The organism is Streptomyces sp. R33 (assembly GCF_041200175.1).
GTDB lineage: Bacteria > Actinomycetota > Actinomycetes > Streptomycetales > Streptomycetaceae > Streptomyces > Streptomyces katrae_B.
The window spans coordinates 112,229-169,899 of the sequence record NZ_CP165728.1 but is presented as its reverse complement, the minus strand read 5'-3'; the positions used below and the strand labels follow the sequence as shown (position 1 = coordinate 169,899).

At 71.9% G+C, this 57,671-nt stretch carries 22 protein-coding genes (1 of these 22 cut by a window edge); 1 reads left to right on the top strand and 21 read right to left on the bottom strand.

Translation table 11 applies throughout. The features are described 5' to 3' along the window. The 9 genes from AB5J51_RS40995 to AB5J51_RS40955 all read right to left on the bottom strand — a co-directional run. Nucleotides 1–337, bottom strand: the beginning of a protein-coding gene (locus AB5J51_RS40995) for an MMPL family transporter (protein WP_078987548.1). It extends 1,934 nt beyond the left edge of the window; only the first 337 of its 2,271 coding nucleotides appear in the window; it begins with the start codon at nt 335–337; its stop codon lies off the left edge, out of view. 314 nt (nt 338–651) lie between these two features. Continuing rightward, entirely contained in the window at nt 652–3,876 is a 3,225-nt protein-coding gene (locus tag AB5J51_RS40990) for an amino acid adenylation domain-containing protein (protein ID WP_369780517.1), read from the bottom strand. Nucleotides 3,877–4,029: 153 nt separating this feature from the next. After that, on the bottom strand, nt 4,030–7,137 hold the full coding sequence (locus AB5J51_RS40985) for a type I polyketide synthase (RefSeq protein WP_369780516.1): 3,108 nt from the start codon (nt 7,135–7,137) through the stop codon (nt 4,030–4,032). 5 nt (nt 7,138–7,142) lie between these two features. Next, on the bottom strand, nt 7,143–13,709 hold the full coding sequence (locus tag AB5J51_RS40980; protein ID WP_369780515.1) for a type I polyketide synthase: 6,567 nt from the start codon (nt 13,707–13,709) through the stop codon (nt 7,143–7,145). A 9-nt stretch (nt 13,710–13,718) separates the two neighbouring features. Continuing rightward, on the bottom strand, nt 13,719–19,259 hold the full coding sequence (locus AB5J51_RS40975; protein WP_369780514.1) for an SDR family NAD(P)-dependent oxidoreductase: 5,541 nt from the start codon (nt 19,257–19,259) through the stop codon (nt 13,719–13,721). Nucleotides 19,260–19,300: 41 nt separating this feature from the next. Further along, a complete protein-coding gene (locus AB5J51_RS40970; RefSeq protein ID WP_369780513.1) occupies nt 19,301–22,426 on the bottom strand; it encodes a type I polyketide synthase in 3,126 nt (1,041 codons plus the stop codon). A gap of 49 nt (nt 22,427–22,475) precedes the next feature. Beyond that, nucleotides 22,476–23,213, bottom strand: a complete 738-nt coding sequence (locus AB5J51_RS40965) for a thioesterase II family protein (protein ID WP_053788224.1) — start codon at nt 23,211–23,213, stop codon at nt 22,476–22,478. Further along, a complete protein-coding gene (locus AB5J51_RS40960) occupies nt 23,210–24,460 on the bottom strand; it encodes a cytochrome P450 (RefSeq protein ID WP_053788225.1) in 1,251 nt (416 codons plus the stop codon). Before AB5J51_RS40960 ends, AB5J51_RS40965 begins: the two co-directional genes overlap by 4 nt. Further along, nucleotides 24,457–24,693: a phosphopantetheine-binding protein gene (locus AB5J51_RS40955; protein WP_234382415.1), complete on the bottom strand. Its 237-nt coding sequence runs from the start codon at nt 24,691–24,693 to the stop codon at nt 24,457–24,459. The genes AB5J51_RS40960 and AB5J51_RS40955 overlap by 4 nt, the downstream gene beginning before the upstream one ends. A 451-nt stretch (nt 24,694–25,144) precedes the next feature. Between AB5J51_RS40955 and AB5J51_RS40950 the strand changes: the two genes are divergently transcribed. Further along, a complete protein-coding gene (locus AB5J51_RS40950; RefSeq protein WP_369780711.1) occupies nt 25,145–26,599 on the top strand; it encodes an FAD-dependent monooxygenase in 1,455 nt (484 codons plus the stop codon). A 68-nt stretch (nt 26,600–26,667) separates the two neighbouring features. Here the strand turns inward: AB5J51_RS40950 and AB5J51_RS40945 are convergent, their stop codons facing one another. The 12 genes from AB5J51_RS40945 to AB5J51_RS40890 all read right to left on the bottom strand — a co-directional run bounded on the left by AB5J51_RS40945 (nt 26,668) and on the right by AB5J51_RS40890 (nt 57,280). Continuing rightward, entirely contained in the window at nt 26,668–30,486 is a 3,819-nt protein-coding gene (locus AB5J51_RS40945; RefSeq protein ID WP_369780512.1) for an amino acid adenylation domain-containing protein, read from the bottom strand. Nucleotides 30,487–30,745: 259 nt separating this feature from the next. Beyond that, complete coding sequence (locus AB5J51_RS40940; RefSeq protein WP_053788253.1) at nt 30,746–31,468, bottom strand: ABC transporter permease; 723 nt, start codon at nt 31,466–31,468, stop codon at nt 30,746–30,748. A gap of 35 nt (nt 31,469–31,503) precedes the next feature. Next, nucleotides 31,504–32,457 carry an ATP-binding cassette domain-containing protein gene (locus AB5J51_RS40935; RefSeq protein WP_136226477.1) on the bottom strand — a complete coding sequence of 318 codons (954 nt, stop codon included), beginning with the start codon at nt 32,455–32,457 and terminating at the stop codon, nt 31,504–31,506. A gap of 113 nt (nt 32,458–32,570) precedes the next feature. After that, a complete protein-coding gene (locus AB5J51_RS40930; RefSeq protein WP_136226476.1) occupies nt 32,571–33,290 on the bottom strand; it encodes a thioesterase II family protein in 720 nt (239 codons plus the stop codon). Nucleotides 33,291–33,372: 82 nt separating this feature from the next. Further along, nucleotides 33,373–37,269: an amino acid adenylation domain-containing protein gene (locus AB5J51_RS40925; protein WP_369780510.1), complete on the bottom strand. Its 3,897-nt coding sequence runs from the start codon at nt 37,267–37,269 to the stop codon at nt 33,373–33,375. Between the two features lie 12 nt (nt 37,270–37,281). Beyond that, entirely contained in the window at nt 37,282–45,045 is a 7,764-nt protein-coding gene (locus AB5J51_RS40920) for an amino acid adenylation domain-containing protein (RefSeq protein ID WP_369780509.1), read from the bottom strand. Between the two features lie 10 nt (nt 45,046–45,055). Next, complete coding sequence (locus AB5J51_RS40915) at nt 45,056–52,819, bottom strand: amino acid adenylation domain-containing protein (protein WP_369780508.1); 7,764 nt, start codon at nt 52,817–52,819, stop codon at nt 45,056–45,058. 40 nt (nt 52,820–52,859) lie between these two features. Next, on the bottom strand, nt 52,860–54,047 hold the full coding sequence (locus tag AB5J51_RS40910) for an NAD(P)/FAD-dependent oxidoreductase (RefSeq protein ID WP_053788233.1): 1,188 nt from the start codon (nt 54,045–54,047) through the stop codon (nt 52,860–52,862). A 232-nt stretch (nt 54,048–54,279) separates the two neighbouring features. Further along, complete coding sequence (locus tag AB5J51_RS40905) at nt 54,280–54,531, bottom strand: acyl carrier protein (protein WP_369780507.1); 252 nt, start codon at nt 54,529–54,531, stop codon at nt 54,280–54,282. Nucleotides 54,532–54,545: 14 nt separating this feature from the next. Further along, nucleotides 54,546–56,129 carry an amino acid adenylation domain-containing protein gene (locus tag AB5J51_RS40900; RefSeq protein WP_053788234.1) on the bottom strand — a complete coding sequence of 528 codons (1,584 nt, stop codon included), beginning with the start codon at nt 56,127–56,129 and terminating at the stop codon, nt 54,546–54,548. Between the two features lie 94 nt (nt 56,130–56,223). Further along, entirely contained in the window at nt 56,224–56,934 is a 711-nt protein-coding gene (locus AB5J51_RS40895) for an LmbU family transcriptional regulator (RefSeq protein ID WP_053788235.1), read from the bottom strand. Between the two features lie 130 nt (nt 56,935–57,064). Further along, on the bottom strand, nt 57,065–57,280 hold the full coding sequence (locus AB5J51_RS40890; RefSeq protein WP_030301348.1) for an MbtH family protein: 216 nt from the start codon (nt 57,278–57,280) through the stop codon (nt 57,065–57,067). Nucleotides 57,281–57,671: the final 391 nt, after the last annotated feature.

Sequence of the window (57,671 nt, the reverse complement as noted above, 5' to 3'; positions counted from 1 at the left end):
GGTCGGTCGCGCCGGTCACCTCGGGGGCCTTGGACAGGTTTCCGAGCAGCTCGGTGACGGCGGCCTTCGGGCCCGCGTCGGAGATCTTGGCGCCCTGGGGGGCGCGGACGACGACGCGGGCGCTGGCGCCGGTGGCGCTGGCCGTGGGGAACTTCTCCTTGAGCAGGTCGAACGCCTTCTGCGATTCGGTGCCCGGCATGGAGAAGGTGTCGGCGGGGGGCGGGGGTGCGGAGGACGCCGCGACTCCGACGCCGCCGAAGATCAGCACCCACAGGACGACCAGCAGCCATCGGCGCCGGAACGCCAGGCGGCCGAGTTTGTAAAGGAAGGTGGCCACGGCGAGTGGACTCCCATCGGATCGGCAGAGCAAAGAGGCAGGACTCGAAGACAATAACAAACCGCTCATGCGGTTTTCTTGTGAGCGATGGATTCGCGCCACCACACCGGCTTCGGCCACGAACGCCGTACGCGACCACGCACACGGGTCGATCCAGCGCGGGCTGAACCCCGTCGGAAGTTCACCGGAGCCCGGTGGTGGCCCACTTGAGCCCCGCTCAACCCGCGGGCAGGCGGGCGTACGGGCGGGCAGTCAACACGAACGCCCGCGGCCCCTGGTCAGGGTGCCGCGGGCGCTCGGGTGTGACGGCCCGGTCAGAGAACGGCGCCTTCCCTCGTCCTCCTGCGCAGGGTCGGCCTGCTCGACTGGGCGAGGTCCTTCCACATGTCCGAGAGACCGGTGATGGTGCGCGCCGCGAACAGCCTGCGGATCGACACCTCCTGGTTCAGCTCCGCCCGGATCAGGCCGACCAGCCTGATCGCCCGCAGCGAGTTTCCGCCGAGGTCGAAGAAGTCCTCGTCGATGCCGACCCGGTCCAGCTCGAGCACGTCGGCGAACGCCGCGGCCAGCACCCGCTCGGTCTCGTTGCGCGGTGCCCGGTACTTCCCGGCGTCGAACTCGGGCTCCGGCAGCGCCGCCCGGTCCACCGTCCCGTTGACCGTCACCGGCAGGCGTTCCAGCACCGTGAACACCGACGGCACCATGGACTCCGGCAGCCACCCCGCGGCGAACCGGCGCAGCTCTTCGCCCGAGACGCTCTGGCCGCGGACCGGGACCACATAGGCCACCAGGCGCTGCTGCCCGGAACCGTCGGCCTTGACGACCACGACCGACTGTGCAAGGCCGCTGTGCTCGGACAGCACCTCTTCGACCTCGGCCAACTCGACTCGAACGCCACGTACATCGACCTGGGCGTCGGCCCGGGCCACGTACTCGAGCCGGCCGCCGGTACCCCAGCGCACCCGGTCCCCGGTCCGGTACATGAGCGCGCCGGCCGGACCGAACGGGCAGGGCACGAACCGCTCCGCGGTCGGCCCGGGCTGCCCGGCGTATCCACGGGCCACGCCGGGACCGGCGACGTACAGCTCTCCGGTCACGCCGACGGGGACGGGCGCCAGTCCCGGACCCAGCACGTAGAGGGCGGTGTTGTCCATCGGGCGGCCGACCGCGGACGCGAGGCGCACGGGTTCGTCCGCGGCCAGGCGCTGGCAGGCGGCGAAGACGGTGGTCTCGGTCAGGCCGTGGCCGGTGACGATCGTCAGCTCGGGGCAGGCCTCGCGGACCCGGCGCAGCGCGGCCGTCGACACTCGGTCGCCACCGGTCCACACCTCGCGCAGCCCGGCGAGGCAGTCGGGGCGTTCTGCGGCGATCACCGAGAACCGGCCCGCGGGCAGCCACAGCGTGGAGATCTCGTGGGCCGCCCGCAGAGCGGTCAGCGCGTCGATGTCGAGCTCGCCCGCGGGCGCCACGACCACGCGGCCGCCGTTCAGCAGGGGGACCCACAGTTCGAGGGCGAGCACGTCGGCAGTGTGCGGCGCGTGCCACAGCACCGTGCTCTGGCCGGCCTCCTTGCAGTGGCGGTCCTTGACGAACCGCTCCATGTTGCGGTGCGTCACTGCGACCCCGGTGGCCGCACCGGTCGTTGCGGAGCCGTGCATGACGGCCAGCAGGCTGTCCTGGTGGGCCGTGAGCGCAGCCTGCGGCGCGCCGTTGTCCGCGTCGTCGGCGGTGTCCGGGCGGACGTCGTCGAACACGATCGCCGGAACGTCCAGGCCCGAGGAGAGGGCGCCGGCGGTCGCCGCATCGGTGAGCAGTGCGCGCGCCGGGGCGGCGCCGATCTGCGTGTTGATCTGCTCCGCCGGGAGCGTCGGGTCGATCGGCAGGTAGGCCCCGCCCGCCTTCACCACGCCCAGCAGGGCGACGGCGAGGTCCACCGACCGGGGCAGCGCCACGGCGACGACCGTCTCGGGTCCCACGTGCTGCCCGCGCAGCGCCTCGGCGAGACGGCTCGACCGCTCGTCCAGCTCCCGGTACGAGACCTCCGAGTCGCCGGACACCATGGCGATGGCGTACGGGTCCCGCTCCACCTGCCGGGCGAACAGCTCGGGAACCGTCAGCCCCGGCAGCGCCACGTCCGTGTCGTTCGGCGCCGTCAGGACGCCGTCGCGCTCGACACCGCCGACCACGTCCAGCGCACCGACCGGCTGCGTACCGGCGGCCACCACGGCACGGATGTGCGCGATCAGCTCCTCGCCGAGGAAGCGCAGCTCCGCGCGGTGGTACAGGCTGGCAGGGGCGTCGAGCCGGATGTAGAGGTCGCTGTCGGCGCTCCCGTCGGTGTAGACGCCGATCGACAGTTCCTCGAAGGTGCCGGTCGTGGCGCCGGAGTAGCGCGCCGGGCTGTCGGCGAAGTGGAGCTGCTCCACGAACTCGACGACGTTCATGACGGCGCCGAAACTGCCGCGGCCGCTCAGGACGGTTCCGCTCGCGCGCTGGATGTCCGAGTAGTGGCAGGCGGTGTGGCCGAAGAGCTCGTACGTCTCGTCGACCATGGCGTCGGCTATCTCGGCGAAGGTCGCGCCGAGCGGGACCGACACCCGCACCGGCACCACGTTCACGGCCAGGCCGGGCGTCCTGCTCGCCACGCCGACGCGGTTGCCGACGGCCAGGGAGAGGAGGAACTCCGGACGGTCGCAGCGGTGCCGGAAGAACACCGCCGCGGCCGCGGTCAGCATCTGCGACATCCACACGCCCATGGACGTCGCGGTCTCGGTCCACACGTCGGCCTCGGCGCGCGGAACGGTCAGCGTCCGGCTCACCATGCCGATGGTCTCGGCCACCTCCGACCAGCGGTCGGCGCTGCTCATCGGCTCGGAGAGGGCGGCCCGCATCGAGTCGGACAGGGCGACGCGCGGAACCTGCGCGGGCGCCGGCGCATCCTTGAGGTAGTCGCGCCAGAAGTCCATGTCCTCGGTGAACTTCGGGGAGGCGAGGTAGTCCGTCGCCTCGGCCGCGAACGACTCGGCGTCCCACGGGTGGGGCATCTCCGGTACGTCCTCGCCCCGCACCAGCGCCGTGTAGACCTCGGCGAGGCGCTTCGAGAGCAGGCCGCCCGCGCCGAACCCGTCCGAGATGAGGTGGTGGTAGGCGATCACGAGGAGGGAGCGGGCCTCCGCGAGCTTGACCACGCCCAGTCGGAACAGCAGGTCCTTCGACAGGTCGAACGGCTGCCGCACCATGTCGGCCAGCGCCTCGCGCGCCGCCTGCTCGGGGTCGGCCTCGGCACTGAGGTCCAGGAAGAAGGGCCGCCAGTCCCCCAGTTCCCGGGGTACGAGGCGCAGTCCGCTGCCGTCGTCGACGAAGTTGACGCGCAGCACCTCCGCCTCGCCCATCACGTGCAGGAATGCGGATTCGATGACGGCCGTGTCCAGCTCACCGTCCACATCCCACATGGTCAGCGCATGGTTCGGCGTGTCGGGAGCCATTTCCTGCGCCCGCCACATGCCTTTATGCGCAGACGACGCACCGAACGAACGCACACAGATCAACCCCTCAGCAAACAGGCCCGGGAATCGGAGAACTTCACAGATCACCCCCACCTTCGGGGAAGGGGGTCAGCCGTTCAAGACAACTTGGCGCCGGGCGGGACAAGCCGCTGTGGAGCTTGCGGTGTCCCGCCGGCGGGACACTTCCTACGCGGCCATCGAGGACGTGACGTGCTCGGCGATCCGCCTCGGCGAGGGGAACTTCAGGACCAGGTTCGCCCTCAGCTTGAGGCCGGTCGATGCGGTCAGGCGCTTGCTCAGCTCCACGGAGAGCAGCGAGTCGAAGCCGATCTCCTTGAACTCCTGATCGGGGTCGACGGACGCGCTGGAGGGGTGGCCGAGCACGACGGCGACCTTCTCGAGGACGTGCTCGAGCACGAGTGCCTTCGCGTCGTCGCCGGAGAGGGCGGAGATCCGTTCCGGCAGGGGGACGAGGTGGTCGTCTCCTGCCGGCGGCTCGGTCGAGGGAACCTCGGCCGCCACCGCCGTCTGCGAGGAGTTCAGCCAGTACCGCTGCCGCTGGAACGCGTACGTCGGAAGGTCCACCCGCTCGCGCGTCCCGAACAGGGCGTCCCAGTCCACCGACCCGCCCCGGACGTGGAGCTGGGCGAGCGAGCCGACCACGGCCTCGACCTCGTCCCTGTCCCGCCGCGAGGAGGACAGGACCAGCGCGTCGTCCACGTCCTCGACGATCTCCTGCACGGGGACGGTCAGCACGGGGTGCGGGCTCATCTCGACGAACACCCGGAAGCCGTCCTCGGCCAGCCGCTGGACGGAGGTTTCGAAGAGGACCTTCTCGCGCAGGTTGTCGTACCAGTAGTCGCCGTTGAGCCGTGCGGTGTCGATGACCTTGCCGTACAGGGTCGAGTAGAAGGGCAGCTGCGACGTCTTCGGGCTCACGTCGGACAGCGGGCCGAGCACCTGCTCGCGGACCCGGGTCACATGGTGGGAGTGCGAGGCGTAGTCGACCGAGATCCTGCGGGCCTGGGCGCCGTCGGCCTTCATCTTCTCGACGAACTCGTCGAGGGCGTCCGGCTCCCCGGACACGACCACGGAGCGGGGGCCGTTGACGACGGCGATGCTCAGCTGGTCCCCCCACGGAACGAGACGTTCCGCTACGACGTCCGCGGACTCCGCGACCGACGCCATCCCGCCGTGACCGATCAGGTCCAGCAGCGCCAGGCTGCGCAGCGCCACGATCTTGGTGGCGTCCCTCAGCGACAGCGCACCGCAGACGTAGGCGGCGGCGATCTCGCCCTGGCTGTGTCCGACCACCGCGGCCGGTTCCACACCCCAGGAGCGCCACAGGCTCGCCATGGACACCATCACCGAGAACAGCGCCGGCTGGACCACGTCCACCCGGTCCAGGGACGGCGCCCCCTCCACCCCGCGCACCACGTCGAGCAGCGACCAGTCGACCCACTCGGACAGGGCGGCCGCGCACGCGTCGAGGCTCTGCGCGAAGACCGGGAAGGTGTCGTACAGCTGCCGGCCCATGCCCACCCACTGCGACCCCTGGCCGGGGAACACGAAGGCGACACCGCCGAGTTTGCCGGCCGAGCCGCGCACCACCGCGGGGGATTCCGCGCCCTCGCCGAGCGCCGCGAGAGCGCCGAGGAGCTCGTCGCGGCCACGGCCCAGCACGACCGCACGGTGCTCGAACCGCGACCGGCTCGACAGCAGCGACGCGCCGATGCCGGCGATGTCCGCCCGCGGGTCGGCGGCGAGGAAGTCGCGCAGCTTGTCCGCCTGGCCCCGGAGGGCGGCCGCGCTCTTGGCCGACACCACCCACGGCACGAGCCCGCCGACGACGTCCGGGCCCGGAACGCGCGCCTGCGCCTGCTCCTGCCGCGGGGCCTCTTCCAGGATCACGTGCGCGTTGGTGCCGCTGACGCCGAACGAGGACACGCCGGCCCGGCGCGGACCGTCCGCCCGGGTCCACTCACGGCCCTGCGCCAGCAGTTCGACCCCGCCGGAGGACCAGTCGACGTGCCGCGAGGGCGCGTCCACGTGCAGGGTCTTCGGCAGGTACCCGTGGCGCATGGCCATCACGGCCTTGATGACCCCGCCGACCCCCGCGGCGGCCTGGGCATGGCCCATGTTCGACTTCAGGGATCCCAGGTAGAGCGGCCTGCCCTCGTCCCGGTCCTTCCCGTAGGTCGCCAGCAGGGCCTCCGCCTCGATGGGATCGCCCAGCTTGGTCCCGGTGCCGTGCGCTTCGACCAGGTCCACCTCGGAGGCCTTGACCCCCGCGTTCGCCAGGGCCCGCCGGATCACCTTCTCCTGGGCGCGGCCGTTGGGGGCGGTCAGCCCGTTGCTGGCGCCGTCCTGGTTCACCGCGGAACCGCGGACGACGGCGAGCACCGGGTGGCCGTTGCGGCGGGCGTCGGACAGCCGCTCCAGGAGCAGGACGCCCACGCCCTCGGCCCAGCCGGTCCCGTCGGCCCCGTCCGCGAAGGCCTTGCACCGGCCGTCGGCCGACAGGGCGCCCTGCCGGGCGAACTCCACGAAGGCGGCGGGCGTCGACATCACCAGCGCCCCGCCGGCCAGCGCGAGCGAGCACTCCCCGGCACGCAGGGACTGCACCGCCATGTGCAGGGCCACCAGCGACGAGGAGCAGGCCGTGTCCAGGGACACCGCCGGGCCGGTCAGGCCCAGCTCGTACGCCACCCGGCCGGACGCGACGCTCAGCGAGCTGCCGTACAGCAGGTAGCCCTCGAGCTCGCTCTGGCCCGCCTCCAGGAAACGCCAGCCGTACTCGGTGGAGCTGACCCCGGAGAACACGCCGACCTCCGACCCGCGTACGTCGGCGGGGACGATGCCGGCCCGCTCGAAGGCCTCCCACGAGGTCTCCAGCAGCAGGCGCTGCTGCGGGTCGGTGGCCAGCGCCTCGCGCGGGCTGATGCCGAAGAAGTCCGCGTCGAAGCCGGCGACGTCGGCCAGGAAACCTCCCTGGCGCACGTAGGCACTGCCGACGGTGTCGGGGTCCGGGTCGTACACGTCCCGCCAGCCGCGGTCCGTCGGGAACGCGTCCACGACGTCCCGGCCGCTGCGGATCACGTCCCACAGCTCCTCGGGCGACGAGACGCCTCCCGGGTAGCGGCAGGCCATGGCCACCACGGCGATCGGCTCGCCGCGGCCGGCCTTCAGGGCGTCGTTCTCCTGGCGCAGGCGGTCGCGCTCCTCCAGCAGCGTACGGAGCGCCCTCTGGACCCGGTCCCCGCCCTCCGCCGTCTGATCCGCGGAGTTGGTCATGTCACTTACCTCTTCTCATCCAGAGCCAGGTCGAGCAGCGCGTCCAGGTCCATGTCCGACAGTTCGTCCGCACCGGTGTCCGCGTCCGCCGCGGCTGCCTCGCCGTTCTCCCGGGGCGGGTTGGCGCATGCCAGGACCAGCTCCAGGAGGCCCGCGCTGCGCAGGCTGTCGATCGGGACGTTCCGCAGCACCTCGCGGATCACAGCGTCCTCGTCCTGGCTCGCGTCCGCCTCGGGACGCAGCAGGCCCAGCAGGTGCAGGCCCAGCTCGCGCGGCGTGGGGTAGCTGAAGACGAGGGTGGACGCCAGGCGCAGTCCGGTGGCGGCGGCCAGGCGGTTGCACAGTTCGACCGCGGTCAGCGAGTCGAATCCGAGCTGGGTGAAGGCCTGGTCGGCGTCGACGGCCGCGCCGGACGGGTGTCCGAGCACGACGGCGACCTGGTCGCGGATCCAGTCCAGGGCCGCTGCCTCCGCCTCGTCCGCCGGCAGGGTGACCAGCCTGGCGGCCAGGTCCACGGAGCCGCCGTCCTTGGGCGTGCCCGTCCTGCTCCGGCGCGGGCGGCCGGAGTCGGCGAGGCCGCGCAGCAGCAGCGGCAGCTCGTCGGCGGCCTTGCTGCGCAGGCCGGCGAGGTCCACCCGGGCCGGGACGAGGACCGGCTTGCCGCTCGCGCACGCCGCGTCGAACAGGGCCAGTGCCTCGGCCGTCGGCATCGGTGCGATGCCCATCCGGCGGAGCCGGGAGAGATCGGCCTGGTCCAGGTCCCCGGTCATGCCGCTGCTCTGCTCCCACCAGCCCCAGCACAGCGAGGTGCCGACCAGGCCGGATGCGCTGCGCTGCGCCGCCAGACCGTCCAGGAAGCCGTTCGCCGCGGCGTAGTTCGCCTGTCCTCCGGTGCCGAGCGTGCCGGCGAGGGCGGAGAACTGGACGAACGCCGAGAGGCTGTGCTCCCGGGTCAGCTCGTGCAGGTTGACCGCACCGCCGACCTTCGCGCGCAGCACGTGGTCGATGCTCTCCGCGGTCAGCGACTCGACGGTGCCGTCGGCGAGGACACCCGCCGCGTGCACGACCGCCGTCAGCGGGTACTGCGGGGGCATGTCCGCGAGCAGGTCCGCCACGGCGGCCCGGTCCGCGATGTCACAGGCCACGACCCGGACGGAGGCACCCGCCCCCTCGAGGTCCGAGACCAGCTCGGGAACCCCGTCGGCCGCCGTGCCCCGACGGCTCGCCAGTACCAGGCTCCGTACGCCGTGTTCGGCGACGAGGTGCCGCGCCACCAGCGAGCCGACACCGCCGGTGCCGCCGGTGACGAGCACGGTGCCGCCGCCGAAACCGCTGCTCAGGTCGAAGACGAGCTTGCCGACGTGGCGGCCCTGGCTCATGTCGCGGAACGTCTTGCGGGCGTCGCGGATGCTGCGGACGGAGATCGGGCTGAGCTGCACCCGTCCGTCGGCGAACAGCTCCATGACGTCGCGGAACATCTCGTGGATGGTGTCCGGGCCCGCCGTGCCGTAGAGGTCGAAGGCCTGGTAGTCGACTCCGGGGTGGTCGGCCGCGACCTGCCGGGCGTCGCGGATGTCCGTCTTGCCCATCTCGATGAAGTTGCCGCCGCCCGGCAGCAGCTTCAGCGAGGCGTCGACGAAGGTGTGCGCGAGGGAGTTGAGTACGACGTCGACACCGCGGCCGTCCGTGGCGTCGAGGAACTTCTCCACGAACTCCAGGTCGCGCGAGGACGCCAGGTGCGCGTCGTCGAGGCCCATGGCGCGCAGCGCGGCCCACTTGGCCGGGCCGGCGGTGGCGTAGACCTCGGCGCCCACGTGCCGGGCCAGCTGGACGGCGGCCGTTCCGACGCCGCCGGCAGCGGCGTGGATGAGGATGCGCTGCCCCTTCTGCAGCTTCATCACGTGGAAGAGCGCGTAGTACGCGGTGAGGAAGGTGCTCGGCATGGAGGCCGCCTCGGCGTGGCTCCAGCCGTCGGGGACGGGGGCCAGCAGGCGGTGGTCGGCCACGGCCACGCGGCCGAAGGAGCCGTTGAAGATGCCGGTCACCCGGTCGCCGGGGGCGAGGCCGGCCACGTCGTCCGCGACCTCCAGCACGATGCCCGCGCCCTCGCTGCCGAGCCCGGAGTCGAAGTCCGTCCGGTCGATGAGGCCCAGGGCGATCGTGACGTCGCGGAAGTTGAGGCCGGCGGCCTGGACGGCGATGCGGACCTGCCCGGCCTCCAGGGGCGCCTCCACCTCGGGGCACGGGACCCAGGTCAGGTTCTCCAGCGTGCCCGCCTTCGTGATGCCCAGCCGGTACGCGCCGTCGGCCGGCGGCTCGAGCCGGTGGTCGGCGGGCGCGGCCTGCACCATCCGCGGCACGAGGAACGTACCGCCGCGCAGCGCCAGCTGGTCCTCACCGAGGGCGAGGGCGTCCGCGAAGGCCGCCCACGAGCTGTCCTCGTCGTCGATGTCGACGAGCCGGAACCGGCCGGGGTGCTCGGTCTGGGCGGAGCGGATCAGGCCCCACACGGACGCGCCGGGCAGGCTCTCGACGTCGTCGCCCGCGCCGGTGGCCTGCGCCAGGCGGGTGAGCACGACCAGCGTGGACGCGGCGAGCCGGTCCTCGGCGAGGAACTTCTGGACGGTCTCCAGCACGTGCTTGCCGGCGTCGCCGACCGTGGTGAGCAGGTCGTCGCCGCCGGGGGCGACGGCGTCGTCGAGGCACAGGACGAGGTGGCGGGGGGCGTCGGCGGTGAGGACCTCGCCGAGGGACGCGTACAGCGAGACGCTGCCGTCGCCCGCGGCGACGAGCCGGGCGGCCCGGCCGGTCTCCGCGCCGATGACGCCCCACTGCGCGCGGCCGGCGTCGGGCGCGGCCTGCGGGGCCGGGCGCCAGTCCAGTGCGTACAGGGACTGCTCGCGTCCGCCGCGTGCCGAGCGGACCTGCTCGGCACTGGCCGGGCGGAACGTCAGCGCGTCGACGTGGGCGATCTCGCGGCCGTGCTCGTCGGCGATCACGAGGGACACGACGCCTTCGGCGGCCGGGGTGAGCTTGACGCGCACGGTCGGGCCGCATTCCCCGGCGAGGTGCACGCCGGACCAGGCGAAGGGCATCCAGCCCTGGTCGCCCGTCACGGTGATGACGCCGCCGGCGACGACGGCGTGCAGCACGGTGTCGATCAGTGCCGGGTGCAGGGCGAACCCGCCGTCGGCGCCTTCCGGCAGGGTGGCGAGGGCGAACAGGTCGTCGCCCTTGCGCCAGACCTCGCGCAGGCCGCGGAACAGCGGGCCGTAGTCGAAGCCGCCGTCCGCGAGGGAGTCGTAGAGGCCGTCGAAGCCGATCTGCTCGGCCCCGGCCGGCGGCCACGCGGCGAGCGCGCGGGCGTCCTGGGCCCGGTCGGCGTCCTGCGGGGCGCCGGGCACCAGGGTGCCCATGGCGTGCCGGGTCCAGCCGCCGGCACCGGCGGCGTCCTCGGCGGGACGCGAGTACACGTCCAGGGAGCGGCGGCCGCTCTCGTCCGCGGCGCCGGCGACGACGCGCACCTGCACGTCGCCCGTGTCGGGGAGGATCAGCGGGACTTCGAGGGAGAGCTCCTCGACCGAGGCGCAGCCGACGTGTGCGCCCACCGACAGCGCCAGGTCCATGTAGGCGGTCGCCGGGACGACGACGGAGTCGAAGACGGCGTGGTCGGCGATCCACTCGTGGGTCCGCAGGGACCACAGGTCGGTGAAGACCACCTCGTCGGTGCCGGGGTGCTCCACCACGGCGCCGAGCAGCGGGTGCTCCGCGGCGGACAGGCCGGCGGAGGTCACGTCCGCGGACGCGAGGCCCGACAGGAAGTCCATCCAGTAGCGCTGGTGCTGGAACGCGTACGTCGGGAGGTCGACGCGCTCCTGCGTGCCGAACAGGGCGGCCCAGTCCGCGGCGGCGCCCAGGACGTGCAGCTCGGCGAGCGCGCCGGCCAGGCCCTGTGCGACACCGCGGTCGCGGCGCGACGAGGCCACGACGACGGCGTCGTGCACGCCCTCCGCGGCGAACGCGTCCTTGGTGAGGCCGGCGAGCGTGGAGCCCGGGCCGACCTCGACGAAGACGTTCGCGCCGGCCGCGCGGGCGCGCTCCACGGCGTCGTGGAAGCGCACGGGCTCGCGGACGTGGTCGACCCAGTGGGTGACGGACGTCAGCTCCTGGAGGGTGGCCTCGCGGCCCAGCAGCGTCGAGACGACCGGGACCGACAGCTCGCCGCCCATGGGCAGTGCGCGCAGCGCCCGTTCGAACTCTTCCAGGACCGGGCCCATCAGCGGGGAGTGGAACGCGTGGTCGACGGGGAGCAGCTTCGCCGACCGGCCGTCGGCGACGAGCCGGTCGCGCAGGTCGTGCACCTCGTCGCGCAGGCCCGAGACGACCACCGACTCCGGGCCGTTGACGGCGGCGATGCCGGTACGGGTGTACGGGCGCAGCAGCGCGGCGACTTCGGCTTCCGGGGCGCGGACCGCCAGCATGGCGCCGGGCTCGGTGACGGCCTGCATGGTGCGGCCGCGGGCGGCCACGATGCGGGTCGCGGTGTCCAGGTCGAAGGCTCCGGACACGTGGGCGGCGGCGATCTCGCCGACGGAGTGGCCGATCAGGTGGGTCGGCTGCGGGCCGTACCGGCGAAGGAGCCGGTAGAGGGCGATCTGCAGGGCGAACAGCGCGGGCTGCATGACGTCCGTGCGCTCGCGGCCCTCGGGCTCGTCGGCGAGGAGCAGGGGCTTCAGCTCGAAGGGGAGGTGCGCGTCGAAGCGCGCGCAGACCTCGTCGAGGGCCTCGGCGAAGACGGGGAAGGTGTCGTACAGCTCGCGGGCCACGCCGGTCCACTTCGAGCCCTGGCCCGGGAACATGAAGGCGAAGCCGCCCGGCTCGCCGGCCGCGCCGCGCACCACGGCGGGGGACTCGGCGCCCTCGGCCAGCTTCGCGAGGCCGTCCAGCAGGTCGTCCCGGCCGCTGCCCAGCACCACGGCGCGGTGCTCGAACTGTGCCCGGGCGGAGACCAGCGAGGCGCCGATGGCGGCGAGGTCCGCCGCCGGGTCGGCGGCGACGAACGCGCGCAGCTTCTCGGCCTGTGCCCGCAGCGCCTGCTCGGACCGCGCCGACAGGGCCCACGGCACGAGGCCCGCAGCGCCGGCCGGCACGCGGTCGGCGGCGTCGGGGGCCGGCTGCGGCTCGGGGGCCTCCTCGAGGATGAGGTGGGCGTTGGTGCCGCTGGCGCCGAAGCTGGACACGCCGGCCCGGCGGGGACGGCCCGGGGCGGTGGGCCACGCGCGGGCCTCGGTCAGCAGCTCGACCGCGCCGGCCGTCCAGTCGACGTGCGTCGAGGGCTGGTCCACGTGCAGCGTCTTGGGCATCACGCCGCGCTGCATCGCCATGATCATCTTGATGATGCCGCCGACGCCGCCCGCCGCCTGGGTGTGGCCGATGTTCGACTTCAGGGAGCCCAGCCACAGCGGGTTGCCCGGCTCGCGCTCCTGCCCGTAGGTGGCCAGCAGCGCCTGCGCCTCGATGGGGTCGCCGAGCTTGGTGCCGGTGCCGTGCGCCTCGACCACGTCGACGTCGCCGGCCTGGACGCGGGCGTTGGCCAGCGCGGCGCGGATGACGCGCTGCTGCGCCGGGCCGCTCGGTGCGGTCAGGCCGTTGGAGGCGCCGTCCTGGTTGACGGCGGAGCCGCGGATGACCGCCCAGATCTTGCGGCCGTTGCGCTGCGCGTCGGAGAGCCGCTCCAGGACCAGCATGCCGACGCCCTCGGAGAAGCCGGTGCCGTCCGCCGCGTCGGCGAACGCCTTGCACCGGCCGTCGGCCGCCAGGCCGCCCTGGCGCGCGAACTCGCGGAGCACCTGCGGCATCGCCATGACGGTGACGCCGCCGGCCAGCGCCAGGCCGCACTCGCCCTGGCGCAGCGACTGCACCGCCTGGTGCACCGTCACCAGTGAGGAGGAGCACGCGGTGTCGGTGGACACCGCCGGTCCCTCCAGGCCCAGCGCGTACGACACGCGGCCGGACGCGACGCTCAGCAGGGAGCCGATCTGCGCGTAGCCCGAGATGTTCTCGGGGGTGAAGTAGTGGTTGCCGTACCCGAAGTAGGCGATGCCGGCGAAGACGCCGGTGCTGGTGCCGCGCAGGGAGTGCGGGTCGATGCCGGCCCGCTCCAGGGACTCCCACGAGGTCTCCAGCAGGAGCCGCTGCTGCGGGTCGGAGGCCAGCGCCTCGCGCGGGTTGATCTCGAAGAAGTCGGCGTCGAAGTCACCCGCGTCGTGGAGGAAGCCTCCTTCCCGCGTGTAGCAGGTGCCCGGCCGCTCGCGCTGTGGGTCGTAGAGGTCCTCCAGGTCCCAGAAACGGTCCTCCGGGAACTCCGACACGACGTCCGCGCCGGCCTGCACCAGGTCCCACAGTGCTTCCGGGGACGCCGCCCCGCCCGGGAAGCGGCAGGCCACACCCACCACCGCGATGGGCTCGGCGGCGGCCTCGGTCAGCTCCTTCAGGCGCTTGCGCGTTTCGATCAGCTCGATCGACGTCCGCTTGAGGTACTCGAGAACTTCGGCGTTGTTGTCGTTTGTCATTGCTCTCCCCTAGCCGAGCTCTTTGTCCAGTAGCGCGAGAAGGTCTCCCGCCGAGGCCGAACTGATCTGGTCGGCGATGCCGACCGGTGCTCCGGCGCTCACCAGCGAACGGACCCGGCCCTGCAGCTCGCCGAGCAGAGTGGAAATGGTGTTCTTGTCCTCGTCCGCGAGCACGAGGAACGCCTCCTCCAGCCGGGCGCCCAGTCCGTTGATCTCCTTGGCCAGGTGATCGGCCGGAGACTGCGGGGCGGCGGCGGAGTCGGGGGTGATGCGCGCGTTCAGGAACTGCGCGAGGGCGGTGGGGTTCGGGTGGTCGAACACCAGCGTGGAGGGCAGCTTCAGGCCGGTCACGGCCGACAGCTTGTTGCGCAGCTCCAGCGCGGTCAGCGAGTCGATCCCCAGTTTCCTGAACGTCGCGGCGGGAGTGATCCGCCGGACGTCCGGGTGGCCGAGGACGATCGCCGTCTGCGTCCGGATGGCATCGAGCAGCGCCGCCTCCGCCTCGGCCGGCGTCAGCGAGGCCAGCTGCTGCGCGAGTCCGTTGTCGGTGGACTCCCGGTTCCCCGGCCCGCCGGGTCCGCCGGGCGCGCCGGCCAGCGCGCGCAGGAGCGGGGAAGCCGCGCCCGGCGCCGCGAGGTTCAGCCGCGCCGGCACCAGGACCGGCTCGGCCAGCGAGATCGCCGCGTCGAAGAGCGCGAGGCCCTCCTGCGAGGCCATCGGCAGCACGCCCTGCCGCTGGAGGCGTACGACGTCCGTGTCGCCGATGTCGGCGACCATCTCGCTGCGTTCGGCCCAGAAGCCCCAGCACAGCGAGGTGGCCGGCAGGCCGTCGGCCCGGCGGGTCTCCGCGAGGCCGTTGAGGAAGGCGTTGGCCGCCGCGTAGTTGGCCTGTCCTGCCGTCCCGAGCACGCTCGCGATCGAGGAGAACAGCACGAACGCGGACAGGTCCAGATGGCGGGTGAGCTCGTGCAGGTGCCAGGCACCGCGCACCTTGGGCGCGAGGACCGTGTTGACGCGGTCCTCGGTCAGCGCCTCGACGACGCCGTCGGCCAGCACGCCCGCGCAGTGGATCACCGCGGTCAGCGGGTGCTCGGACGGCACCGCGGCGATGAGCTCGGCGACGGCGTCACGGCTCGCCACGTCGCAGGCCACGACCTCGACCTGGGCTCCCGCCCCGGTCAGCTCCTCCTGCAGCCCTGCCGCCGAAGGGGCCGCCAGGCCCCGCCTGCTGGTCAGCACCAGCCGGCGCACGCCGTGGTGCCGGACGAGGTGCCGGGCCAGCATCGCGCCCAGGCCGCTGGTGCCACCGGTGATCAGTACCGTGCCGGACCCGAGGGCGGGTACGTCTTCCGCCCCGCCGGGGGATCCGTGACCGGCGGACGCACCGTGGGCGCGGGCCAGTTCCGGCGTGGTCACCTCGCCGCCCCGGATCTTGAGCTGGAGTTCCCCGGTGTCGGCCGCCGCCGGGACGCAGGCCCACGAGGCGGGCCGGCCGTCCGTGTCCACGAGGGTGAACCGGCCCGGGTTCTCGGTCTGTGCGGTGCGTACGAATCCCCAGACCGCGGTGGCCGCGGGGTCGGGGCGGGGCACCTGCTCGTCGTGGATCGCGTCCTGCGTCACGACGACCAGGCGGGAGTCGGCGAACCGGTCGTCGGCGAGCCAGTCCTGCGTCCACCGCAGCACACGGTGGAGGTTCCGCTCGACGGCGTCGGGCGTGTCCTCGCCGTCCGCGCCCGTCCGGCCGACGGCGGCGATGACGATCGGGGGTATCGCGCCGTCGGAGGCGGCGAGTTCCCCGAGGTCGGCGAAGACCTCTGCGCCCGGTGCCGGTTCCGCGGCGGGTGCGCCCAGGACCGCGTACCGGACCGCGGCGTGAGCGGAGGGGACCGCGAGGGGGGCCCAGTCCACCTGGAACAGCGCGTCCTGGTGGTCGAAGCTCAGCGCGGTCAGCTGCTGGACGTCCGCGGGCCGCAGGGTCAGCGATTCGATGCCGCCGACGGGAGCCCCGTTGGCGTCCGCGAGGGTCACGGACAGCGCGTTCTCCCCCGCGGGCGCCATACGGACGCGCAGCACGGCCGGTTCGGCGGAGTTCAGGCGCAGGCCCGTGCAGCGGAACGGCAGCCAGCCCTCGGGCCGGGAGTTGTCCACGAACTGCCCCGGTCCGACCGGGAGCAGCGCGGCGTGGAGCAGCGCCGGGTGGATCCGGTACCGGCTCCGGTCCGCGCCTTCGGCGGCGGGCAGCTCCACCTCCGCGAACAGGGCGTCGCCCTGGCGCCAGACCTTCTGCAGACCGCGGAACAGGGGCCCGTAGCCGAACCCGAGGGCCGACAGCCGGGCGTACTCGTCCTCGAAGGGCACGGCGACCGCTCCCGCGGGAGGCCACGCGAGGAGGCTCTCCTCGGCGGGGGTGCGTCCGGTGGCGGACCCGACGACGCCGACGGCGTTGCGCGTCCACTCGGTCTCGCCCTCGCCGCGGGAGTGCACGCTGATCACGCTCTTGGCGTCGACCACGATGCGGATCTCGCGCTCGGCCGTCCGGGAGAGCACCAGGGGCGTCTCCAGGGTGAGTTCTTCGACGACCTCGGCCCCCGCCTTGTGCGCGGCCCACGCCGCCATCTCGAGCAGCGCGGTGGCCGGCACCAGGACGGCGCCGTGGACCACGTGGTCGGCGAGCCAGGGGTGGCGCTCCAGGGACAGGCGCCCGCTGCCCACCACACCGCCGTTCTCTCCGTCGTCGGGCAGGTCGATCACGGCGTCGAGCAGCGGGTGGTCCGACGTGCTCCCGGCGGTGGTGGTCTCGTTGGGGGCGTTCAGCCAGTAGCGCTGTCGCTGGAAGGCGTACGTGGGCAGCTCGACCCACGGGCCGTCCCAGCCCTGGAACGCCTTCTCCCACGGCACGTCGGCGCCGGCCACGAAGGCCTCGGCCGCCGACCGGTAGAAGCGCGCGAGGCCGCCCTCGCCGCGGCGCAGGGTGCCCACGACGGCGGCCTCGACGCCCGCGCCGTCCAGGGTCTGTTCGACACCGATCGTCAGTACGGGGTGGGCGGACGCCTCGACGAAGAAGCGGAAGCCCTGTTCGGCCAGGGCCCGGGTCGCCTCCTCGAAGCGGACCGTCTGGCGCAGGTTGGTGTACCAGTACTCGGCGTCCATGCAGGTCGTGTCCAGCCAGTCGGCCGTCACGGTCGAGAAGAAGGGGACCTCGGCGGTACGCGGCCGGAGCCCCGCCAGCACCCGGCGCAGTTCGCCGTCGATGGCCTCCACGTGCCGCGAGTGCGAGGCGTAGTCCACCGGAACCCGGCGGGCCCGCACCTCGTCCGCCTCGCAGGCGGCCAGCAGGGCATCGAGCTCGGCCACGTCGCCCGACACCACGACGGACGAGGGCCCGTTGACGGCCGCGACGGACAGCCCGTCCGTCAGGCGTGCGCGCACGTCCTGGACCGGGAGCGCGACCGACACCATGCCGCCGCGCCCGGACAGGGCCAGGATCGCCTTCGAGCGGAGCGCCACCACCTTCGCGGCGTCCTCGATCGACAGGGCGCCGGCGACGCACGCGGCGGCGATCTCGCCCTGGGAGTGGCCCACGACGGCCGCGGGCTGCACCCCGAACGAGCGCCACACCTCGGCCAGGGACACCATCACGGCCCACAGCACCGGCTGTACGACGTCCACGCGCTCCAGCGCGTCGGCGTCGCCGAGCACGTCGTGGAGGGACCAGTCGACGTGCGGCGACAGCGCGTCCGCGCACTCCTGCATACGGGCCGCGAACACCGGGGAGGACTCCCACAGCTCGCGTCCCATCCCGATCCACTGCGACCCCTGGCCGGGGAAGACGAACACCGTCTTGCCCACCGGCTTCGCGACTCCGGACACCACACCGGGGGCGCCGCTCTCGTCACCCGCGGCAGCGGCGGTCAGGGCGGCGAGCAGTTCGTCGCGGTCGGCGCCGATGACCACCTGGCGGTGCTCGAACAGCGAGCGCGTCGTCACCAGCGCATGCCCCACGCCCGCGAGCGGGAGGTCCGCGTCCGCCGCCACGCTGTCGCGCAGCCGCAGCGCCTGCTCGCGCAGCGCTTCCGCGGACCGGGCGGACAGCACCCACGGCACCGCGGCGGGAGCCGGAGCGGCGGTGGGCTGCTCCTCGGGTGCCTGCTCGACGGCCTCGGGTGCCTGCTCGAGGATCAGGTGCGCGTTGGTGCCGCTGATGCCGAAGGCGGAGACGCCGGCCCGCCGGGGGCGTCCCGGTGCGCTGGTCCACTCCCGGGCCTCGGTCAGCAGCTCGACCGCACCGGACGTCCAGTCCACGTGCGTCGACGGACGGTCCACGTGGAGGGTCTTGGGCAGCACGCCGTGGCGCAGCGCCATCGTCATCTTGATGACGGCGCCGACGCCTGCGGCGGCCTGCGTGTGGCCGATGTTGGACTTCAGCGAGCCCAGCCACAGCGGGCTGTCCTGCTCGCGGTCCTGCCCGTAGGTGGCGAGCAGCGCTTCCGCCTCCATGGGGTCGCCCAGCCTGGTGCCGGTGCCGTGCGCCTCCACCGCGTCCACGTCGCTCGCCTGCAGCCCGGCATCGGCCAGGGCTGCCCGGATGACCCGGCGCTGGGCCAGTTCGTTCGGCGCGCTGAGGCCGTTGGAGGCCCCGTCCTGGTTGGTCGCCGAGCCGCGGATCACGGCCAGGATGCGGCGCCCGTTGCGCTGTGCGTCCGAGAGGCGCTCGAGGACGAGCACGCCCGCGCCCTCGGAGAACCCGGTGCCGTCGGCCGCGTCCGCGAACGCCTTGCACCGTGCGTCGTCCGACAGGCCGCGCTGGCGTCCCATCTCCACGAGCAGGCCCGGGGTCGGCATGGCCGACACCCCGCCGGCCAGCGCCAGGGTGCACTCCCCGGACCGCAGGGAGCGGACGGCCTGGTGGACGGCGACGAGCGACGAGGAGCACGCGGTGTCGGTGGACACCGCCGGGCCCTCCAGGCCCAGCGTGTAGGACACGCGGCCCGAGGCGACGCTGGGGAGCGTGCCGGTGAGCTGGAAGCCCTCGACCTCGCCGGCTGCCGCGCCGCCCATCCGCGGGCCGTAGTCGGTGGTGTAGACGCCGGTGAACACGCCGGTCGCCGAGCCGCGCAGCGCGGCCGGGTCGATGCCCGCCCGCTCCAGCGCCTCCCACGACGTCTCCAGCATCAGCCGCTGCTGCGGGTCCATCGCGAGCGCCTCGCGCGGGCTGATGCCGAAGAACGGCGCGTCGAACTCCGCGAGGTCGTGCAGGAATCCGCCCGAGCGCGTGTTCGTCGTGCCGGGCGTCTCGGGATCCTCGGAGTACAGGGACTCCAGGTCCCATCCGCGGTCCGCCGGGAACTCGGTGATCGCGTCCACACCGTCGGACACGACTCCCCACAGACCTTCGGGGGACGTCACCCCACCCGGGAAGCGACACCCCATACCCACGACCGCGATGGGCTCGCGTGCGGACTCCTCCAGCTCGCGCACCCGCTCGCGCAGGTCCTGCGCATCGCCGACGGCGCGTCGCAAGTAGGACCGGAGCTTGTCGACATCCTCCACCAGGGCCTCCCCCAACCAGTGACTCAGAAGAACAGGTGTGGCTACGCGTATCCGCGTTCGATCATTTCGTACAAATCGTCATCACTGCGACTTTCCAGACTCGGGCTGTCCGGCTGCGCAGCATCCCCCGTTTCCGGGGCCTCGGGCGCCTGCGGCTCGAGGAGGGAGTAGATGTGGTGGGCGAGCTTCTCCGGAGTGGGGTAGGTGAACGCGACCGTGGCCGGGAGCCGCACTCCGGCCACGGCGGTGAGCCGGTTGCGCAGCGCCACGGCCATCGAGGAGTCGAAACCCAGCACCTTGAAGGTCTCGGTCGACCTCGCCTCGAGATAGGCGAACGTCCGGTCCGCCTCACTCGCACTCAGCAGCGCCGCCGTTTCGGCGCACACGAGGGTGAGGACCGAGGACTCCGAGCCCAGGTACGCCGCCCGGGTGCTCGCGTCCGGTCCGCTCGCCTGCGCGGCGTGGCCGTTCGTGGCGCCGGTGTCGTCGGACGCCGACAGCCAGTACCGCTGACGCTGGAACGCGTAGGTCGGCAGGCCGATCCGGCGCGGCCGGGCCGCGGCGAACAGCGCCATCCAGTTCACCGGCACACCGCGTACGTGCAGTTCGGCCAGCGACGCCAGGACCTGACCCGCGCTCCCGTCGCGCTTGTGCAGGGTGTTCACCACGACCGGCGGGGCCGCCAGCGCGTAGGCGGCCTCCTCCATCGCCACCTGGAGCACGGGGTGCGGGCTGACCTCGACGAACACGCCGCCGTGGTCCTGCATCAGGCCTGCGACGACGTCGCCGAAGCGCACCTTCGAGCGCAGGTTGTCGTACCAGTACGAGCCGTCGAGCAAGCGGGTGTCGAGCAGTCCGCCGGTGACGGTGGAGTGGAACTTCACCGCCGACTCCCGCGGCGAAAGACCCGCGGTGTCCTCGAGCAGCCGGTCCCGGATGGCTTCGACGTGGTGGGAGTGCGAGGCGTAGTCCACCCTGACCCGGCGCACCCGGACGTCCTCGCCGGCAGCCGCCGCGGCGAACTCGTCGAGTGCCGCGCCGTCTCCGGCGATCACCACCGAGGCCGGCCCGTTGACGGCGGCCACGGAGAGCCTTCCGGACCACTGCTCCAGCCGGTCGTGGACCCATGCGGAGGGCGCGGCCACCGCGCTCATGCCGCCGCCCAGGCCGGACAGGTCGATCAGTGCCCGGCTGCGCAGGGCGACGATCCGGGCCGCGTCCTCGAGCGTCAGGGCGCCCGACACGCACGCCGCGGCGATCTCGCCCTGCGAGTGGCCGACCACGGCGTCGGGGACCACGCCGAGGGAGCGCCACACCTGCGCCAGCGACACCATCATCGCGAACAGCGCCGGCTGGACCACGTCCACCCGCTCCAGAGAGGCGGCCGACTCGGCTCCGGTCAGCACGTCCACCAGCGACCAGTCCACGTACGGGGCCAGGGCCTGCGCGCACGCGTCGACCGAGCGCGCGAACACCTCCGACTCCGCGTACAGCTGCCTGCCCATGCCCAGCCACTGCGACCCCTGGCCGGGGAACACGAAGACGACCGGGCCGAGCGGCCCCGCGGCCACCCCGCGGACCGCCCGCGCCGAGTCACCGCCCGAAGCGACCAGGTCGAGACCGGCCAGCGCCTCCTCGCGGTCACCGCCGAGCACCACGGCACGGTGGTCGAACAGCTGCCGCGTGGACACCAGCGAGTGGCCGACGTCCGCTGCCGACAGCGAGTCGTCCGCGGCGACGAGGTCGCGCAGGCGGGCCGCCTGCTCGCGCAGGGCCGGCTCCGAGCGGGCCGAGAGCACCCACGGCTGCACGCCGGAGGCGTCCGCCCGGCCCGGGTCGCCGGCTGCGGCGCCGGCTTCTGCCTGCGCCTGCACCTGCGCCTCAGGGGCCTGTTCCAGGATCACGTGAGCGGTGGTGCCGCCCAGGCCGAACGACGACACGCCGGCGCGGCGCGGCCGCTCGACCGTGCCCGGCCAGGGCCGCGCGGCCCGGACGACCTCGAAGTCCTCGTGGAAGTTCTGGATCTCGGGGTTGGGGGCGCGGAAGTTCACGCTCGGGACGAGGTGGCCGCGGTCCACGCAGAGCGCCGACTTCACGAAGCCGACGAGTCCGGCGGCCGGCTCCAGGTGCCCGACGTTCGCCTTCACCGATCCGATCGCCAGAGGACGGCTGCGGCCGCTCTCCCGGAACACCTCGCGCAGACCGGAGACTTCGGCGGGATCGCCCAACCGTGTGCCGGTGCCGTGGGCCTCGACGTAGTCGACGTCGTCGAACGCGACACCCGCGCGTGCGAGAGCCGACAGCACGGCCGAGGCCTGCCCGGTGGGGCTGGGGTCCGGCATCCGGCTGGACGCGCCACCGCTGGCAACGCCCCAGCCGCGCACCACCGCGTAGATGTGGTCGCCGTCGGCCACGGCGAGGTCGAGCCGCTTCAGCACGACGAAGGCCCCGCCCTCGCCCCGGACGAAGCCGTTGGCCCGTTCGTCGAAGGGGAAGCAGGTGCCGTCGGGCGACAGGGCGCCCAGGTTCGCCAGGCCGAGCCCCGCTTCCGGATCGACGACCAGCTCCACGCCGCCGGCGATGGCCATGTCGACCGCGCCGCTGCGGATCCGGTCGCACGTCAGCGCCAGCGACACGAGCGAGGAGGACTGGCCCGAGTCCGCGCAGAAGCTCATGCCGCGGACGTCGAAGAGGCTCGAGATCCGGTTCGCGATCAGCGCACCGCTCGAGCCCAGGGCGGCGTAGTGGTCGTCCTGGTCGCTGCCGGACAGCTTGCGCAGCAGCTCGTACCCGGAGGGCCCGCTGCCGACCACGACGTCGATCTCGCGGCCCGCGAGCGCGCCCGCCGGGATCCGGGCGTCTTCGACCGCTTCCCAAGCGAGCTCCAGGCCCAGCCGCTGCACGGGGTCCATGGCGGCCGCCTCCGCAGCGCCCGCCCCGAAGAACTCCGCATCGAAACCGTCGATGGCGTCGAGGAACGAACCGGATTCCAGGGTGGCGGCGTCCGGGTGGGACTTGTACTTCGAATCGGCCGCCCGCTGCTCGGGGAACTTTCCGACGGTCGACTCCCCGTCGAGCAGCAGGCGCCAGAACTCACCCAGGCTGTTCACACCGGGGAAGCGGCACGACATCCCGATGACGGCAATATCGGCGGCTGCGCCACTCATACGAATTCCTTCCGGTTCCCTCGGAACGCTCTTGCGGGCTGCACTGCTTTCATCGCCAGCTGGTCAGGATTTTCTGCAGCTCTTCCGGCGCGTCCATGAAGTCGTAGTGGCCGCCGTCGACGACCCGGAATTCGACCGAATCCGAGTACTGGCGCCACCCCTGGAGCTCGTCGAGGCTCACGTCGGGGTCGTCCTGCCAGTGCAGGACGACGATGGGGCAGTCCACCTTGACCGGCTCGGGCCGCCGGTACGCGCCCGCGGCCGCGTGGTCGCGGAGCAGCACGAACATGCCCATGTCGATCATGTCCGGCCGCGGCTCGATCCCGCGGCTGCGGACGAACGACTCCAGCTCGGCGCGCAGCTCCGGCTCGGTCATCGTGAGCATCCGGTCGCGCGAGGCGTCGTGCGGGGCCGGCTGGCCCGACACGACGAGGCAGTCCGGGCCGCGCAGGCCGAGTTCGGCGAGCCGGAGGACGGTCTCGTACGCCGGCATCGCACCGGCGCAGTGCGCGAAGAACGCGTACGGGCGGTCGAGCAGCGGCTCCAGCGGTTCGACCAGGCTCGCGGCCAGGTCCTCGTACGTGCCGAAGTGCGGGTGGCCCAGCCGGTTCTCGCGGCCGGGGAACTGCACGGGGCAGATCTCGGCGTCGTCGATCACGGCCGGCCACGCGCTGAACGCCGAAGCCCCGGACCCGGAGAAGGGGAAGCAGAAGATCCGGGCGGGGTGGTCGGCGGAGGGCGGCCGGACGAACCACGGCGAGGTGGCGGTGGTGGTGCCGGTGGTCATGGCGTCTGCCGTTTCTTGCCGACGATGGGGAGGTGGGTCATCCCGGCGATGAAGTACGACCGCAGGTGCTCCGGTTCGCCGGCGAGCTCGATCGATTCGAAGCGCTGGAGCAGCTCCTCGAAGAAGATGCGCAGCGTCATCCGGGCCAGCGGCGCCCCGATGCAGAAGTGCGTCCCGAACCCGAACGCGGCCTGGCGCTTGGCGCCTTCGCGCGTGATGTCGAACGTGTGCGGGTCGGGGAACAGGGACTCGTCCCGGTTGGCCGAGCCGATCCACGCGACGACCGCGCCGCCGGCCGGGATCACGCCCCCGCCGATCTCGACGTCGTCCACCGCGTAGCGCATGAAGTTGCACGCGGCCGAGGTCCAGCGCAGCCCTTCTTCGACCAGGTTCGGGACCAGCGAGAGGTCGGCCGCCGCCTTGTCGTACTGCACGGGCCGCTCGATGAGCGCCTGCACGGTGCCCGAGACGGTGTGCGGCGTCGTCACGTTGGCGCCCAGGAGGATGCTGTAGCCGTCGAGGGCGATCTCCTCGTCGGAGAGCGGCGTGCCTCCCGGAGCGACGCTCATGAGGTGGTGGAGCAGGCTCTCGCCCTCCTCGCCGGTCTCCCGGCGGGTCTTGACCCACTCCTTGACGTAGGTGACGAGCTCGTGGTGGGAGATGGCCAGGGTCGCGGCCTCGCTGCCCATCTGGAAGTGCGGGTCCGAGGGGGCCGTCACCATCGCGGTCAGCTGGACGAGCTCGGCCCAGTCCTTCTCCGGGATGCCCAGGAGCGGGCCCGTGACCATCGCCGGGAGGAGCAGCGCCTTCTCGGCCAGGTCGAAGGTCTCCCCCTCGAGCGCCGGCTCGAGGAAGCCCACGACCGTGCGCCGGATGGAGTCCTCCCAGGACTTCACTGCGCGCGCCGTGAGCTTGGAGCCGAGCGGGCGGCGGACCTCGGTGTGCCGCGGCGGGTCGGTGGACGTCATCAGCACGCCGGCCGCGACGTCGTCCGTCCCGAGGTGGGTGGGCACGGTGCCGCGCTCGGAGGTGAACTCCCGGTGGTCGCTGAGCACGCGGCGGACGTCCTCGTAGCGGGTCACCGACCAGAACTCGCGGCCGTCCGGCAGGACCTGGTGGTGCAGGGGCCTCTCGGCCCGCATCACGTCCCAGATCGGGTGCGGATCGCCCGACGTGTAGAGGTCCAGGTCGAACAGGTCGACGCTGTCGAGGTCGATGTCGCGCCCGGGACCAGGCGTCAACCTCACGCCGCCGCCCTCCCCTGCTCGATCAGCTCGGCGACGCGGGCCGGGGTCTGTGCCAGGTAGAAGTCGCGCACGGACAGCTGGACGCCGTAGGTCTGCGACACCTGGTCGATGATCTTGATTCCGGTCAGCGAATTGCCGCCCAGCGTGAAGAAGTCGTCTTCCACCCCGACCTCGGTGCAGTCGAGGAGTTCCCTCCACAGCTCGGCGATTTCCTGCGCCAGCGTCGATTCCATTGCCACTCTTTCCTTCCTCCGCCGACCGGGGGTGCCCGCCCGCGTCATTTTCGGCCCGGTCTGCGGACCGTCACCGCCATCACGACCACTGGGGCCCTTTGCGTTGTCCCGCCGGCGAGACAAATTCTTCGAATGGCCGAATCGAGTGTCGCGTGAATACGCGACCGCTCACACCGTGTTGGTGGTCTCCGGCGTTCACCGGCCGCCGGGGTTGAGCGTGGGCCGGCGAGCCTGCATGCGACGCTCCCCGTCCCGCCGGCGGGACAGGGCAAGTTCGGCAGCGGCCCGTGCCGCCCCGGCACCGGCGTTCCTTGACCGGCCGATCCGCGTTCAGTGAACGTGGACGAGATTTAACGACGTTAGAGGCGCACTGGAACGAGGGGGCAACGACGTGGGACACACCGGCTTCGACACGGATGTGGTGATCGCGGGCGCCGGGCCGACGGGCCTGATGCTCGCCTGCGAGCTGCGGCTGGCGGGCGTCGACGTGGTGGTGGTCGAGCGGCTCGCGGAGCGGACGGGCGAGTCGCGCGCCGGTGGGATCCACTCCCGCACCCTGGAGGTGCTGGACCAGCGCGGGATCCTGGACCGCTTCCTCGCGGTCGGCGAACTGCAGCCGGTGGGCCATTTCTCCGGCCTTTATCTGGACTTCGACGAGTCGGAGTCGAGGCACCCCTACCCGCTGATGATCCTTCAGTCCGACATCGAGCGGCTGCTGGAGGAGTGGGCCGCCGAGCTCGGCGTGCAGGTCCGCCGCTCGTCCGAGGTCAGCGGGATCCGCCAGGACGAGGACGGAGTGACGGTCGAGCTGGGCACGGAGCAGCCGGCAGCGGCGACGCTGCGCGCCCGCTACCTGGTGGGCTGCGACGGCGGGCGCAGCACGGTGCGCAAGCTGGCGGGCATCGACTTCCCCGGCACCGAGGCGACGATGACCGCGCTGATCGGCGACGTCGAGCTCCCCGATCTGCCCGAGGACTACGTCTGGGTGCGGCGCTGTGCGGGCGGCGACTACTCGGCGATCGCCTTCGAGCCGGGCTGGTTCCGGGTGATCACGTCCGAGTACGACCGCGTCGCGGACCGCGACGAGACGCCGACGTTCGAGCAGCTCCGGGAGTCCCTGATCAGGGTCGCGGGCACCGACTTCGGCATGAACAGCCCGCGGTGGGTCTCGCGGTTCAACGACGCCGCGCGCCAGGCCGCCGAGTACCGGGTGGGCCGGGTGCTCCTCGCGGGCGACGCGGCGCACATCCACTTCCCGGCCGGCGGGCAGGGGCTGAACATGGGCGTGCAGGACGCGGTCAACCTCGGCTGGAAGCTCGCCTCGGTGGTGCGCGGCCAGGCGCCCGAGAGCCTGCTGGACAGCTACCACGCCGAGCGCCACCCCGTCGGGGAGCGCGTGCTGCACAACACCCGGGCGCAGTCGGCCCTGGCCCGCCCGGGCGCACAGACGGACGCGCTGCGCGAGGTGTTCGGCTCGCTCATGGTGTTCGACGACGTCAACCGGCACCTGCGCCTGATGCTCACCGCGCTGGACATCCGCTACCCGGTCGACGTCGACCACCCGCTGGCGGGCCGCCGGGTCCCCGACGCCGACCTCAAGACGCCCGAAGGCACCATCGGCGTCTACGACCTGCTGCACGCCGGCCGCCCCGTACTGCTCGACCTGTCCGGCAGCGCCGCGCTCGCGGCGGTCGCCGGTGCCTGGGCCGATCGCGTCGACTTCGTCGAGGCGCGGAGCGAGGACGGCAGCTGGCCCGTCCCGGCCATCGACGAGGTCCCGGCTCCCGCCGCGGTCCTCATCCGCCCCGACGGCCATGTCGCCTGGGCGACCGACGACGGCGTGCCCGACACCTCCGCGCTGCGGACCGCCCTCACCACCTGGTTCGGTCCGGCCCGGCAGGGCTGACCCACCGCGACGGCGGCCGCCGGGACCCGTTCGGGTCCCGGCGGCCGCCGTCCGTCATTGCGCGCCGGTCACCCCGCCAGCTTGCGGTTGATGACCTCGAACACCTCCGCCACGGATGCGGGCATGTTCATCTCGTGGTGTGTGGCGTGTACGTCGTGCACCTCGATGGAACCGGTGACGTACGGCCGCCACAGGTGCGCGTACTGCTCGTCCTGGAGCGTCGCGCTGAAGAACAGCACGTCGCCCCGGTAGACCGGAGACTCGAACGTCATCATGAGGTTCGAGTTGTTGGCCAGCACCCTGGACATGGTGTCCAGGAACTCCTGCCGGTTGTCGGTGCCGATGTACTGGCCGAAGAAGTCCTCGAGCTCCGACCGGTACTCCGCCAGGGTCTTGTTGGCGTGGATCTCCGTCCACCCGTGCCCGCCGGGCTGGGAGTCCAGGATGGCCACGAGGGCGATCTCGTGCCCGAGCCGGTCCAGCGCATGCGCGACGGCCTGGACGACGGTGCCGCCGTAGGACCAGCCGACCAGATGGAAGGGTCCTTCCGGCTGGATCTTCAGCATCTCGGCGACGTAGTCGTCGACCATCTCCGCCACGGATCCCACGAGCGGGTCCACGCCGTCGGAGCCTCGGGACTGCAGGGCGTACGCCTTCCGGTCCTGCACGTGCGTCACGAAGCTGAAGTACGCCCAGCCCAGCCCGCCTCCCCCGTGGAAGAACCACATGGGCTCCTTGCCCGTGCCGGGGTCGCTGTTCAGCGGCAGCACGACCGCGAACGGGTCGTCGTTGTCCATGGGAGTGCCGATGAGCACCAGCGATGCCAGCTCGGCCACCGTGGGGAACTTGATGATCGTCCTGATGGGGATCTCGACGTCGAACTCCTTGCGGATGCGGACGCTGAGCCGGGTGGCCAGCAGCGAGTGCCCGCCGTGCGTGAAGAAGTTGTCGTGGATGCCGACCTTCTCCCGGCCGAGCAGCTCGGCGAAGAGGGCGCACAGCTTCTCTTCGTGGGCGTCGCGCGGCTCCTGGCCGGCCACGGGGGCCGCGTGCTCCGCGGGCAGCGCGCGCCGGTCGAGCTTTCCGTTCGGGGTGAGCGGGATCTCCGCCAGCGGGATCAGCGCGGAAGGCACCATGTACTCCGGCAGACGGCCGCGCAGGTGCTCGGACAGCTCGGCGAGCAGCGGACCGGCCGACTCGTCGGCCTGGACACCGGTACCGGCCGCCGGCACCACGTATCCCACGATGCGCTTGTCGCCCTCGCGGTCCTCGCGTACGACGACCACCGCCTGCGCCACACCGGGGTGGCGGGCCAGCGCGTTCTCGATCTCGCCCAGCTCGATCCGGAAGCCCCGGACCTTCACCTGGTGGTCGGTTCGCGCGATGTACTCGAGCTGACCGTCCCGGTCCCACCGCACCAGGTCCCCGGTGCGGTACATCCGGGCGCCGGCCGGGCCGAACGGACACGCCACGAACCGCTCCGCGGTCAGCTCCGGCCGGCCCTGGTACCCGCGGGCCACCCCGTCGCCGCCGATGTACAGATCGCCCTGCACCCCGCGCGGAACCGGCCGCATCCGCGAGTCGAGCACGTACACCTGGGTGTTCCCGATCGGCTTCCCGATGGGCGGCGCACCCGCACCGGCCTTCAGGGAGGCCATGGTCGACCACGTGGTCGTCTCGGTCGGGCCGTACCAGTTGCCCGCTTCGACGGCCTGCTCCGCCAGCGTCTCGGCCAGCCGGGCCGGCACGGCCTCCGCTCCGGTGATGATCCGCAGACCCTGCGCGGCGTTCGGCTCGTGCGTCAGCAGCATCTGCCAGAACGCGGGCGTGGCCTGTACGACGGTGACCCCGTGCCGGCGTATGAACGCCATCATGGCCGACGGGTCGGTGACGGTGTCCTTCTTCGCCATGACCATGGTCGCGCCGGCGACGAAGGGGAGGTACAGCTCGGTGTTCGCCATGTCGAACGAGACCGTCGTGCTGAAGAGCATCCGATCGGCGGGCGAGAGCGGGAACCGGCGCTGCGTCGAGGCGATGAAGTTCGCGAGCGCGCCGCGCGGGACCGCGACCCCCTTCGGGGTGCCCGTCGACCCGGAGGTGTAGATCACGTACTGGGTGTTCTCGGGGCGGACGAACACCTCGGGTGCCTCGTCCGGATACGCCGAACAGTCCGCGCCGGCCAGCGTCTCGGCGTCGAGCACGAGTACGGGATCGACCTGCTCGAGGATGAAGTCGATCCGGGAGCGCGGGTGGTCCGGGTCGAGGGGTACGTAGGCTCCGCCGGCCTTCAGCACCGCCAGCAGCGCCACCATCAGGTTCACGGTCCGGGGCAAACAGACGGCGACCAGCGATTCGGCCCGCACACCGCGGTCGGCCAGCCAGTGCGCCAGCCTGTTGGACCGCGTGTCCAGCTCCCGGTAGGTGAGCGACTCGTCCTCGCCGATGACGGCGAGTGCCTCGGGTCTCTCCGCGCACTGTCTTCGCACGGCTTCCATCAGGCCCTGCTCCAGGACCGGCTCAGCGGTGTCGTTGACCGCCCCCAGCAGCTGCTCGCGCTCCCCCGCGATCAGCACGTCGATGTCCCCGACGTACACGCCCGGGTCGGCGGCCAGCTGCTCCAGCACGCGCGCGAACCGGGCGGCCATGGCCTCGACCGTGTCCCGGTCGAACAGCTGGGTGACGTACTGGATGTCGCCCCGCAGCGCCCCCGACTCGTCCAGGGCCATGCTGAAGAACAGGTCGACCATGGCCTTCGAGGTGAGGGCCTGGACGAACTCCACCTCGAGCCCGGGGAACTCGAGGACCGGCTTCTCGAAGTTCTGCCAGCCGCACATGACCTGGAACAGCGGCCGGTACGCCGTGGAGCGGTCCGGGTTGATCGCCTCGACCAGCACGTCGAACGGCACGTCCTGGTGCTCGTAGGCCGCCAGCGACTTGTTCCGCACCTGGGCGAGCACGTCGGCGAACGACGGGTTCCCGGAGAGGTCCACGCGCAGGACCAGGTTGTTGACGAAGCACCCGATCAGATCGGCCAGCGCTTCGTCGGTCCGCCCGGCGATCGGGGTCCCGAGCGGTACGTCGTCACCGCCGCCGAGCTTGCTCAGCAGCACCGCCAGTGCGCCGTACATGACCATCGACATGGTCGTTCCGCGCTCGGCGGCCAGCTTCTCCAGCCCGGCCGCCACCTCCGGCTCCACGCCGAAGCCGACCGTGTCGCCGTGCGTCGTCGCCTCGACGGACCGCGGGCGGTCCAGCGGGAGGTCCAGCGGCTGCGGCACCCCGTCCAGTTCGTCGCGCCAGTACTCGATCTGCGCCCAGCCGAGGCTGTCCGGGTCGGCCAGGTCGCCGAGCACCTCGCGCTGCCACATCGTGTAGTGCTGGTACTGCACGGGCAGCGGCTCCCACTGCGGCGCCCCGCCGTCCCGGCGGGCGGTGTAGGCGGCGGCGAGGTCCCGTGCCAGCGGGGCGCCCGAGCTGCCGTCCGTCGCGATGTGGTGGACGACCAGGACCAGGACGTGTTCCTCGGGCGAGCAGCGCAGCAGGTGCGCCCGGAAGGGGATTTCGGTCGCCAGGTCGAACCCGTGGGCGACGGCCTCGTCGATCGCGCCGGGCACGTCCTCGGGCGCCACCTCGACCACCGGCAGCCGCGTCTGCGCCGAGGCCTCGGCCATCGGCAGGATCCGCTGGTGGGGCTCGCCCTCGTCGTCGGTGACGTACGTGGTGCGCAGGATCTCGTGCCGGTCGACCACGTCGCCGATCGCCGCCGCGAGAGCGTCCTGGTCCAGGGGGCCGGTCAGCCGCAGCGCCGAGGGCATGTTCCAGGTCTCCCCGCCCTCCAGCTGGTGCATGTACCAGTAGCGGCGTTGCGAGAATGACAGCGGAACCATTGGTTCACTCCTTGAGGATCGTCTGGCTCAGGCCCAGGGGACGCGGAGCAGCCGATTCCTCCGCCCACGCAGCCACCTGTGGCAGGTCGAAGAACGTGCGGGGTTGTCGCTCCCCGGCTCGGCGACGGCGCAGCCGATCAGCCGGGTGGGGAGCGGAAAATGCCCGCATGGTGCCAAACACGGAGCCGCCCCGGCGACGCGCGGTCAGCCGAGGCGGCTCGGAGAAGGACTCTGACCAGTCGGTACGAGCTGGTCGGGGTCACGCTCTCTTCTTGAACGTGGAGACCGCCCACACGTAGCCGAGGACGGCGATCCCCACGCACCAGGCGACGGCCGCGATGGCGTCGCCGCTGGAGGGGTTGCCCGCGAGCAGCCCGCGCAGCGTCTCGATGATCGGGGTGAAGGGCTGGTACTCGGCGAACTGCCGGATGCCGAAGCCCATCGTCTCCGCCGGCACGAACGCGCTGCTGAGGAACGGCAGCATGATGAGCGGCACGGCGCCGAGGCCCGCCGACTCCGCGGTCTTGGCGGCCAGCCCCATGGCGACCGTGAGCCAGCCGGCCGCGATGCTGAGCAGCACGATGATGCCGACCACACCGAGCCAGTCGACGGCGCTCGCCTTGGGGTCGAAGCCCATCAGGAAGGCCACGCCGATGATGGCCGCGCAGCCCACCAGGGCGCGCACGGCGGTGATGACGACGTGCCCGGTCAGCATGGCGCCGCGGGAGACGTCCATGACCTTGAACCGGTTGATGATGCCCTTGGTCATGTCGGAGTTCACGGCCGTCGCGGTGGCTCCCAGCCCGTAGCTGATGGCCATCACGAGCAGACCCGGCGTCGCGTAGTCGATGTAGTCGTCGCCGACGCTGAACGCGCCGCCGAACACCTTGACGAACATCAGCATGATCACGATGGGGAACAGGACCGCGTTGAACATCGTGATGGGGTTGCGCACGTTGTGCTTGATGTTGCGGCGCAACATGATCGACGAATCGGCCAACGGCGTCGAGGCAGTGCTCACTGCGCGATCGCCTCCTTGCTCAGGTGCTCGGCGTGCGTGGGGTCGGTCAGGGCGAGGAAGACGTCGTCGAGGTCCGGTCGCTGCACCGAGAACTCCTGGGCGTCGAGCGAGTGCGCGTCGAGCTGGTCCAGCAGGATCCGCAGCGACCTCGTCTCACCGTCGCTGGCCACCCGCAGGGTCAGCTCCTCGTCGTCCCGGGTGGACCCGGTCAGGAGGCGCGCCGCCGCGTCGAGTTCGTAGAGGTCGGAGAACCGGAACCGGACGTGGGTGCCGGGGATCTGGCGCTTGAGCTCCTCGGGGGTGCCCTGGGCGACCAGGCGGCCGCCGTTGAGCACCGCGATCTGGTCGGCGAGCTGGTCGGCTTCCTCGAGGTACTGGGTGGTGAGGAAGATGGTGGTGCCCTCGGCGACGAGCTCGCGGACGATCCCCCACATCGTGCGCCGGCTGCGCGGGTCGAGACCCGTCGTCGGCTCGTCGAGGAAGATGATCTCCGGGTTGCCGACCAGGGTCATCGCCAGGTCGAGCTTGCGGCGCATACCGCCGGAGTAGGTCGACGACAGCTTGTCCGCCGACTCCACCAGGTCGAAGCGCTCCAGCAGCTGCGTGACGACCTTGTCGCCGCCCCGCACCCGCTTCAGGTCCGTCATCAGCTGCAGGTTCTCGCGGCCCGACAGCAGATCGTCCACCGCGGCGAACTGGCCGGTCACACCGATGGCGGCGCGCGCCTGCTTGGTCGCGGTCGCCACGTCGTGCCCGGCGACCCGCACCGTGCCGGCATCGGCCTTCATCAGCGTCGTGAGGACGTTGACCGTCGTCGTCTTGCCGGCCCCGTTCGGGCCGAGCAGGGAGAAGATCGATCCTGCGGCGACATCGAAATCGATGCCGTCGAGGACGACCTTGTCGCCATATGCCTTGCGCAGCCCTGAAACTGCAATCGCTGAACTTCTCATTCCTCCACTTTCCTCTCCGGGCCTGTCACGCACCTGTCACCTCCCTGACACGGCGTTCGACAAGATCGCCCGGGCCAGAGGACCGCTCATTTCACTCGCAAACCGCCCCCGCCCTAACGACCGCGGGCGGACTCCGCCTCGATCACGTCCAGCACCTCACGGCCGAGATCGACCAGATACATGTGATCGCCCGGAAACTCCACATAGCTGAATTCGGCCGTGGTCGCCGCCTGCCACTGCCGGGCCTCTTCCGCGGTGACGAGTCCGTCCGAGTCGCCCCGCAGCGAGCAGATCGGGACCGACACGATCTCGTCGGTGCTCGGGACGTAGTTCTCGTGCATCTCGCAGTCGGCCTGCAGCACGGGCAGGATCAGTTCCCGCATTTCCGGGTGGTCGAGGGCCTCGTGCCGGAACCCCGCGAACTCCTCGACCCTGGCGAGGAACTCATCGTCCTGGAGCCCGGTGGCCCGCCGCTCGCGCTGGGTCCACGGACCCGGCGAACCGCTGACGACCAGCCGCTCGACCTGCACGCCGCGTGCGGTCAGCAGGTGCACCAGCTCGTACGCGAGCACCGCACCCAGGCTGTGCCCGAACAGCACGACCCGGGCCCCTTCGCCGAGGTCCGCGATGATGTCGTCGATCGAGCCCTTGGCCGCCTCGGTGACGTTCCGGTACGGCTCCTCCAGGATCTTCCGCTCCCGGCCGGGCAGCTCGACCGAGGTCACGCGCCAGCGGTCGGCGGACAGCTCCCGCCACGGGTGGAAGAACGAAGGACCCGCTCCTGCGAACGGCACGCACAGCAGCGTGGCCTGGTCCCCGTGTTCCGCGGACATGCCGGGCTCTGTCACCCCGACCAACCCCAATCATCCATTCGATCGTTTGTTGAAACAGTTCCGGGACACGGATGTCCGCTCGCTACGCCAGCTTGCCGCTGACGACCTCGAAGAATTCGGCCACGGGTGCGGGCATGTGCATTTCGTGGTGCGTGGCGTGCATCTCGTGCACCTCGAAGGAACCGCCGACGTACTGGCGCCACAGGTGCGCGTACGACTTGTCCTCGAGCGCCGCGTGGAAATACAGCACGTCGCCGCGGTAGACCGGGGATTCGAAATCCATCATGCGCTTCGTGTTGTTGGCCATGACCTTCGACATGGTGTCGAGGAAGCCCTGCCGGTTGCCCATGCGGATGTACTGGCTGAAGTCGTCCTCGAGCTCCACCCGGTAGTCCGACGACTCCTTGCCGGCGTGTACCTCCGTGAACCCGTGCCCGCCCGGCTGGGCGTCCAGGATCGCCACGAAGGCGACCTCGTGCCCGAGCCGGGCCAGCGCGTCCGCGACGGCCTGCACGATGGTGCCGCCGTAGGACCAGCCGATGAGGTTGAAGGGCCCTTCCGACTGGATCTTCAGCATCTCGGCGACGTAGTCGTCGATCATCTCCTGCACGGAGCCCGCCAGCATGTCGACGCCGTCGGAGCCACGGGACTGCAGGGCGTAGGCCGGCCGGTCCTGCAGGTGCAGTACGAAGCTGTAGTACGCCCAGCCCAGCCCGCCGCCGCCGTGGAAGAACCACACCGGCGCCTTGCCCGTGCCGGGGTCGCTGTTGAGGGGCAGCACGACCGCGAACGAGTCGGCGTCGTCCGCGGGGACACCGCCGGCGAGCATCAGCGCGGCCAGCTCGGCCACCGTCGGGTACTTGATGACCGTCCTGATGGGAATGTCGATGTCGAACTCGTTGCGGATGCGGACGCTGAGCCGGGTGGCCAGCAGCGAGTGGCCGCCGAGCGCGAAGAACCCGTCGTCGATGCCGACCTTCTCCAGGCCGAGCAGCTCGCTGTAGAGGGCGCACAGCTTCTGCTCGAAGGCGTTGCGCGGCTCCCGGCTGGACACGGTGTTCGTGTCCTCCGAGGGCAGTGCCCGCCGGTCGAGCTTGCCGTTCGAGGTCAGCGGGATCTCCTGGAGCGGAATCACCACGGAGGGCACCATGTAGTCCGGGAGGCGCTCGCGCATGTACTCGGACAGCTCGGCGATCAGCGCACCGGCCGGCTCGTCGCCGGACTCGGGCACGACGTAGCCCACGATGCGCTTGTCGTCCTCGTGGTTCTCGCGCACCACGATCACCGCCTGCGCCACACCCGGATGCCCGGCCAGCACGTTCTCGATCTCGCCCAGCTCGATCCGGAAACCACGGATCTTCACCTGGGTGTCGGCCCGCCCGACGTACTCCAGCTGGCCGTTGCGGCTCCAGCGGACCAGGTCGCCGGAGCGGTACATCCGCTCGCCCGGCACGCCGAAGGGGCACGCGACGAACCGTCCCGCGGTCAGGTCCGGCCGGCCGTGGTACCCGCGGGCCAGGCCGTAGCCGGCCACGTACAGCTCGCCGGTCACGCCGGTGGGCGCCGGCAGGAGGTTCGAGTCCAGGACGTAGGCGCGCAGGCCCGGGATGGCCGGGCCGATCACGCTGGCGCGGAAGCGGGCGGCGGAGTTCTCGTCCAGGTCGATGCGGGTGACGTGCACGGTCGTCTCGGTGATGCCGTACATGTTCACCAGCACCGGCGCGTCGTCGGCGTGGCGCTGGTACCAGTCCGCAAGGCGGTTCAGGTCGAGGGCCTCGCCGCCGAACACCACGTACCGCAGCGCCAGGTCCTGGCCGGGGGCATCGGCGTCGGCCTGCACGAGCTGGTAGAAGGCCGAGGGCGTCTGGTTGAGGACGGTGACCCGCTCGCGGGCGAGCAGCTGCAGGAAGTCGCCCGGGGAGCGGGAGACGTCGTAGGGGACCACGACCAGGCGTCCGCCGTGCAGCAGCGGCCCCCACAGCTCCCACACCGAGAAGTCGAAGGCGTAGGAGTGGAAGAGGGTCCACACGTCGTCCGCGCCGAAGGCGAAGTCCTCGGCGGCGCTGAAGAGCCCGACCACGTTGCTGTGCGGGATCAGCACGCCCTTGGGGCGGCCGGTCGACCCGGACGTGTAGATCACGTACGCCGGGTGCTCGGGGCGCAGGGCCGTGCGGCGCTCGGCGTCGGTGAGGTCGGCGGCCGACTCCTCGGCGAAGGCACCGGCCTGGTCCAGGTGGATCAGCGGGAGGTCCTGGTCCAGCCCCTGCGCGGCGGCGTTCGAGCTGGTGGTGACCAGCAGGACCGGCTGGGCGTCCTGGACCATGTACGCGATGCGGTCGGCCGGGGAGTCGGGGTCGATCGGCAGATAGGCGCCGCCCGCCTTGAGCACGGCGAGCAGCGCGACGACCAGCTCGGCCGAGCGCTCCAGGCAGACTCCGACCAGGGACTCGGGGCCGACGCCCTGGGCGACGAGGTGCCGCGCGAGCCGGTTGGCCCGGGCGTTGACCTCGCCGTACGTGAGCGCGTCACCCTCGTGGGACACCGCGACCGCGTCCGCCCGCTGCGCGGCCTGGCGCTCGAACAGCTCGACCAGGGTGACGTCGGGAATGACCGTGCCGGCGGGGTTCACGTCCCGCACCAGCCGCTCGCGCTCCGCCGCGCTCAGGACGTCGACGTCCCCGATGCGCACGCTCGGATCCGCGGCCAGCTGCTCCAGTACCCGGACGAGCCGGGCGGCGATGACCTCGGCCGACTCGCGGTCGAACAGCTGGGTCGCGTACTGGAGGTCGCCCCGGAGCGCGCCCGACTCGTCCGCGGTCAGGCTGAAGAACAGGTCGACCATGGCGGTCGACGGGATGGCCTGCTCGAACTTCACGTCGAGCCCGGGGATCCCGAGGTCCGGCTTCTGGTAGCTCTGCCAGGCGAACATCACCTGGAACAGCGGCTGGTAGGAGGCGGAGCGCTCGGGGTTGATGGCCTCGACGAGCAGGTCGAACGGGACGTCCTGGTACTCGTAGGCCGTCAGCGCCTTGTCGCGTACCTGGGCGAGCAGCTCGGTGAACGCCGGGTTGCCGGAGAGGTCGGCCCGCAGCACCTGGGTGTTGACGAAGAAGCCGATCAGATCGGCCAGCGCCTCGTCGGTCCGGCCGGCGATCGGGGAGCCGATCGTCAGGTCGTCGCCGCCGCCGAGCTTGCGCAGCAGCACCGCCAGCGCGCCCTGCAGGACCATCGATATGGACGCGCCGCGCTCGTCGGCCAGCTTCTGCAGCCCGGCCGCCACGTCCGCCGGCACGGAGAGGCCGATCGTCTCGCCGTGCGAGTTCGCCTCCGCGGGCCGCGGGCGGTCCGTCGGCAGGCTCAGCGGCTGCGGCACACCGTCGAGCTGCTTGCGCCAGTACTCGACCTGCTGCGCGGCGAGGCTCCCGGGGTCGGACACGTCGCCGAGCACCTCGCGCTGCCACTGCGCGTACTCCTTGTACTGCACGGGCAGCGGCTCCCACTGCGGCGCCTGGCCGTCCTGGCGGGCGGCGTAGGCGGCGATCAGGTCCCGCATCATCGGCGCGCTCGAGCTGCCGTCCGAGGCGATGTGGTGGACGACCATGACGAGGACGTGCTCCTGGGGGGAGCAGCGCAGCAGGTGCGCCCGGAAGGGGAGTTCGCCCTCCAGGTCGAACCCGTGCGAGACGGCCTCGCCGATGGCGCGGGACATGTCCTCGGACGCCACCTCGGCCGTCTGCACCTGCGGCGACGCCTCCGCCAGCGTCAGGATCCGCGAGTAGGGCTCGCCGTCGTCATCCGTCGCGTACGTGGTGCGCAGGATCTCGTGCCGGTCGACCACGTCGCGGATCGCCGCGACGAGGGCGTCCTGGTCCAGGGATCCGGTCAGCCGGAACGCCGCCGAGATGTTGTAGGTCGCCGCCCCCCGCTCCAGCTGGTGCAGCAGCCACATACGACGTTGTGCGAATGACAGCGGAATCATTACTTCACATCCTTACTTGACGATCATCTGGCGCAGGCTGGGGCGACGGGGAGCGGCCGACTCCTGCGACCAGGCGGCGAGCGCGGCCACCGTCGGCAGGTCGAAGATCTTCCGGATCGGAATCTCGATCCCCATCTCGGCGCGTGCCCGGCTGATCAGGCGAGTTGCGAGCAGCGAGTGCCCGCCGAGCTCGAAGAAGCCGTCGTCGATGCCGATCCGCTCCACGCCGAGCACCTCGGCGAACAGCTTGGCCAGAGTCTCCTCGCGCGGGGTTCGAGGCGCCCTGTAGGCGGCGCCGTTGTACTCCGGCTCCGGCAGCGCGGCGCGGTCCAGCTTTCCGTTCGGGGCGAGCGGCAGCCGGTCGAGGAACATGAAGGCGGCCGGCACCATGAAGTCCGGCAGCCGCTCCGAGACGAAGCCGTGCAGCTCCTTCCTCGACGGGCCGGAGCCGTCACCGGCCTTCGTGTCCTCGCCGGTGACGACGGGCACGACGTACGCGACCAGCTGCTTGCTCGAGCTGCCGGCGCGCCCCTCGCAGGCGATGACGACGGCCTGCGCGACCCCGGGGTGCGCCGTGACCGCGGCCTCGACCTCGCCGGGCTCGACGCGGAAGCCGCGCACCTTGACCTGCGCGTCTCCGCGGCCCGCGTACTCCAGGGCGCCGTCGGCGTTCCAGCGGGCCAGGTCACCGGTGCGGTACATGCGGGCGCCGGACGGGCCGAACGGGTCGGCGACGAAGCGCTCGGCGGTCAGTTCGGCGCGGCCGTGGTAACCGCGGCCCACGCTGCCGCCGACGTACAGCTCGCCGACCGCGCCGGGCGGCAGCGGCGTCAGGCCGGGTCCGAGGACGTAGGCCCGCATGTTGCCGAGCGGGGTGCCGACGGGCGTGCTGCCCGTCCCTGCCTGCATGTCGCCGTGGACGGCGAAGGTGGTCGCGTAGAACGACTCGCTCTGCCCGTAGGCGTTGACGACCCGTACGCCGGGGAAGGCCTTCCGCGTCTTCTCGACGAGCGACGAGGGCAGGGCCTCGCCGGCGAAGACGACCGTCTCCACCCTGGTGCGGCCGGAGATCTCGTCGACGAGTTCGGCGAAGGCGGACGGCACGGTGGAGATGACGCTGCCGCTCCAGCCCTCCCGCTCGCCCAGGACCAGGACGTCCCGGACCACTTCGACGACGCCGCCGCAGGCGAGGGTCGTGAAGATCTCGAACGCCGAGACGTCGAAGTTGACCGAGGTGCCCGCGAGGAGCCGCTTGCCCGGCTCCATGCCCACGCGGGAGGCGAGCCGCAGCACACCGTTGACCACGTTGGCGTGGGTGATGGCGACGCCCTTGGGCTTGCCCGTGGAGCCGGAGGTGTACATGACGTACGCCAGCTGGTCCGCGTGGAGCGGCAGACCGAGGCCGGTGCCGTCTCCGGACAGGTCGAGCCTGTCGAGGAAGACGTCCGGGGCGTCGTGCTCCGGGAGCACCCCGACCGTCGTGGAGTCCGTCAGGACCAGGCGCGGCCGGGCCTCCCCGAGGATGGCCTCGAGGCGGTGGCTGGGGTACTTGGGGTCGACCGGCAGGTACGCGCCGCCCGCCTTCAGGACTGCGAGCAGCGCGACCACCAGGCCGGCCGACCGCGGCAGCGACACCGCGACCACCGACTCCGGGCCCACCCCGCGTCCGGCCAGTTCGCGCGCCAGGCGGTTGGCCCGGGCGTCCAGTTCGCGGTACGTGAGCGACTCGCCCTCGGCGACCACGGCGACCTCGTCCGGGGTCCGCGCCACCTGTGCCTCGACGAGCTCGCCGACCGTGACGTCCGGAGTGGGGACGGCCGTGTCGTTGAACCCGGTGAGCAGCCGGTCGCGTTCGGCCGGATCCAGGATGTCGACCTCGGCGACCTTCAGGTCGGGGCGGGCCGCCAGCTGACGCAGGATCCGCACGAGGCGGGCCGCGATCACCTCCACGGCGTCCTGCTCGAAGACGCCCTGCGTGTACTGGAGGATGAAGTGGAGGTGCGGGTCGAGCGCCGCCATCAGGGTGAGCGGGTAGTTGGTGCCGGTGGCCGCGCGCAGGCCCGTGAAGGCGATCCCGTCCGCGGCGTCGGAGGCGGCGCCGATGGCCTCCTCGTCGACCGGGTACGACTCGAAGACGACCAGCGTGTCGAAGAGGGACTTCAGGCCGACGGACTGCTGGATCTCCGAGAGCCCGTGGTAGTGGTGGTCCAGGAGACGTGCCTGCCGGCCCTGCAGCCGGGTGAGGACCTCGGCGAGGGTGTCGCCGGGCCCGTACTCGACGCGTACGGGAAGGGTGTTGATGAACATCCCGACGATCGAGTCGACGTCCGTCACCTCGGGCGGGCGCCCGGAGACGGTGGCGCCGAGCACCACGTCCTGGCGGCCGGTGAGCTGGCCGAGCAGCAGCGCCCAGGCACCCTGGACCAGGGTGTTGACGGTGACGCCCAGCTCGGTGGCGCGCCGGCCCAGGGCGCGGGCCTCGTCCTCGGGGAGCGTTATGTCGACCTGGCCGACACCCTCGCCCTTGCCTTCGGAGCCGGGAGCGAGCAGCGTCGGCTCCTCGACGCCTTCCAGCTCGGCCGCCCACACCCGGGCGGTCTCCTCCTGGTCCTGGCGGGCGCGCCAGGACAGGAACTCGCCGAAGTCCCGGGTCGCGGGCAGCCCGGACGGGTCGCCGTGGGACGCGTAGAGCAGCAGCAGGTCCTGCATGAGCAGGGGCATGGACCAGCCGTCGATGAGCACGTGGTGGGCGGTCATCACGAGCTCGGCGCGGCCGTGCTCGAGGACGGCGAGCGCCACGCGGATCAGCGGCGGGGTGGCCACGTCGAAGTGGGCGCCCCGGTCCTCGGCGAGGAACGCCTCGAACTGCTCGGTCCGCTCCGCCTCTTCGAGGGCGGTCAGGTCGAGGTGTTGCCACGGGAGCGACACCGTCTCCGGCACGACCTGCACCACGTCGCCGTCCGCCCGGTTGACGAACGCCGCGCGGAGGCTGGGGTGGCGCGCCAGCAGGGCCTGTGCGGCCCGGTGCATCCGCTCCGGGTCGACGTCGCCGGACAGGTGGAACACCAGCTGCATGTGGTAGGCGTCGAACTCGGCGCCGGCCAGCATCGTGTGGAAGAGCATCCCGGACTGCACCGGGGTCGTCGGCCAGATCCGGCACAGCTTGCCGAACTGCGCCTCCCAGGTGTCGATCTCCTGCTGGCCCACCTCGACCAGGGGTGCGTCGCTCGGGGTCAGGCCGCCGGCCTCGGGGGTCGCGGCGTGCCGCGCCAGGGCGGTCAGCGCCTCGACCCACAGGCCGGCCAGCTCGGTGACCTCGTCGCGGGTGAGCACGCCGGTCGGGAAGCCGAAGTAGGCGGTCAGCTCGTCGCCGGCGGCCACGGCGTTGATCTCCAGCGCCGACAGCACCGGCATGTCCGCGTCGGGCGCGGCGATCAGGTCCCGGTGCGTGGTGTCCGGCGCCCAGCCGAGGCCCCGCAGCTCCTCGGGGATGTCCGCGCTGGACGCCCGGCCGAGGTAGTTGAAGCCGATCCGCGGCTCCCGCCGGCCGGCGAGCGCGGCGGCGGTCTCCGTGTTGAGGTGGCGCAGCAGGCCGTAGCCCATGCCGTTGTCCGGCACGGCGCGCAGCTGTTCCTTGACGGCCTTGACCGCCCGGCCGGCGGCGGGGCCGCCGGCGAACGCGTCCGCGACGTCGATGCCCGTCAGGTCCAGCTTCACCGGGTACATCGCGGTGAACCAGCCGATCGTGCCGGACAGGTCGGCGCCGGGCACGAGGTGGTCCTCGCGGCCGTGGCCTTCGAGCCGGACCAGCGTCGAGTCCCCGGACACTCCGCGGGTCCGGCGCCACTGCGCGAGCGCGAGCGCCAGGCCGGTCAGCAGCCCGTCGTCGACGCCGCTGCGGAACACCGCGGGCACCGTGTCGAGCAGGGTCGCGGTGACGTCGGCCGGCACCTGGATGCGTACGGTGTCCACGGTGGCCGTGACATCGCGCGCCGGGTCCACCTCCCGGGCGCCGAGCACGGGCTCGTCGCCGCTGAGCATCTCCTGCCACAGGGGCAGTTCGGCCACCCGCTCCGGGGTGGCGGCCTCGTCGGCCAGGGCGTGCATCCACCGGCGCAGCGAGGTGCTCTCCGGGGCCGCTTCCGGGGCGAGGCCCTCGCGGACCCGCTTCCACGCGGCGGCCAGGTCCGGCACCAGGATGCGCCAGGACACGCCGTCGACGACCAGGTGGTGCAGCACGATCAGCAGGCGGTCCGCCTCGTCGGCGGAGGTGAGCCACACGAACTGGGCCATGACGCCCGCGTCCGGGTCGAGCCGGTCCGCGGCCGCGTCCAGCTCGGCCTGCACGTCGGCGCCGGCGTAGCGGACCTCGTGCACCAGGGCGCCGGCGTCCACGCTGCCGGCGGGCTCCATGCGCAGGCCCGGCTCCGCCCGGTCGAGGCGGGAGCGCAGCACGTCGTGCCGGTCCAGCACGGCCTGGAGCGTGGCGACCAGGCCCGTACGGTCGATGTCCTCGGGCAGGGTGAGCAGCGCGGACATGCAGAACCGGCCGGTTCCGCCGCCGAGGCCCAGCACGTGCGCGCCCGTCGGGGGCAGCGGGGCCCAGCCCACGCCGCCGCCCGGCAGCTCGGCCAGGACGACCCGCTCCTCTCCCTTCCGGCCCTCGACCAGTTCCGCGAGGCGGGCGACCGTGCGCTGCTCGAAGATCTCCCGGGTGCTGACCACGACGCCGCGCGTCTTGGCGCGCGCCACGACCTGGATCGAGCGGATGCTGTCGCCGCCGCTGGTGAAGAAGTCGTCGTCGATGCCGACCTGCTCGGTGCCGAGCACGTCCGCGTACACCTCGGCCAGGACCCGCTCGGCCTCGCTTCGCGGGGCCCGGAACTCGGTGCGGGCGAACTCCGGCTCGGGCAGGGCGGCCCGGTCCAGCTTTCCGTTCGCGTTCAGGGGCAGCCGGTCCAGCACCATGATCAGCGCGGGCACCATGTAGTCCGGCAGCCTCTTGGCCACGAACCGCTGCAGGTCCGCGGAGGAGAGAGCGGCGTCCTGGGCGGTTTCGCCGTCGGCGGCGCCCGCCGGGGCCACGTAGCCGACGAGCCGCGCGGTGCCGGTGTGGTCCTCGCGGACGGTGACCACGGCCTGGCCGACCGCGGGGTGCCGGCCGAGGGCCGCCTCGATCTCGGTCGGCTCGACACGGATGCCGTTGACCTTCACCTGGTTGTCGGCGCGGCCCGCGTACTTCAGCCGGCCGTTCTCGTCCCACTGGGCCAGGTCACCGGTGCGGTACATGCGTGCGCCGGCGGGACCGAAGGGGGATGCGACGAACCGCTCGGCGGTGATGGCGCCGTTGCCGTGGTAGCCGCGGGCGATCAGACCGCCGACGTACAGTTCGCCGATCACACCGGGCGCGACCGGGGTGAGCTCCGGCCCGAGCACGTAGGTGTGCATGTTGGCCAGGGGTGCTCCGACCGGTACCGCACCGGTCTCGTCCGACTCCTGCGGGAGCGTGTGCGTGGCGGCGTAGAAGCTTTCCGTCTGGCCGTAGGCGTTGACGACCCGGACGCCGGGCAGGGCCCGGCGCACCTTGCGGACCAGGTCGGCCGAGAGGGCCTCGCCGGCGAAGACGACGGTGTCCACGTCGAGTTCGAGGCCGCCGGGGGCGTCGGTGATCTGGTCGAGCAGCGCGGAGAACACCGCGGGCACGGCGCTGATGGTGGTGCCGGACCAGCTGCCGCGCTCGCCGAGTTCGAGTACGTCGCGGACGACCTCGACGCTCGCACCGGCGGTCAGCGCGGTGAAGATCTCGAACACGGAGACGTCGAAGTTCACCGAGGTCGCGGCGAGCATCCGGGAGCCCGCCTCGACCTGCACGGTCCGGCGCAGGTCCTGCACACCGTTGACGACGCTGCCGTGGGTGATGGCGACGCCCTTGGGCGTGCCGGTCGACCCGGACGTGAACATCACGTAGGCCAGGTTGTCCGGCCCGATACGGACGTCCGGGGCCTCCACGGCCCGGCCCTCGAGGCTCAGGTCGTTGAGGTGGAGCACCGGCTGGCGGCACTTGGACACGGTCGGCGCCGTCTGGTAGTCGGTCAGCACCAGGGCGGGGTCGGCCGTGTCGAGCAGCAGGTCGATCCGCGCGGCGGGGTAGTTGGGGTCGATCGGCAGGTAGGCGCCGCCGGCCTTGAGCACGGCGAGGAGCGCGACCACCAGGTCCGCGGTCCGCGGCAGTGCCACGGCGACCAGGACGTCCGGCCCGACACCGCGGTCCCGCAGGACCGCGGCCAGCCGGTTGGCGCGGGCGTCGAGGTCCCGGTACGACAGCGTGGTCGCTCCGGACACCACCGCGGTCGCGTCCGGCGTCTGCGCCGCCTGGGCGGCGACGAGCTCGGGCACCGTCGTGCCGCGCACCGCTGCCGTCGTCTCGTTCAGCTTGGTCAGCCAGTTGCGTTCGGCGTCGGTGAGCACGTCCACCCCGCCGAGCCGCGTCCCGGAGTCGGCGACCACCTGGCGCAGCACGCGCACGTAGCGGTCGACGAGGCTCTGGGCCGTGGCGTGGTCGAACAGCTCGGTCGCGTACTCCAGGCGCCCGTACGCGCCCCCGGCCGGGGCCGGGACGATGTTGAAGAACAGCTCGAACTTGGCGGTGCCGGTGCCCGCCGGAACGGGCGTGATGCGCAGACCCGGTATCTCGATCTGCGACCACTCGAACTGCCAGGCCAGCATGACCTGGAACAGCGGCTGGTAGGCGGTGGTGCGGTCCGGGCTCAGCAGCTCCACCAGGCGCTCGAACGGCACGTCCTGGTTGTCGTACGCGGCGAGGGCCCGGTCGCGGACCTGGTCCAGCAGGTCGCCGAACGAGGGGTTCTGCGACAGGTCGACGCGCAGCACCCAGGTGTTGGCGAAGAAGCCGATCAGGTCGTCGAGCTGTTCGTCGGCGCGCCCCTCGATCGGGCTGCCGATGGTCAGGTCGTTGCCGGCGCCGAGGTGGTGCAGGAGCACCGCGAGCACGGTCTGGGCGACCATGGGCGCGGTGGCGCCGTGCGCCCCTGCGAGCTTCGCGACTCCGGCGAGGAGCTCCGGTTCCAGCTCGAAGTCGACGTGGCCGCCGCGGTGGTCGGCCGCCGTCGGCCGCGGCCGGTCCAGCGGGAGCTGGACCGGCTGCGGGACCCCGGCCAGTTCGGTGCGCCAGTAGTCCAGCTGCGCCGCGGCGACGCTGTCCGGGTCCTCCTCGTCGCCGAGGACCTCGCGCTGCCACAGCGTGTAGTCCTTGTACTGGATCGGAAGAGGAGCCCACTGCGGCGCACCGCCCTGCAGGCGGGCGTCGTAGGCCGCCAGCAGGTCCCGCATGAAGGGCGCCATCGACGCCCCGTCCGCGGCGATGTGGTGGATCACGAACACCACCACGTGCTCCTGCGGGGAGATCCGCAGCACGGTCGTCCGCAGGGGGAGTTCCGTGTCGAGGTCGAAGCCTTCGCACGCGGCCTCGGCGGCCGCCGCCTCCGCCGCGTCCGCGGCCACGTCGACCACCCGGAACTGGAGGGGGGCCTCCTGCGCGGGCACGATCCGCTGCTCCGGGGTGCCGTCGGCGTTCTCGGCGATCAGGGTGCGCAGACTCTCGTGCCGGGTGACGACGTCCGTCACCGCCGCGGCCAGGGCCGCCGTGTCCAGCGGCCCGTCCAGGCGCAGCACGAACGGGATGTTGTAGGTCGCGGACGGGCCTTCCAGACGGTGGAGGAACCACAGCCGACGCTGTGCGAAGGACAACGGGATCATCGACGTACTCCTACACGTTCATCGGGCGAAGCTGGGGGCGGTTCGACGTGCCCGTCTTCTCGAGCCGGGCCGCCAGCTGGGCGACGGTCGGGCTGCGGAAGACGGTGGTGACCTTCACGTCGACCTTGAGCTCGTTGCGGATGCGTCCGGTCAGCCGGGTGGCGAGCAGCGAGTGCCCGCCGTGGTCGAAGAAGTCGGCGTCGATGCCGATCTCCTCGAGACCCAGCAGTTCGGCGAACAGCCGGCAGAGGACTTCCTCGTTGTGGTTGCGGGGCCCCCGTCCGGTCACCGCGGCTTCCGTGTGGTCCGGTGCGGGGAGCGCCTTGCGGTCGAGCTTCCCGCTCGGCGTGGTGGGGAAGGCCGCGAGCGGCACGATCGCCGAGGGGACCATGTACTCCGGCAGGTTCTCCCGGGCCAGGTCCGTCAGGGCCGTGAGGTCCGGCTGGGCCTCGCCCTTGCCCGTCACCACGTACGCGACGAGCCGCTGGTCGCCGGGGCGGTCCTCGCGGACCAGGGCCACCGCGCCGTCGACGTCCGGGTGCTTGGCCAGCGCCGTCTCGATCTCGCCGAGCTCGATGCGGAAGCCGCGGAGCTTGACCTGGAAGTCGGACCGGCCGATGTACTCGACCTGGCCGTCCTGGTTCCACCGCACGACGTCGCCGGTGCGGTACATCCGGGTTCCGGGCTCGCCGAAGGGGCAGGCGACGAACCGGTTCGCGGTCAGCTCCGTCTGTCCCAGGTAGCCGCGGGCGAGCCCGGTGCCGGCCAGGTACAGCTCGCCGGTGACGCCCGGCGCGACCGGGCGCAGCGCCTCGTCCAGCACGTACACCTGGGTGTTCCAGACGGGGGCGCCGATCGGCACCCGGTCGGCACCCGGCACGTGCTGGTACGCCGTGACCTCGACGGACGCCTCGGTGGGCCCGTAGAGGTTGTGCACGCCGCAGCCGGGCAGCACGTCGACGACCCGGTTGGCCAGCGCGGGCGGGAACGCCTCGCCGGCGACCTCGATCCAGCGCAGGCTGGTGCACTCCTTGGCCGCGGGCTCGTTGACGAACGCCTCCAGCAGGGAGGGCACGAAGTCCGCTCCGGTGACCCGCTCCCGCTGGATCAGGTCGGCGAGGTAGGCCGGGTCCCGGCGCCCGTCGGGACGCGCGATCACGACCGCGGCGCCGACCTGGAGCGGTGCGAAGATCTCCGGCACCGAGACGTCGAAGCTGGCCGTCGTGCTGAGCAGCACCCGGTCCTCAATGCCGACGTCGAAGTGCGCCAGACCCCACTTGAGCCGGTTCAGGATCGCCCGGTGCGCCACCTGCACGCCCTTGGGACGGCCGGTGGAGCCGGAGGTGAAGATGACGTACGCCGCGTTGTCCGGCGACAGTGCGCGCTCCGGGTTCGTCTCCGGGTACGCGGAGACGTCCGGAAGGTCCGCGTCGAGCACCAGCAGCGGCTTCGCACTGTCCAGCACGCGCCGCACCCGGTCCTCGGGCAGCTCGGTGTCGATCGGCAGGTAGGCCGCACCGGCCTTCACCACCGCGTAGATCGCCACCATCAGGTCCACCGAGCGGGGGATCTTCACGGCGACCAGCCGCTCTGCGCCGGCACCCTGCTCGACCAGCCAGTGCGCCAGCCGGTTCGCGCGCCGGTTGAACTCGCCGTAGGTCAGCGTCTCGTGCTCGCCGATCAGCGCCACACGGTCAGGGGTGCGCTCCACCTGAGCCTCGAACGCGCCCGGCAGAGTGTCCGCCGCCACCGGATGTGCCGTGTCATTGATCCCCTTGACCAGCCAGTCCCGCTCCTGTGCCGACAGCACCTCCATGGCACCGACCGGCTTCTTCGGGTCCTCGAGCACCTGTTCCAGCACCCGAACGAGCCGGGCGGCGATCTCCTCGGCCGCGTCGCGCTCGAAGAGGTTGGTCTGGTAGTCGAGGGAGAGCCGCAGGTACGGGTCGGAGGAGTTGAGGGTGAGCGGGTAGTGCGAGCCGGCGAACGGCCGGATCGCGTCGATGGTGAAGCCTGCCGAGTCGTTCGCCTCGACGATGCCCTCGCGGTCGATCGGGTAGTTCTCGAACACCACGATCGTGTCGAACAGGGCGGGCAGTCCGACGCCGCGCTGGATGTCGGCCAGGCCGTAGTAGTGGTGGTCGAGCAGTGAGATCTGCCGGTCCTGCAGATCGGCGATGACCTCGCCGACGGTCTGGCCCGGTCGGCAGCGCACCCTGGTCGGCAGGGTGTTGATGAACAGGCCGACCATCTCGTCCGAACCGACCAGGTCCGCCGGGCGGCCGTTGACGGCCGCACCGAACACGACGTCGTCCTGGCCGGTCAGCTTCGAGAGCAGGACCGCCCACGCGCCCTGGAGCAGCGTGTTCAGCGTGACGCCGAGTTCCGCGGCACGCCGGGCGAGCTCCCGGCCCTTGTCGATCGACAGCGGGACCTCGACGCGGCCGAGGCGGGAGGCCTCGCCCTTCTCGGGAAGGTCCGCGGCCAGGAGGGTCGGCTGGTCGAACTCGGCGAGCTCGTCCTTCCACCGGGCGGCCGATGCGTCCCGGTCCTGCCGGGACAGCCAGCCCAGGTAGTCGCCGTAGCTGCGGACCGGGGCGAGGTCCTCGGTGCCGCCGTACAGCCGGACGAGGTCCTTGATCACCAGCGGCGACGACCACCCGTCGAACAGGGTGTGGTGCGCCGTGATGATGAGCTTCGCCTTCTGCGGCCCGCAGGTGAGCAGGGCCAGCCGGATCAGCGGCGGGCGGGTGGGGTCGAGCTGGTCGGCCCGGTCGTCGGCGAGGGCCTTGTCGACCGCGGCTTCCTGTGCGGCCTCGTCGAGGCCGGTCAGGTCGATGTGCTGCCAGGGGATGGCGACGTGCTCCGCCACGACCTGGACCGGATCGCCGTCGGCTCCGGACACGAACGCGGAGCGCAGGTTCGGGTACCGCTCGAGGAGCGCCTGCCCGGCCGCCCGCATGCGCGCCGGGTCCACGTGCCCGGTCAGGTGCAGCAGGAACTGCATGTGGTAGACGTCGAAGGTGCCGTCGGCGAGCGCCGCCTGGAACTGGATGCCGGACTGGCCCGGGCCCTGCGGCCACACCTGGACGAGCCGGCCGTAGCGCTCCTCCCACTCGTCGATCTCGTGCTGCTTCACCGAGACCAGCGGGGCGTCCGAGGGCGTGAGCCCGCCGATCTGCGGGCGTGCGGCGTGCGCGGCCATGCCGTGCAGCACCTCGACCCACAGCTCGGCCAGTTCGGCGGTCCGCTCGCGGGAGAGCACCCCGGTGGGGAACATGAAGACGGCCTGGAGCCGGGCGCCGTCGGCGGTGTCCGTGACGACCGAGTTGACCTCGAGCGCGGACAGCGCGGGCAGGTCCGGGTCGGGCATCGGGATCAGCTGGGCGGACCAGTCCGCCGGTACCCATCCCTCGGCGCGCAGGTGCTCGGGCACGTCGGCGTCGGAGATCCGGCCGAGGTAGTTGAAGCCGATCTGCGGCGCCGCGTAGTCCTCGAGCTGCGGGGCGGTCTCCGGGTTCAGCCAGCGCAGGAGGCCGTAGCCCAGTCCCTTGTCCGGGACACCGCGCAGCTGCTCCTTGACCAGCTTGATCGCCTTGCCGGCGGCGGAGCCGCCCGCGAGCACGTCGGCCAGGTCCACGCCCTGCACGTCGACCCGGGCCGGGTACATGCTGGTGAACCATCCGACGGTCCGGGAGAGGTCCGCTCCGGGGACGACCTCTTCCTCGCGCCCGTGTCCTTCCAGGCGGACCAGGGTCGAACGGTCGTCACCGCGCCAGCGGTTCACCGCGAGGGCGAGCGCGGCGAGCAGCACGTCGGTGCCGGTGCCCTTGAACGCGGCGGGAAGCTTGGTCAGCACCGCCTCGGTGACCTCGGCGGGCAGCTGCACGCGCACGGTCTCGAGGGTGGACATGACGTCCACGGCGGGGTCGAACGCCCGCTCGCCCAGCGGAAGGTTGGGCGACTCGAGCATGTCGCGCCAGTAGTCCAGCTCCTCTTCCCGCTCCGGGGAGAGGGCCTCGGACTCCAGCGCCGCCGCCCAGCGGCGGGCCGAGGTGCCGACCTCGGGAAGCTCCGGCGCCTTGCCGGACTTGACCTGCTGCCAGGCCTCGGCGAAGTCGGACATGAGGATGCGCCAGGAGACGCCGTCCACCACCAGGTGGTGCAGCACCACGAGCAGCCTGCCCGCACCCGAGTCCGCGGTGAACCAGACGAAGTCGGCCATGGTGCCGGCCTCCGGGTCGAGCCGGCCGGCCGCGGCGTCCACCTCCGCCTTCGCCGCCTCCAGGGCGGCGGGGTCGTCCCACCCGCCGGCGACGGGCACGCGGCGGATCAGGTCCGCCGCGCGCACCGCGCCCTGCGGACGGACGACGAGGGAGGGCTCGCCGCCGCGCACCAGCTGCGCGCGCAGGAGGTCGTGCCGGTCGAGCACGGCGTCCAGCGTGGCGGCCAGTCCGCTCTCGTCGATGCCCGTGGGCAGCTCGAGCACGATCGACATGGCGAAACGGTTGATCCCGCCGCCGTGCTCGAACACGTGCTGCGCCACCGGCTGCAGCGCCAGCTCGCCGACGCCGCCGCCGTCGAGCTCCGCGAGCACCGGCACCCGGTCCTTGCGGTCGGAGGCCACCTCGGCCAGCCGCTCCGCAGTGCGGCACTCGAAGATCTCCCGCGTGGTCAGCTCCAGGCCCCGGGCCCGGGCGCGGGCCACGACCTGGATCGAGCGCAGGCTGTCGCCGCCCACGGCGAAGAAGTCGTCGTCGATGCCGACCCGGTCCACGCCGAGCACGTCCGCGTACGCGGCGGTGATGATCTTCTCGGCCTCGGTGCGCGGCTCCCGGTAGGCCTCGCCCAGGAACTCCGGCTCGGGCAGCGCAGAGCGGTCCAGCTTGCCGGTCGCGCCGAGCGGGAGCTGGCTGACGGCCACGAAGGCCGACGGCACCATGTAGTCGGGCAGCCGTGCCGCGACGAACTTGCGCAGCTCGGCGGCCGAGGCTCCGGCCTGCACGTCCACGTCGCCGATACCGCCGGCGCCGTCGTCGCCGACGGCCCCCTCGCCGGTGTGCACCACGTAGGCGACGAGCCGGCGCCCGGCCGAACCCACCTCGCGGCCGATCACCACGGCCTCGCTGATACCGGGGTGCTGCGTGATCGCCGCTTCCACCTCGGCGGTCTCGATGCGGAAGCCGCGCACCTTGACCTGGCCGTCACCGCGGCCGACGCATTCCAGCTGGCCGCGGGCGTTCCAGCGGGCGAGGTCGCCCGTACGGTACATCCGCTCGCCGGCGGCGAACGGGTTCGCCACGTAGCGCTCGGCGGTCAGGCCCGGGCGGTCGTGGTAGCCGCGGCCGAGGCAGGTGCCGACCACGTACAGCTCGCCGATGACGCCCTGCGGCACCGGGGCGAGGCCCGGGCCCAGCACGTAGGCGCGCATGTTCCCCAGCGGGGTGCCGATGGGCGCGACGTCGCTCTCCGCCCACTCCTCGCTCGCCGCGAGGGAGAAGGTGGTGGCGTAGAAGCTCTCGCTCTGCCCGTAGGAGTTCACGATCTGCACGTCGGGCAGGGCCTCGCGGACCTGGCGCACCAGGCGGGCCGGGAGCACGTCGCCCGCGAGGACGACCGTGCGCACGTCGGTCGCCTTGTGCAGGTGACCGACGAGCTCGCCGAGCACCGAGGGGACGCCGCTGATGACGTGGCCGTCCCAGCCGTCGCGCTCGGCGAGCGCCAGCGCGTTCGGCACGACCTCGGCGGTGCCGCCGGTGGACAGGGTGGTCAGCAGCTCGAAGACCGAGACGTCGAAGTTCACCGAGGTGCCGGCGAGCATCTTCCAGCCGGCCGGCGCGTCGATGACGCGCACCAGCTCCTGCACGCCGTTGACGACGCTGCGGTGGGTGATCGCCGCGCCCTTCGGCTTGCCCGTGGAGCCGGAGGTGTACATCACGTACGCCAGGTTGTCGGGGCCCAGCGGCGAGATGCGGCCGGTGTTGTCCAGGGCCCCTCGGGGCGCGTCCCATTCGGCGCGGAGGTCGAGGTTGATGCTCGACATGTCGTTCTGCGGCAGTTCCCGCCCCGTCGCGGTGTCGGTGACCACGAAGCGCGGGCGTGCCTCGGACAGCACGGTCTCCGCGCGTCCGGCGAGGTACTGCGGGTCCATCGGCACGTAGCCGGCACCGGACTTGAGGATGCCGAGCAGGCCGACGACCAGGTCTTCGGTACGCGGCAGTGCCAGGACCACCAGGTCGTCCGGCCCGGCACCGCGCCGGACGAGCTCCCACGCGACGGCGTTCGCCCGCTCGTCGAGCTCCCGGTAGGTCAGCGTCCGGCCGTCGCACAGGATCGCCGGGGCGTCCGGGGTCCTGGCCGCCTGGCTCTCGAAGAGCTCCGGGACCGTCAGCTCGGACGCCGCCGTGGCGTCGTCGTTGTCGTTGAACTCGACGAGCAGAAGGTCCCGCTCGGCCGCGTCGAGCACGTCGATGCCGCCGATGGCGCGCTCCGAGTCGGCCACGAGCCGGCCCAGCACGCGCACGAAACGGTCCCCGAGGAGCTCGACCGTCGCCCGCTCGAACAGGTCGGTGGCGTACTCCAGACGGACTCCGGCCCCGCCGGCGCCGTCCGGGATCATGTTGAAGAACAGGTCGAACTTGGCCGTTCCGGTCTCGAGCGTCTCGGACTCGACACCGAGGCCGGCGAACTCCAGGTCCCCCAGGGGCTCCTGCCAGGCGAGCATCACCTGGAAGAACGGGTGGTAGGCGGTGGACCGGTCCGGGTTGAGCAGCTCCACCAGGCGCTCGAACGGCATGTCCTGGTTGTCGTACGCGGCCAGGGCCCGGTCGCGCACCCGCTGGAGCAGCTCGAGGAAGGTCGGGTTGCCGGAGAGGTCGACGCGCAGCACCCAGGTGTTGACGAAGAACCCGACGAGGTCGCGCAGCTCCTCGTCGGTGCGGCCGGCGATCGGCGCACCGAGGGGCACGTCGTCACCGCAGCCGAGGTGGTGCAGGAGCACCGCCAGCGCCGACTGCATGACCATGGACACCGTGGTGTCCTGTTCCGCGGCCACCTTCTCCACGGCGCGCAGCAGGTCGGGCTCGATCGGGAACTTGACCAGGTCGCCGCGGGGGCTCGTCATCTTGGGGCGCGGGCGGTCCGTCGGCAGGGCCAGCGGCTGCGCCATGTCGGCCAGGGCCTCGCGCCAGTACTCCAGCTGCCGGGCCGCCAGGCTGTCCGGGTCGGACTCGTCGCCGAGCATGTCCTGCTGCCACAGCGTGTAGTCCGCGTACTGCACCGGGAGCGGCTCCCACACGGGGGCGTCGCCCTCCTTGCGGGCCGAGTACGCCGTGGTGAGGTCGCGGAGCAGCGGCCCGAGGGACTCCCCGTCCAGGGCGATGTGGTGCACCACGAGGACCAGGGTGTGGTCGAGCGCGCCGGTCCGCACCAGCGTGGCGCGGATCGGCACGTCGGTGGCGAGGTCGAAGGTCTCGACGGCGGCCGCGCCGACGGCAGCCGCCCGCTCCTCCTCCGCCACCTCGACGAGCGGCAGTTCGAACGGCTTGTGGCCGGACGCCAGCACCTCCTGGTGCGGGATGCCGTCGTCGCCCTCGACGATCACCGTACGGAGGACTTCGTGCCGGTCGATGACATCGCGGAGCGCCGTCTCCAGCGCACCCACGTTCAGCTCACCGGTCAGCCGCAGGGCGAAAGCGCCGTTGTAGGTCGGCGAAGGGCCTTCGAACCGGTCCACGAACCACAGCCGACGCTGCGCGAACGACAACGGGATCATTGTTTCTCCAAATCGGCGGAACCAGGGAGCAAGTCGTCACTCAGCTCTGGTCGAGCAGGGTCAGAAGTTCGTCGTTGTAGAAGTCGTCGATGGAGCACGCCCCCGACAGCGTCGAGAAGTACCGGTCGATGTGCTCCTGGTGGCCGACCAGCTTCCGCAGCATGTCGACCCGGCCCTCGGGCTTGAGCTCGGCGACGTTGAGCGCGCCCTGGTAGTGGTTGAGGGCCTCGTTGCTCAGCTCGTTCTCGTAGCGCCGCAGCGCGGACTTGAGCTTGTCGTCGTCGTGCAGGCCGTCGCCGATGAAGTCGGTGAGGTTCTGGGCCTGGACGAAGGCCTCGGTGATGCCGCGGGCGGTGATGGAGTCCTTGTGGTTCACCGCGTCGCCGACCAGCGCCCACCCGGGCCCGTAGGCCTTGCGGAAGTAGTTGTCCTGGTGGCCCGTGCCGTACAGCTGCTCCACGCGCTCGCCCGACTGCATGCGCTCCCACAGCTCGGGCGCCGTCGTGCGGAAGGCGTCGAGGTAGGCGGGTTCGACCGCCTTGCGGACCGCGCCGAAGTCCGCCTGCGGGAAGTAGGCCATGAGGAGCGTGAGGTCGTTGTTGGTCGGCAGCACGCCGATCCAGCGGCCCGGCTGCTCGTACAGCTCGAAGTCCGAGGGAACCCCGGCCCAGTAGCTGTAGTAGGTGCAGGTCAGCCGCGGGTGCTCGATGACGTTCTCCGCGCCGACCTTGCGGGCCACCAGCGAGCGCATGCCGTCCGCGCCGACGACCAGGCGGGCCCGCTCCGTCGCCTCCGCGCCGCCGGGCGTGGTGTACCGCACGCCGACGACCCGGCCGTCCTCGAACAGCAGGTCGTTGACGGCGCAGCCCTCCTGGAACTCGACGCCGGCCTCGACGGCGCCTTCCGCGAGGATCGGGTCGAGCACGAAGCGCCGCGGGGCGTACGTCTCCGTCAGGCCGTCCATCGGCAGGGAGAAGCCCTCGATGCGGACGCCGGGGCCCTCGTAGACCTGCTTGGTGATCGGCCGGCAGCCCGCGTCACGGAGCTTGTCGAGCAGTCCCCACCGGTTCATCAGGGCCACGCCCTGCATGTGCAGGTAGTGCGAGGACAGCGTGTCCTGAGGGAATCGCGCTTTCTCCAGGAGCAGCACTCGATAACCCTGCTGCGCGAATAGCATGGCCGTCGGCGAGCCCGCACAACGGGCACCGATGACAATCACGTCGTACATGGCGCCTCCGCCTCTCTTACCAGGTAGTTTTTGGCCCAACGCGGCAGCAACCGGAAATCCCTTGTGATTGAGCGCGCTATCGGCGCAGCGGACCGAATAACCGCTGCCGAGCATGAATGCGATGCTAGCCGATATGAACTAGCGGGATAATAGAACCAGCGCGGTAAATACATGCCGATGCCGTGCCGTGTCTCGCCGGCGAGACACGGCAGGGCATCAACCACGCCTGGATTTACCGGGTCGGGGCACCCAGCGATTCGATGTACGCAGAGATCGACGCCACCGTCGAGTTGAGGAACATCTGGTCCATCGGGACCTCGACGCCCAACTCGTCCATGAAAGCACCCTGAATCCTGACCATGATCAAAGACTGGCCGCCCAGGGCGAAGAAATCGTCGTCGACCGATATGTCGTCCTGCTGGAGTTCCCGGCACCAAATGGCGCGCACGCTGTCGGCGATCATCACAGCCCTCTCGGTTGTCATCAAAAGTCCGCCGACTATGCGGCAATGCCGCTGTCGGCGAACTGCTTCCGGTATGCATCGACCAGCGCGACGCGGTCGACTTTCCCGTGCGGGCTGAGCGGAAGCAGCGGGACGTTCACGAATTTGGCCGGCACCATGTTCCGCGGCAGCGTCTCCAGGAGGCCGGTGCGCAGGTCGTCGTCGGCGGGGGCGTCCGCCACCGGGACGATGAACGCGATCAGCTCGGCCTCGCCGGCGTCGGTGTACGTGATGGCCACGGCGGCCTCGCGGACCCCGGCCAGCCGGGCGAGCGCGCGCTCGATGTCGGTGGGGTCGATGCGCATGCCGCGCACCTTCACCTGGGCGTCGATCCGGCCGAGGACGATGAGCTCGCCGGCCTCGTTCACGTGGCCGCGGTCGCCCGTGCGGTAGACCCGCAGCGGCTCGCCGTCGACCTCGATCGTCGTGAACTTGGCGTTCTCGGGACCGTTGTTGAGGTAGCCCGCGCCGACGCTGGCCCCGGCGATGCAGATCTCGCCCTGCTCCCCCGGCGCGACACCGCGCAGGTCCTCGTCGACGAGGTGGATGTCGGTGTTGTAGGCCGGCTTGCCGACCGGCGGGACGTCGTGCTCGCCGGGCCGGTAGGCGGCCAGGTCGTACGAGGTCGCGACGTCCGTGCACTCGGCGACGCCGTACTGGTGCAGGAGGGTGCAGGTGTTGCCCTCGCGCCGCGCCCAGTCCGTGAGCCGCTCCACCTTCAGGGCCTCGCCGCCGAAGAGCACGTAGTCGAGCCGGCTGAGGACGTCGCCGCCGCGTGCGGTCTCCCAGTCCACCAGCAGGTACAGCGTGCTGGAGGCGCAGTGCACCACGCGCACGTCGCGCTCACGGAGCAGGCGGTAGGCCATCATGGCGTCGAAGTTGCGGGTCGCCATCAGGTTCTGGGTGGCGCCGACGAACAGCGGCGTCATCAGGCTGCGCTGGGAGAGGTCGAACCCGAAGGCGCTGACGACCAGGTGGTTCGACCCGCTGTGCAGGCCGTACTCGAGCTTCAGCCAGTTCATCAGGTTGAACCAGCCCTCGTGCCGCACCGCGGTCAGCTTCGGCGTACCGGTCGAGCCGGACGTGAAGACCGCGTAGCAGATGTCGTCGCCCGTGACGGTGACCTCGGGGGCGGTCGCCGGGAGGGCCGCCAGGCCGTCGGCGAGCTGCTCGAGGTCGATGACGTCGACGTCCGCCGACTCGACCATGTCGGCCGTGGCCGGGGAGGCGACGATCAGGGCGAGGTCGGGCACCTGGCCCAGCAGCAGCTGGAGCCGCGCCGCCGGGTAGGCCGGGTCGAACGGCACGTAGGCCGCGCCCGCCTTCAGCGTGCCGAGGATGGCCACGAGCATGTCGATCGAGTAGTCGAGACAGACGCCGACCTTCGCACCGCGGCCGTGTCCGCGCTCGGCGAGGAAATGGGCGAAACGATTCGCCTTCACGTCCAGCTCTGCGTACGTCAGCTCCTGGCCGGCCCAGAAGACGGCGACGGCGTCGGGCGCCGCCGCCACGTTCGCCTCGAACTGCTTGTGGACGACGGGCGCCGAGGGCAGGGCGACCCGCTTTCCCTGAAGGATCATCAACTGACTCCGATGTGAGAGGTGTCCGGTCGGACGAGCCGCCGGCACACCGCCGGGAACGGGGCGGTGGCCGGCACAGTGGGGCGATGCGCCTCTAGGCGGTCCGGCGATCGGCGGTTTCGAGCAACTGGGCCACCCACTTGTCGACGGTCAGACCGTGCGCGGCGGCCGTCTTCGAGTAGTACTCCAGCTGGCCTGCGGACAGCTCGATGGTGAGCGTGGTGCGCTTCTGCTGGCGCCGTTCGGCGGCCGCCGAGTCGGCCAGCCGGGGTACCTCTTGCTTCTCGTCGCCGCTGCCCGCGGGGACCTCGGTCGTATCGCTCTGCACGGCCAGGCTGGCGCGGACCGACCTGCGGAGTTCGTTGCGCGACCACTTCTGCTGCTCGGCCTTGCGCAGCCAGTAGTCCTGCTCCGGCGGCGACAGGCGGGCCACCTCGGCGTGGTGGGCGAAGCTGAGGCTGTCCCGCCTGCGGTGGTGCTCGAACCGCCGGCCCACCCAGGCGTAGTTGCGCAAGGTCTGGTAGTCGAGGCCCGTGCGCTCGATCGCCTCCTTGTACCGCCGCCACCCGTAGGTGGCCTCCCCGTAGCTCATCCAGTCGGCGAGCCACCACGCGGAGGAGTTCACGAGCTCGCGCAGGTTGGTCCCGATCTGCTCCCAGGACCGCTCCGACAGGTTCTCCGGGAAGACCATCCCCGACTTCTGCACCTTGGCCTGCGACCCCACGAACGACAGGACCGCGTCCCGTTGCGCGGGCTCACCGCTGTTGCCCCCCGGCCCCGCCTTGTATCTGCTGGCGGTCCTCACAGCGCCGCTCACAACCTTCATCTCCCCACTCAGAGTGTTTGCCTGGGCGTACACCCGGTCGCCCTGCCGAGCACCCGGGCGGCGGTCACTGTCGTTCCACTGCGCCGGCGCACGAGCATCAGAGCGGCGATCAGCCCGCTGCCATGGCCTCGCGCAGGCTCTTGGGGCGCAGGTCGGTCCAGTTCTGCTCGACGTACTGCAGGCACTCGGACCTGGCAGCCTCACCGAAGACCACCCGCCAGCCGGCGGGCACCTCGGCGAACGCGGGCCACAGGGAGTGCTGCTCCTCGTCATTGACGACGACGTGGAAGCGGCCGTTCTCGTCGTCGAAGGGGTTCGTGCTCAACTGGCACCGTCCTTAACTGTCATGGGGTGACTCTGAGTTGGAGATGGCCCAGGCGCCGGTCCGCCGATCGGCGTTGTCCGGTCGGCGGGACACCCGGCATCGGTGGCGACCCCGGCGTTGCCGCGTCACCGTGAGGACTCGTCCGTCAGCGGTACCAGGGCGGCGGGCGGGCCGACCTCCCGGTCGTCCGCTGCGCCCCACCGGATTCATGGGAGACCGGCTGCCTCACGTCCTGGGATGAGAACGTACGGCAGCCGATCGGCCCGTCCGCTGGCCGCTCCGGTTCGAGCGGTGGCGCGGGACCCCGGCCCGTCGGGCCGCGGTCGTCGTACGGGCTTGGCTGCCCGCGTTGCCGGTAGCCGACTTGCCGCCACTGTATCCACGGCCCTTT

Excerpts from the sequence above, each read along its gene's own strand:
- AB5J51_RS40985 (WP_369780516.1), bottom strand. The coding sequence starts at position 7,137 with ATGACCAACTCCGCGGATCAGACGGCGGAGGGCGGGGACCGGGTCCAG.
- AB5J51_RS40980 (WP_369780515.1), bottom strand. The coding sequence starts at position 13,709 with ATGACAAACGACAACAACGCCGAAGTTCTCGAGTACCTCAAGCGGACG.
- AB5J51_RS40970 (WP_369780513.1), bottom strand. The coding sequence starts at position 22,426 with ATGAGTGGCGCAGCCGCCGATATTGCCGTCATCGGGATGTCGTGCCGC.
- AB5J51_RS40965 (WP_053788224.1), bottom strand. The coding sequence starts at position 23,213 with ATGACCACCGGCACCACCACCGCCACCTCGCCGTGGTTCGTCCGGCCG.
- AB5J51_RS40955 (WP_234382415.1), bottom strand. The coding sequence starts at position 24,693 with ATGGAATCGACGCTGGCGCAGGAAATCGCCGAGCTGTGGAGGGAACTC.
- AB5J51_RS40950 (WP_369780711.1), top strand. The coding sequence starts at position 25,145 with ATGCTCGCCTGCGAGCTGCGGCTGGCGGGCGTCGACGTGGTGGTGGTC.
- AB5J51_RS40945 (WP_369780512.1), bottom strand. The coding sequence starts at position 30,486 with ATGGTTCCGCTGTCATTCTCGCAACGCCGCTACTGGTACATGCACCAG.
- AB5J51_RS40940 (WP_053788253.1), bottom strand. The coding sequence starts at position 31,468 with ATGTTGCGCCGCAACATCAAGCACAACGTGCGCAACCCCATCACGATG.
- AB5J51_RS40935 (WP_136226477.1), bottom strand. The coding sequence starts at position 32,457 with ATGAGAAGTTCAGCGATTGCAGTTTCAGGGCTGCGCAAGGCATATGGC.
- AB5J51_RS40930 (WP_136226476.1), bottom strand. The coding sequence starts at position 33,290 with ATGTCCGCGGAACACGGGGACCAGGCCACGCTGCTGTGCGTGCCGTTC.
- AB5J51_RS40925 (WP_369780510.1), bottom strand. The coding sequence starts at position 37,269 with ATGATTCCGCTGTCATTCGCACAACGTCGTATGTGGCTGCTGCACCAG.
- AB5J51_RS40920 (WP_369780509.1), bottom strand. The coding sequence starts at position 45,045 with ATGATCCCGTTGTCCTTCGCACAGCGTCGGCTGTGGTTCCTCCACCGT.
- AB5J51_RS40915 (WP_369780508.1), bottom strand. The coding sequence starts at position 52,819 with ATGATCCCGTTGTCGTTCGCGCAGCGTCGGCTGTGGTTCGTGGACCGG.
- AB5J51_RS40910 (WP_053788233.1), bottom strand. The coding sequence starts at position 54,047 with ATGTACGACGTGATTGTCATCGGTGCCCGTTGTGCGGGCTCGCCGACG.
- AB5J51_RS40905 (WP_369780507.1), bottom strand. The coding sequence starts at position 54,531 with ATGACAACCGAGAGGGCTGTGATGATCGCCGACAGCGTGCGCGCCATT.
- AB5J51_RS40900 (WP_053788234.1), bottom strand. The coding sequence starts at position 56,129 with ATGATCCTTCAGGGAAAGCGGGTCGCCCTGCCCTCGGCGCCCGTCGTC.